The sequence below is a fragment of the Streptomyces sp. NPDC005706 genome, from assembly GCF_040631045.1.
GTDB lineage: Bacteria > Actinomycetota > Actinomycetes > Streptomycetales > Streptomycetaceae > Streptomyces.
On record NZ_JBEXYS010000015.1, the window covers coordinates 1 to 55,006 of the forward strand.

General features: G+C 67.1%; 60 protein-coding genes, 1 tRNA gene and 4 pseudogenes (1 of these 65 cut by a window edge). 7 read left to right on the forward strand and 58 right to left on the reverse strand.

Translation table 11 applies throughout. The features are described from left to right. From ABZ478_RS23090 to ABZ478_RS23255, 34 genes and pseudogenes are all read right to left on the reverse strand, one after another. Positions 1-104: pseudogene (locus tag ABZ478_RS23090) on the reverse strand (DNA-directed RNA polymerase subunit alpha); the annotation flags it as partial. A gap of 145 nt (positions 105-249) precedes the next feature. Continuing rightward, the gene (gene rpsK, locus ABZ478_RS23095; RefSeq protein ID WP_003956432.1) at positions 250-654 is read right to left on the reverse strand and encodes a 30S ribosomal protein S11; all 405 of its coding nucleotides are present in this window, start codon (positions 652-654) and stop codon (positions 250-252) included. Between the two features lie 70 nt (positions 655-724). Next, positions 725-1,105, reverse strand: a complete 381-nt coding sequence (gene rpsM, locus ABZ478_RS23100; protein WP_031167100.1) for a 30S ribosomal protein S13 — start codon at positions 1,103-1,105, stop codon at positions 725-727. Between the two features lie 192 nt (positions 1,106-1,297). After that, positions 1,298-1,411, reverse strand: coding sequence for a 50S ribosomal protein L36 (rpmJ, locus tag ABZ478_RS23105; RefSeq protein WP_003998809.1), 114 nt, complete (start codon positions 1,409-1,411; stop codon positions 1,298-1,300). A gap of 58 nt (positions 1,412-1,469) precedes the next feature. After that, the gene (gene infA / locus ABZ478_RS23110) at positions 1,470-1,691 is read right to left on the reverse strand and encodes a translation initiation factor IF-1 (RefSeq protein ID WP_003948620.1); all 222 of its coding nucleotides are present in this window, start codon (positions 1,689-1,691) and stop codon (positions 1,470-1,472) included. Positions 1,692-1,935: 244 nt separating this feature from the next. Continuing rightward, positions 1,936-2,772 (reverse strand): type I methionyl aminopeptidase, encoded by an 837-nt coding sequence (gene map / locus ABZ478_RS23115; RefSeq protein ID WP_359552363.1) that lies wholly within the window; start codon positions 2,770-2,772, stop codon positions 1,936-1,938. Between the two features lie 98 nt (positions 2,773-2,870). After that, positions 2,871-3,536, reverse strand: a complete 666-nt coding sequence (locus ABZ478_RS23120) for an adenylate kinase (RefSeq protein ID WP_359552365.1) — start codon at positions 3,534-3,536, stop codon at positions 2,871-2,873. Continuing rightward, on the reverse strand, positions 3,536-4,849 hold the full coding sequence (gene secY / locus ABZ478_RS23125; protein ID WP_359552366.1) for a preprotein translocase subunit SecY: 1,314 nt from the start codon (positions 4,847-4,849) through the stop codon (positions 3,536-3,538). The genes ABZ478_RS23120 and secY overlap by 1 nt, the downstream gene beginning before the upstream one ends. A gap of 233 nt (positions 4,850-5,082) precedes the next feature. Further along, positions 5,083-5,538 carry a 50S ribosomal protein L15 gene (gene rplO / locus ABZ478_RS23130; RefSeq protein ID WP_030745257.1) on the reverse strand — a complete coding sequence of 152 codons (456 nt, stop codon included), beginning with the start codon at positions 5,536-5,538 and terminating at the stop codon, positions 5,083-5,085. 2 nt (positions 5,539-5,540) lie between these two features. After that, on the reverse strand, positions 5,541-5,723 hold the full coding sequence (rpmD, locus tag ABZ478_RS23135; protein ID WP_003974250.1) for a 50S ribosomal protein L30: 183 nt from the start codon (positions 5,721-5,723) through the stop codon (positions 5,541-5,543). Next, the gene (rpsE, locus tag ABZ478_RS23140) at positions 5,723-6,328 is read right to left on the reverse strand and encodes a 30S ribosomal protein S5 (protein ID WP_007494753.1); all 606 of its coding nucleotides are present in this window, start codon (positions 6,326-6,328) and stop codon (positions 5,723-5,725) included. Before rpsE ends, rpmD begins: the two co-directional genes overlap by 1 nt. A gap of 39 nt (positions 6,329-6,367) precedes the next feature. Then, the gene (gene rplR / locus ABZ478_RS23145) at positions 6,368-6,751 is read right to left on the reverse strand and encodes a 50S ribosomal protein L18 (RefSeq protein ID WP_073901437.1); all 384 of its coding nucleotides are present in this window, start codon (positions 6,749-6,751) and stop codon (positions 6,368-6,370) included. Between the two features lie 3 nt (positions 6,752-6,754). Continuing rightward, positions 6,755-7,294: a 50S ribosomal protein L6 gene (rplF, locus tag ABZ478_RS23150; RefSeq protein WP_359552367.1), complete on the reverse strand. Its 540-nt coding sequence runs from the start codon at positions 7,292-7,294 to the stop codon at positions 6,755-6,757. A gap of 24 nt (positions 7,295-7,318) precedes the next feature. Continuing rightward, a complete protein-coding gene (rpsH, locus tag ABZ478_RS23155; RefSeq protein ID WP_007384075.1) occupies positions 7,319-7,717 on the reverse strand; it encodes a 30S ribosomal protein S8 in 399 nt (132 codons plus the stop codon). A 212-nt stretch (positions 7,718-7,929) separates the two neighbouring features. Beyond that, a complete protein-coding gene (locus ABZ478_RS23160) occupies positions 7,930-8,115 on the reverse strand; it encodes a type Z 30S ribosomal protein S14 (protein WP_003948630.1) in 186 nt (61 codons plus the stop codon). 5 nt (positions 8,116-8,120) lie between these two features. After that, positions 8,121-8,678: a 50S ribosomal protein L5 gene (rplE, locus tag ABZ478_RS23165; RefSeq protein WP_067119440.1), complete on the reverse strand. Its 558-nt coding sequence runs from the start codon at positions 8,676-8,678 to the stop codon at positions 8,121-8,123. Then, on the reverse strand, positions 8,678-9,001 hold the full coding sequence (rplX, locus tag ABZ478_RS23170; RefSeq protein ID WP_351672679.1) for a 50S ribosomal protein L24: 324 nt from the start codon (positions 8,999-9,001) through the stop codon (positions 8,678-8,680). The genes rplE and rplX overlap by 1 nt, the downstream gene beginning before the upstream one ends. A gap of 2 nt (positions 9,002-9,003) precedes the next feature. Then, on the reverse strand, positions 9,004-9,372 hold the full coding sequence (gene rplN, locus ABZ478_RS23175) for a 50S ribosomal protein L14 (protein WP_003998823.1): 369 nt from the start codon (positions 9,370-9,372) through the stop codon (positions 9,004-9,006). A gap of 129 nt (positions 9,373-9,501) precedes the next feature. Beyond that, positions 9,502-9,789, reverse strand: a complete 288-nt coding sequence (rpsQ, locus tag ABZ478_RS23180; RefSeq protein WP_003992363.1) for a 30S ribosomal protein S17 — start codon at positions 9,787-9,789, stop codon at positions 9,502-9,504. Then, complete coding sequence (rpmC, locus tag ABZ478_RS23185) at positions 9,789-10,013, reverse strand: 50S ribosomal protein L29 (RefSeq protein ID WP_030174543.1); 225 nt, start codon at positions 10,011-10,013, stop codon at positions 9,789-9,791. The genes rpsQ and rpmC overlap by 1 nt, the downstream gene beginning before the upstream one ends. Continuing rightward, positions 10,013-10,432, reverse strand: coding sequence for a 50S ribosomal protein L16 (gene rplP / locus ABZ478_RS23190; RefSeq protein ID WP_143627890.1), 420 nt, complete (start codon positions 10,430-10,432; stop codon positions 10,013-10,015). Before rplP ends, rpmC begins: the two co-directional genes overlap by 1 nt. Positions 10,433-10,437: 5 nt before the next feature. Continuing rightward, a complete protein-coding gene (rpsC, locus tag ABZ478_RS23195) occupies positions 10,438-11,259 on the reverse strand; it encodes a 30S ribosomal protein S3 (protein ID WP_014674374.1) in 822 nt (273 codons plus the stop codon). Continuing rightward, a complete protein-coding gene (gene rplV / locus ABZ478_RS23200; RefSeq protein ID WP_003974262.1) occupies positions 11,259-11,606 on the reverse strand; it encodes a 50S ribosomal protein L22 in 348 nt (115 codons plus the stop codon). The genes rpsC and rplV overlap by 1 nt, the downstream gene beginning before the upstream one ends. Before the next feature lie 44 nt (positions 11,607-11,650). Beyond that, entirely contained in the window at positions 11,651-11,932 is a 282-nt protein-coding gene (rpsS, locus tag ABZ478_RS23205; protein ID WP_003992359.1) for a 30S ribosomal protein S19, read from the reverse strand. Between the two features lie 12 nt (positions 11,933-11,944). Then, entirely contained in the window at positions 11,945-12,781 is an 837-nt protein-coding gene (rplB, locus tag ABZ478_RS23210) for a 50S ribosomal protein L2 (protein ID WP_031167077.1), read from the reverse strand. Positions 12,782-12,819: 38 nt separating this feature from the next. Continuing rightward, complete coding sequence (rplW, locus tag ABZ478_RS23215) at positions 12,820-13,239, reverse strand: 50S ribosomal protein L23 (protein WP_351672676.1); 420 nt, start codon at positions 13,237-13,239, stop codon at positions 12,820-12,822. After that, positions 13,239-13,895, reverse strand: a complete 657-nt coding sequence (rplD, locus tag ABZ478_RS23220) for a 50S ribosomal protein L4 (RefSeq protein WP_199211604.1) — start codon at positions 13,893-13,895, stop codon at positions 13,239-13,241. Before rplD ends, rplW begins: the two co-directional genes overlap by 1 nt. 8 nt (positions 13,896-13,903) lie before the next feature. Beyond that, on the reverse strand, positions 13,904-14,548 hold the full coding sequence (rplC, locus tag ABZ478_RS23225; RefSeq protein WP_005481233.1) for a 50S ribosomal protein L3: 645 nt from the start codon (positions 14,546-14,548) through the stop codon (positions 13,904-13,906). 17 nt (positions 14,549-14,565) lie between these two features. Beyond that, positions 14,566-14,874: a 30S ribosomal protein S10 gene (rpsJ, locus tag ABZ478_RS23230; RefSeq protein WP_003948644.1), complete on the reverse strand. Its 309-nt coding sequence runs from the start codon at positions 14,872-14,874 to the stop codon at positions 14,566-14,568. A gap of 464 nt (positions 14,875-15,338) precedes the next feature. After that, on the reverse strand, positions 15,339-16,019 hold the full coding sequence (locus ABZ478_RS23235; protein ID WP_359552370.1) for a hypothetical protein: 681 nt from the start codon (positions 16,017-16,019) through the stop codon (positions 15,339-15,341). Between the two features lie 13 nt (positions 16,020-16,032). Further along, positions 16,033-16,689 (reverse strand): hypothetical protein, encoded by a 657-nt coding sequence (locus ABZ478_RS23240; protein ID WP_359552372.1) that lies wholly within the window; start codon positions 16,687-16,689, stop codon positions 16,033-16,035. Next, complete coding sequence (locus tag ABZ478_RS23245) at positions 16,689-18,956, reverse strand: hypothetical protein (protein ID WP_359552374.1); 2,268 nt, start codon at positions 18,954-18,956, stop codon at positions 16,689-16,691. Before ABZ478_RS23245 ends, ABZ478_RS23240 begins: the two co-directional genes overlap by 1 nt. Before the next feature lie 58 nt (positions 18,957-19,014). Next, entirely contained in the window at positions 19,015-19,467 is a 453-nt protein-coding gene (locus ABZ478_RS23250) for a hypothetical protein (RefSeq protein WP_359552376.1), read from the reverse strand. A gap of 407 nt (positions 19,468-19,874) precedes the next feature. Next, positions 19,875-20,901 (reverse strand): annotated as a pseudogene (locus tag ABZ478_RS23255) (IS701 family transposase); the annotation flags it as partial. On the opposite strand from ABZ478_RS23255, the gene ABZ478_RS23260 reads away from it, so the two are divergent. After that, positions 20,900-21,328, forward strand: a complete 429-nt coding sequence (locus ABZ478_RS23260; protein WP_359552596.1) for a type II toxin-antitoxin system PemK/MazF family toxin — start codon at positions 20,900-20,902, stop codon at positions 21,326-21,328. The pseudogene ABZ478_RS23255 and the gene ABZ478_RS23260 sit on opposite strands and share 2 nt — an antisense overlap. 98 nt (positions 21,329-21,426) lie before the next feature. Here the strand turns inward: ABZ478_RS23260 and ABZ478_RS23265 are convergent, their stop codons facing one another. The 12 genes and pseudogenes from ABZ478_RS23265 to ABZ478_RS23320 all read right to left on the reverse strand — a co-directional run bounded on the left by ABZ478_RS23265 (position 21,427) and on the right by ABZ478_RS23320 (position 33,270). Continuing rightward, a complete protein-coding gene (locus tag ABZ478_RS23265; RefSeq protein WP_359552378.1) occupies positions 21,427-21,726 on the reverse strand; it encodes a hypothetical protein in 300 nt (99 codons plus the stop codon). 239 nt (positions 21,727-21,965) lie between these two features. Then, positions 21,966-23,999 carry a hypothetical protein gene (locus ABZ478_RS23270; protein WP_359552380.1) on the reverse strand — a complete coding sequence of 678 codons (2,034 nt, stop codon included), beginning with the start codon at positions 23,997-23,999 and terminating at the stop codon, positions 21,966-21,968. Between the two features lie 17 nt (positions 24,000-24,016). Further along, positions 24,017-24,397, reverse strand: a complete 381-nt coding sequence (locus ABZ478_RS23275; protein WP_359552382.1) for a hypothetical protein — start codon at positions 24,395-24,397, stop codon at positions 24,017-24,019. A gap of 63 nt (positions 24,398-24,460) precedes the next feature. Beyond that, positions 24,461-25,354 carry a carbohydrate-binding protein gene (locus tag ABZ478_RS23280; RefSeq protein ID WP_359552597.1) on the reverse strand — a complete coding sequence of 298 codons (894 nt, stop codon included), beginning with the start codon at positions 25,352-25,354 and terminating at the stop codon, positions 24,461-24,463. Positions 25,355-25,392: 38 nt separating this feature from the next. Then, positions 25,393-25,638, reverse strand: a pseudogene (locus tag ABZ478_RS23285) (helix-turn-helix domain-containing protein); the annotation flags it as partial. A 1-nt stretch (position 25,639) separates the two neighbouring features. After that, positions 25,640-26,648: pseudogene (locus tag ABZ478_RS23290) on the reverse strand (glycosyl hydrolase 115 family protein); the annotation flags it as partial. Positions 26,649-26,777: 129 nt separating this feature from the next. After that, positions 26,778-27,527: a hypothetical protein gene (locus ABZ478_RS23295; RefSeq protein ID WP_359552384.1), complete on the reverse strand. Its 750-nt coding sequence runs from the start codon at positions 27,525-27,527 to the stop codon at positions 26,778-26,780. A gap of 146 nt (positions 27,528-27,673) precedes the next feature. Next, entirely contained in the window at positions 27,674-28,867 is a 1,194-nt protein-coding gene (tuf, locus tag ABZ478_RS23300) for an elongation factor Tu (RefSeq protein ID WP_359552386.1), read from the reverse strand. A 155-nt stretch (positions 28,868-29,022) separates the two neighbouring features. Next, a complete protein-coding gene (gene fusA / locus ABZ478_RS23305; protein WP_359552388.1) occupies positions 29,023-31,149 on the reverse strand; it encodes an elongation factor G in 2,127 nt (708 codons plus the stop codon). Positions 31,150-31,188: 39 nt separating this feature from the next. After that, positions 31,189-31,659 (reverse strand): 30S ribosomal protein S7, encoded by a 471-nt coding sequence (gene rpsG, locus ABZ478_RS23310; RefSeq protein WP_005481264.1) that lies wholly within the window; start codon positions 31,657-31,659, stop codon positions 31,189-31,191. 2 nt (positions 31,660-31,661) lie between these two features. Then, positions 31,662-32,033 carry a 30S ribosomal protein S12 gene (gene rpsL, locus ABZ478_RS23315; protein WP_003948652.1) on the reverse strand — a complete coding sequence of 124 codons (372 nt, stop codon included), beginning with the start codon at positions 32,031-32,033 and terminating at the stop codon, positions 31,662-31,664. A 262-nt stretch (positions 32,034-32,295) separates the two neighbouring features. Beyond that, positions 32,296-33,270, reverse strand: a complete 975-nt coding sequence (locus tag ABZ478_RS23320) for a glycosyltransferase family 2 protein (RefSeq protein ID WP_359552390.1) — start codon at positions 33,268-33,270, stop codon at positions 32,296-32,298. Positions 33,271-33,417: 147 nt separating this feature from the next. Here ABZ478_RS23320 and ABZ478_RS23325 point away from each other — a divergent pair, with 147 nt between their 5' ends. Further along, positions 33,418-34,695: a hypothetical protein gene (locus ABZ478_RS23325; RefSeq protein WP_359552392.1), complete on the forward strand. Its 1,278-nt coding sequence runs from the start codon at positions 33,418-33,420 to the stop codon at positions 34,693-34,695. 77 nt (positions 34,696-34,772) lie between these two features. On the opposite strand, the gene ABZ478_RS23330 is transcribed toward ABZ478_RS23325, so the two are convergent. The 9 genes from ABZ478_RS23330 to ABZ478_RS23370 all read right to left on the reverse strand — a co-directional run bounded on the left by ABZ478_RS23330 (position 34,773) and on the right by ABZ478_RS23370 (position 48,993). Beyond that, the gene (locus tag ABZ478_RS23330) at positions 34,773-38,672 is read right to left on the reverse strand and encodes a DNA-directed RNA polymerase subunit beta' (RefSeq protein ID WP_359552394.1); all 3,900 of its coding nucleotides are present in this window, start codon (positions 38,670-38,672) and stop codon (positions 34,773-34,775) included. A 102-nt stretch (positions 38,673-38,774) separates the two neighbouring features. Continuing rightward, positions 38,775-42,260 carry a DNA-directed RNA polymerase subunit beta gene (gene rpoB, locus ABZ478_RS23335; protein WP_359552396.1) on the reverse strand — a complete coding sequence of 1,162 codons (3,486 nt, stop codon included), beginning with the start codon at positions 42,258-42,260 and terminating at the stop codon, positions 38,775-38,777. Positions 42,261-42,848: 588 nt separating this feature from the next. Beyond that, complete coding sequence (rplL, locus tag ABZ478_RS23340) at positions 42,849-43,232, reverse strand: 50S ribosomal protein L7/L12 (protein WP_004927351.1); 384 nt, start codon at positions 43,230-43,232, stop codon at positions 42,849-42,851. Positions 43,233-43,348: 116 nt separating this feature from the next. After that, positions 43,349-43,879, reverse strand: coding sequence for a 50S ribosomal protein L10 (gene rplJ / locus ABZ478_RS23345; protein ID WP_030823469.1), 531 nt, complete (start codon positions 43,877-43,879; stop codon positions 43,349-43,351). A 314-nt stretch (positions 43,880-44,193) separates the two neighbouring features. Then, complete coding sequence (locus ABZ478_RS23350; RefSeq protein WP_359552399.1) at positions 44,194-45,105, reverse strand: hypothetical protein; 912 nt, start codon at positions 45,103-45,105, stop codon at positions 44,194-44,196. A 162-nt stretch (positions 45,106-45,267) separates the two neighbouring features. Then, positions 45,268-45,993 (reverse strand): 50S ribosomal protein L1, encoded by a 726-nt coding sequence (gene rplA / locus ABZ478_RS23355; protein ID WP_358928171.1) that lies wholly within the window; start codon positions 45,991-45,993, stop codon positions 45,268-45,270. Positions 45,994-46,089: 96 nt separating this feature from the next. Continuing rightward, positions 46,090-46,524: a 50S ribosomal protein L11 gene (gene rplK, locus ABZ478_RS23360; protein ID WP_018543896.1), complete on the reverse strand. Its 435-nt coding sequence runs from the start codon at positions 46,522-46,524 to the stop codon at positions 46,090-46,092. A 1,156-nt stretch (positions 46,525-47,680) separates the two neighbouring features. Continuing rightward, a complete protein-coding gene (locus ABZ478_RS23365; RefSeq protein WP_359552401.1) occupies positions 47,681-48,238 on the reverse strand; it encodes an ATP-binding protein in 558 nt (185 codons plus the stop codon). Then, complete coding sequence (locus ABZ478_RS23370) at positions 48,235-48,993, reverse strand: GntR family transcriptional regulator (RefSeq protein ID WP_359552402.1); 759 nt, start codon at positions 48,991-48,993, stop codon at positions 48,235-48,237. The genes ABZ478_RS23365 and ABZ478_RS23370 overlap by 4 nt, the downstream gene beginning before the upstream one ends. A gap of 193 nt (positions 48,994-49,186) precedes the next feature. On the opposite strand from ABZ478_RS23370, the gene ABZ478_RS23375 reads away from it, so the two are divergent. The 4 genes from ABZ478_RS23375 to ABZ478_RS23390 are packed head-to-tail and all read left to right on the forward strand — an operon-like array spanning position 49,187 to position 52,567. Continuing rightward, entirely contained in the window at positions 49,187-49,714 is a 528-nt protein-coding gene (locus ABZ478_RS23375; protein ID WP_359552404.1) for a hypothetical protein, read from the forward strand. Positions 49,715-49,761: 47 nt separating this feature from the next. Then, positions 49,762-51,129 (forward strand): replication initiator protein RepSA, encoded by a 1,368-nt coding sequence (gene repSA / locus ABZ478_RS23380; RefSeq protein WP_359552599.1) that lies wholly within the window; start codon positions 49,762-49,764, stop codon positions 51,127-51,129. Next, positions 51,126-51,320, forward strand: a complete 195-nt coding sequence (locus ABZ478_RS23385) for a helix-turn-helix domain-containing protein (RefSeq protein WP_359552406.1) — start codon at positions 51,126-51,128, stop codon at positions 51,318-51,320. The genes repSA and ABZ478_RS23385 overlap by 4 nt, the downstream gene beginning before the upstream one ends. Beyond that, on the forward strand, positions 51,320-52,567 hold the full coding sequence (locus ABZ478_RS23390; protein ID WP_359552408.1) for a site-specific integrase: 1,248 nt from the start codon (positions 51,320-51,322) through the stop codon (positions 52,565-52,567). Before ABZ478_RS23385 ends, ABZ478_RS23390 begins: the two co-directional genes overlap by 1 nt. 75 nt (positions 52,568-52,642) lie before the next feature. Here the strand turns inward: ABZ478_RS23390 and nusG are convergent, their stop codons facing one another. The 3 genes from nusG to ABZ478_RS23405 form a co-directional block, all read right to left on the reverse strand. Beyond that, the gene (nusG, locus tag ABZ478_RS23395) at positions 52,643-53,491 is read right to left on the reverse strand and encodes a transcription termination/antitermination protein NusG (RefSeq protein WP_358928174.1); all 849 of its coding nucleotides are present in this window, start codon (positions 53,489-53,491) and stop codon (positions 52,643-52,645) included. 80 nt (positions 53,492-53,571) lie between these two features. Beyond that, on the reverse strand, positions 53,572-53,859 hold the full coding sequence (gene secE, locus ABZ478_RS23400; protein WP_359552410.1) for a preprotein translocase subunit SecE: 288 nt from the start codon (positions 53,857-53,859) through the stop codon (positions 53,572-53,574). Positions 53,860-53,966: 107 nt separating this feature from the next. Beyond that, positions 53,967-54,039, reverse strand: a tRNA-Trp gene (locus ABZ478_RS23405). 260 nt (positions 54,040-54,299) lie between these two features. On the opposite strand from ABZ478_RS23405, the gene ABZ478_RS23410 reads away from it, so the two are divergent. Continuing rightward, a protein-coding gene (locus ABZ478_RS23410) for a pyridoxal phosphate-dependent aminotransferase (protein WP_359552412.1) crosses the window boundary here: on the forward strand, positions 54,300-55,006 show its 5' portion. The gene runs 520 nt beyond the window's last position; 707 of the gene's 1,227 nt are visible here — the first part of the coding sequence; the start codon lies at positions 54,300-54,302; its stop codon lies off the right edge, out of view.

Consider the following 55,006-nt stretch of genomic DNA (forward strand, 5'->3'; position numbering starts at 1 on the left):
CCGAGGGTGTAGCCGAAGCCCGGCTCCAGCGGCTCGATCACGAACCGGGAGCGGAACTCGTCGACGACCTCTTCGGTCAACGAGGGACGCTGAGCGATCAGCATGTGTGATTCAGATCCTTCATTCGTGGACGCCCGCTATTTGACGCCCGACGGAAACCGCGCCCATGAGAAGCGCGGGTACTGCAAGGGTACGGGCGGTACGCCCCTTACGGAGCAGTACCGCCCGGACCCTGAAAGCAGCCTGGCCTCAGACGCGGCGGCGCTTCGGCGGGCGGCAGCCGTTGTGCGGGGTCGGGGTGACGTCCTGGATGGAGCCGACCTCGAGGCCCGTGGCCTGCAGGGAGCGGATCGCGGTCTCACGACCGGAGCCCGGGCCCTTGACGAACACGTCGACCTTGCGCATGCCGTGCTCCTGGGCGCGGCGGGCAGCCGACTCGGCGGCCATCTGCGCGGCGAACGGCGTGGACTTCCGGGAGCCCTTGAAGCCGACGTGGCCGGCGGAGGCCCAGGAGATCACGTTGCCCGACGGGTCCGTGATGGAGACGATCGTGTTGTTGAACGTGCTCTTGATGTGCGCGTGGCCGTGAGCGACGTTCTTCTTTTCCTTGCGGCGCACCTTCTTGGCAGCGCCCTGACGTCCCTTGGGGGGCATCTACAAACTCCTACGGGGAGGTGGTCGGTCCTACAGCGAAGACCGCTGATGAAGCGTTGTCCGCTGAGGACTACTTCTTGCCCGGCTTCTTCTTGCCGGCGATGGCGCGACGCGGGCCCTTGCGGGTACGAGCGTTCGTGCTGGTGCGCTGACCGCGGACGGGCAGACCACGACGGTGACGGAGACCCTGGTAGCAACCGATCTCGACCTTGCGGCGGATGTCGGCCTGGATCTCGCGACGGAGGTCACCCTCGGTCTTGATGTTGTTGTCGACGTACTCGCGGATCGCGACCAGCTGCTCTTCGGTCAGGTCACGGACGCGAGTGTTCGGGTCGATACCGGTCTCGGCCAGCGTCTGCTGGGAGAGGGTCCGGCCGATGCCGAACACGTAGGTGAGGGCGACCTCCACGCGCTTTTCGCGCGGGATGTCAACACCGGAAACGCGTGCCATTCAATGGCTCCTGGTGAATCTTCGGAGGTCTTCCGCAGAACCGGCTCCCAGCCCGCCGTACCAGGTACGGACCGGGTCCCCGGCCTCCGAACCGGGGGTGTCGAGTCTCAAGAGACTCGGGTTCTGCGTATGAACAAATTCAGCTTGCGTCGCGCGAATCTCTGCGATGGATGCAGAGGGATCGGTCCTGCGTCAGCCCTGGCGCTGCTTGTGGCGCGGGTTCTCGCAGATGACCATGACCCGACCGTGACGGCGGATCACCCTGCACTTGTCGCAGATCTTCTTGACGCTCGGCTTGACCTTCATTGGTGAGGTTCTCCGGGTCAGTGCCATCGCTCCGGGAGGCCCGAAGCGCGGGCAAGATCTACTTGTACCGGTAGACGATCCGGCCACGCGTCAGGTCGTACGGAGACAGCTCCACCACGACCCGGTCGTCAGGGAGGATGCGGATGTAGTGCATACGCATCTTGCCGCTGATGTGTGCCAGGACCTGGTGGCCGTTCTGGAGCTCGACCTTGAACATGGCGTTCGGCAGAGACTCGACGACAGTGCCCTCGATCTCGATGGCACCTTGCTTCTTGGCCACGCTTCGCCCTTCGAATCGACTACCTTGATCGACTCTCTTTTCGCCCCGGGGGGGCGACTGGCGAGCGCATGCGGACATGCGGGTGCACGAGAGCCGACGAGTCAGTCTACGTCAGCGCACCCGGAAACACGAATCGAGGAAGTCTGCCCCATGCCGGTGATCCCTACTCCAGGGGATCGCGGAGGCGGCGGCCGCGGCCCGGGGGCGGCGACCCGTCGGCCGGCGTCGCGGCCCGGCCGCGCCGTCAGGCGAGCGGGTCGGGCGCGGTGGTGATGCCGAACTCGGCCAGCTTGGCCTTGCCGCCGTCGGGGGCCGTCAGGACCAGCGGGCCCTGCTCGGTCAGGGCGACCGAGTGCTCCCAGTGGGAGGACCAGGTGCCGTCCGTGGTGATCACGGTCCAGTCGTCGGACAGGACCTCCGTGCGGGGGGTGCCGAGGGAGACCATGGGCTCGATCGCGAGGCAGAAGCCGGGGACCAGCTTGGGGCCCTTGCCGCGACGGCGGTCGACGTAGTTCAGCAGATGCGGGTCCATGTGCATCTCGGTGCCGATGCCGTGACCGCCGTAGTCCTCGATGATCCCGTACTTGCCGCCGCCCGGCTTCGGCTGGCGGCGGATGTACGTCTCGATGGCACGGGAGACGTCGACCAGCCGGTTGCCCTGCTTCATGGCCGCGATGCCGGCCCACATCGACTCCTCCGTCACCCGGGAGAGCTCGATCAGCTCCGGGGCGTGACCGGAGCCCACGAAGGCCGTGTAGGCGGCGTCACCGTGCCAGCCGTCGACGATCGCGCCGCAGTCGATGGAGATGATGTCGCCGTCCTTGAGGACGACGTCCTCGGACGGGATGCCGTGGACGACCACGTCGTTCACCGAGGTGCAGATGGTCGCGGGGAAACCGCCGTAGCCGAGGAAGTTCGACTTCGCGCCGTGCTCGGCGAGCACCTTGCGGGCCACCTCGTCCAGATCCCTGGTGCTGGCACCGGGCACCGCGGCCTCCCGGGTGGCCGCGTGGATGGCGGCGACGACCAGCCCCGCCGCACGCATCTTGGCGATCTGCTCGGGGCTCTTGATCTGCACCATGGGGGCCTGCGCTCTCCATCACTCACGTCGGCTGGGTTACGTACACAACACTACGGCCGCGACGCCCGTGAGGGCGCCGCGGCCGGAAGGACCGCGATCTACTTGTTCTCGGCCTTCTCGCGCTTCAGCGCCTCCAGCGCCCGCTCGGTGATCTCGTCCACCGGACCCAGCGAGGAGATCGTGCGGACCAGGCCCTGCGACTTGTAGTAGTCGATGATCGGCTCGGTCTGCGTGTGGTAGACCTCCAGCCGCGTGCGGACGGTCTCCTCGGAGTCGTCGTCGCGCTGGTACAGCTCACCGCCGCAGACGTCGCAGACGCCTTCCTGCTTGGCCGGGCTGTACGTCACGTGGAAGACGTGGGACGAGTCGTTGCGGCAGATGCGCCGGCCGGCGATCCGCTTGACGACCTCCTCCTCCGGGACCTCGAGGTCCAGGACGGCGTCCAGCTTGATGCCCTCGGACTCCAGCAGCGCGTCGAGCGCCTCGGCCTGCGAGACGTTCCGCGGGAAGCCGTCCAGCAGGAAGCCGTTCTCCGCGTCGGGCTGCTCCATGCGGTCCTTGGCCATCGCGATGGTGACCTCGTCGGGTACGAGGTTCCCCGCGTCCATGTAGGACTTCGCGAGCTTGCCCAGCTCGGTCTGCTGGCTGATGTTTGCGCGGAACAGGTCGCCCGTCGAGATGTGCGGGATGCCCAGCTTCTCGGCGAGTCGGACGGCTTGCGTTCCCTTACCGGCACCCGGCGGCCCGACGAGGACGATACGCATCAGCGGAGGAACCCTTCGTAATTGCGCTGCTGAAGCTGGCTCTCGATCTGCTTCACCGTCTCGAGACCGACACCCACGATGATGAGGATGCTGGTCCCGCCGAACGGGAAGTTCTGGCTTGCCCCGAAGCCCACCAACGCCATTGTCGGTACGAGAGCGATCAGACCCAGATACAGCGAACCCGGCCAGGTGATCCGGTTGAGCACGTAGCTGAGGTACTCAGCGGTCGGTCGGCCAGCCCGGATGCCCGGGATGAAGCCACCATACTTCTTCATGTTGTCGGCGACTTCCTCGGGGTTGAAGGAGATCGCCACGTAGAAGAACGCGAAGAATACGATGAGCAAGAAGTACGAAGCGATGTAAATCGGGTGGTCGCCCTTGGTCAGGTTCTGCTCGACCCAGGTCTTCCAGCCCGACTTGCCCCCCGCGAACTGGGCGAGCAGCGCCGGAATGTACAGCAGCGACGAGGCGAAGATGACGGGAATCACACCCGCCTGGTTCACCTTGAGCGGGATGTACGTGGACGTACCGCCGTAGGAACGGCGCCCGATCATGCGCTTCGCGTACTGCACCGGGATGCGGCGCTGGGCCTGCTCGACGAAGACCACCAGCGCGACCATGACCAGGCCGACCAGGATGACGGTGCTGAACTCGATCCAGCCGCCGGCCAGGGTGCCCTGCTTCTTGATGGCCCACAGCGCGGACGGGAAGGTCGCGGCGATCGAGATGAACATCAGGATCGACATGCCGTTGCCGATGCCGCGGTCGGTGATCAGCTCACCGAGCCACATGACGACGGCCGTGCCGGCCGTCATGCAGATGACCATCGTGATGGTGGTGAAGATCGACTGGTTGGGGACGATCTGGCCGCCCACCGAGCACCGGCCGAACAGGGCGCCGCTGCGCGCGGTGGCGACGAGACCCGTGCCCTGAAGGATGGCGAGCGCCACGGTCAGGTAACGGGTGTACTGCGTGATCTTCGCGGTACCCGCCTGGCCTTCCTTCTTCAGGGCCTCCAGCCGCGGGATGACCACGGTCAGCAGCTGCAGAATGATGCTCGCCGTGATGTACGGCATGATGCCGAGCGCGAAGATCGTGATCTGGAGCAGCGCGCCACCGCTGAACATGTTGACGAGACCGAAGAGGCCCTGATTGCCGGACGCCTCTTTCACGCACGTCTGGACGGCCTTGTAGTTGACGCCGGGGATCGGGATGTGGGTACCGACCCGGTAGACCACGATGATTGCCAGCGTGAAGAGCAGCTTCTTGCGCAGGTCGGGCGTCCTGAACGCCCGGGCGAACGCGGTGAGCACGGTGCCTCCTGCGACCCCCGCGCAACTGCGTCAAGGGTGACGGTCTTGAGGTTCGACGAATGAATAACGGCCAACTGCCGCTCAGAGTGCCCCATGGGAGGCACCCAGTGAAAGTGGACAGTGCAGGCCACCTTACCGGCGAGACCACTGCCCTTGGAACGACCGACCGGGGATACCCCTTTTGTGGAGTATCCCCGGTCGGGTCGTTCACGTCATCGAGGAGCCTGAGGGACTCAGACCAGCTCGGTGACCGTACCGCCGGCGGCGGTGATCTTCTCCTTGGCGGAGCCGGAGACGGCGTCGACCGTCACCTGCAGCGCCACGGAGACCTCGCCCTGGCCCAGGACCTTGACAAGGCTGTTCTTGCGAACGGCACCCTTGGCCACCAGACCCTCGACGGTGACCTCGCCACCCTCGGGGTAGAGCGCGGCCAGCTTGTCGAGGTTCACGACCTGGTACTCGGTCTTGAACGGGTTCTTGAAGCCCTTCAGCTTCGGGAGGCGCATGTGGAGGGGCATCTGGCCACCCTCGAAGCGCTCCGGAACCTGGTAACGGGCCTTGGTGCCCTTGGTACCACGACCGGCCGTCTTACCCTTCGACGCCTCACCACGACCCACACGGGTCTTGGCGGTCTTGGCGCCCGGGGCGGGACGGAGGTTGTGGATCTTGAGCGGGTTCTGCTCCGCCATGATCAGTCGACCTCCTCGACCGTCACGAGGTGGCGGACGGTGTGCACCATGCCGCGGAACTCGGGGCGGTCCTCCTTGACGACCTGCGTGTTGATTCCCTTGAGACCAAGGGAGCGCAGGGTGTCACGGTGGTTCTGCTTGCTGCCGATGTAGGACTTGACCTGCGTGATCTTGAGCTGAGCCATCACGCACCCGCCCCGGCACGCGCACGCAGCAGGGCCGCGGGAGCGACGTCCTCGAGCGGCAGACCGCGGCGGGCCGCGACCTCCTCGGGACGCTGCAGGCCCTTGAGGGCCGCCACGGTGGCGTGCACGATGTTGATCGCGTTGTCGGAGCCGAGCGACTTCGACAGGATGTCGTGGATACCGGCGCACTCGAGCACGGCACGCACCGGACCACCGGCGATAACGCCGGTACCGGGGGACGCGGGCTTGAGCAGCACGACGCCGGCAGCCTTCTCACCCTGGATCGGGTGCGGGATGGTGCCCTGGATGCGGGGGACCTTGAAGAAGTGCTTCTTGGCCTCCTCAACACCCTTGGCGATGGCGGCCGGCACCTCCTTGGCCTTGCCGTATCCGACACCCACGGTGCCGTCACCATCGCCCACCACGACCAGCGCGGTGAAGCTGAAGCGACGACCACCCTTCACAACCTTGGCGACGCGGTTGATCGCGACGACGCGCTCAACGTACGCGGTCTTCTCGGCGGCAGCAGCGCCGCCGTCACGGCCCTTCCGGTCCCGCCGCTCGCCGCCACCGGCACCGCCACCGCGGCGCTGGGGTCCAGCCATTGGAATTACCTCTCTTCGTTTCCGCTAGCTACGGCAGGCTCAGAACTTGAGCCCGGCTTCGCGGGCGGCGTCCGCCAGGGCGGCGATGCGCCCGGCGTACTGGTTGCCACCACGGTCGAACACGACAGCCTCGACACCGGCGGCCTTGGCACGCTCGGCGACCAGGGCGCCGACCTGCTTGGCCTGCGAGGACTTGTCGCCCTCGCCGCCGCGGACGGACGCGTCCAGGGTGGACGCGGACGCCAGGGTGTGGCCCTTGAGGTCGTCGATCACCTGCGCCACGATGTGGCGGTTGGAGCGGGTCACGACCAGACGCGGACGCTCCGCCGTACCGGAGAGGTTCTTGCGAATCCGGATGTGGCGGCGCTTGATCGCGGCGCGCTTGTAGGCGTCGCCCTTGAGGATCTTCTGTCCGTATGCCATGGCTTACTTACCCGCCTTTCCGACCTTGCGGCGGATGACTTCGCCCTCGTACTTGACGCCCTTGGCCTTGTACGGGTCGGGCTTGCGCAGCTTGCGGATGTTGGCCGCAACCTCGCCGACCTTCTGCTTGTCGATGCCCTCGACCTGGAAGCGGGTCGGGGAGTCCACCTTGAAGGTGATTCCCTCGGGCGCCTCGACGACGATCGGGTGGCTGTAGCCGAGCGCGAACTCGAGGTTCGAGCCCTTGGCCGTCACGCGGTAACCGACACCGCTGATTTCGAGCTTCTTCACGTAACCCTGGGTCACGCCGGTGATCATGTTCGCCACCAGCGTGCGGGACAGGCCGTGCAGGGCCTTGTTCTGACGCTCGTCGTTCGGACGGCTGACGTTCAGCACGCCGTCCTCACCCTTGACGATGTCGATCGGCGCGACAACGGTGTGGGTCAGCGTGCCCTTGGGGCCCTTGACCGAGACCGTACGGCCGTCGATGGTGACGTCCACGCCGGCGGGAACCGTGATGGGGAGCTTGCCAATACGCGACATAGCTGTTTCCTCCGTTCCCTTCCGCTACCAGACGTAGGCGAGGACTTCCCCACCCACGCCCTTCTTGCCGGCCTGCTTGTCGGTGAGGAGCCCGTGCGACGTGGAGATGATCGCCACGCCCAGGCCGCCGAGCACCTTCGGCAGGTTGGTGGACTTCGCGTAAACCCGGAGACCGGGCTTGGAGATCCGCTTGATGCCCGCGATGGAGCGCTCACGGTTCGGGCCGAACTTCAGCTCGAGAACGAGGTTCTTGCCGACCTCGGCGTCCTCGACCTTCCAGCCCGTGATGAAGCCCTCCTGCTGGAGGATCTCCGCGATGTGAGACTTGATCTTCGATGCCGGCATCGTCACGGAGTCGTGGTATGCCGAGTTCGCGTTCCGCAGACGCGTAAGCATGTCTGCGATCGGATCAGTCATGGTCATGAATTGGCCTTCGGCCTCTCTCGCCGGGGTTTCCTGGTGCGCCATCCCTCTCCCCGATCCGAGACGGGACGGGTGCGGCGCGGTGGACCTACGGCGTAGTAAGTCGTAAGGGCGCGGCAGACGCCCAACTCCACAAGCCTACGGCACGTGGAGAAGGGCTTCTGCCGACCCAGATGCTTACCGAGAGCTTCAGGAATCCCCTATTACAGGGATTACCAGGAGCTCTTGGTCACGCCCGGCAGCTCGCCACGGTGAGCCATCTCACGAAGGCACACGCGGCACAGGCCGAACTTGCGGTACACGGAGTGCGGGCGGCCGCAGCGCTGGCAGCGGGTGTAGCCACGCACACCGAACTTGGGCTTGCGAGCAGCCTTAGCGATCAGAGCCTTCTTCGCCATCTCGCTCACGCCTCCTTGAACGGGAAGCCGAGGTGACGAAGGAGCGCACGGCCCTCAGCGTCGTTGGTCGCCGTGGTCACCACGGTGATGTCCATACCCCGGGTGCGGTCGATCTTGTCCTGGTCGATCTCGTGGAACATGACCTGCTCCGTGAGACCGAAGGTGTAGTTGCCACGGCCGTCGAACTGCTTGGGGGACAGGCCGCGGAAGTCGCGGATGCGCGGCAGCGCGAGCGACAGGGTGCGGTCCAGGAACTCCCACATGCGGTCGCCACGAAGCGTGACGTGGGCACCGATCGGCTGGCCCTCACGCAGCTTGAACTGCGCGATGGACTTGCGAGCCTTGGTGACCTGCGGCTTCTGGCCGGTGATCGTGGTGAGGTCGCGGATGGCGCCCTCGATCAGCTTGGAGTCGCGGGCGGCGTCGCCCACACCCATGTTGACCACGATCTTGACGAGACCGGGGATCTGCATGACGTTCTCGTACTTGAACTCGTCACGCAGCTTGCCCGCGATCTCCTCGCGGTACTTCTGCTTCAGGCGCGGAGTGGTGGTGGTAGCCATCAGATGTCCTCACCCGTCCGCTTGGCAACGCGGATCTTGTTGCCCTCATCGTCGAAGCGGTAACCGACACGCGTGACGACCTTCTGGCCGTCCTTCTCAACGACCAGCTGGACGTTGGAGACGTGGATCGGCGCCTCGGTGGTGACGATGCCGCCGGCCTGCGAACCGCCAGCGGTCGGACCGGCCTTGGTGTGCTTCTTGACCCGGTTGACACCCTCGACCAGGACACGCTCGTCGCGCGGGTAAGCGGCAATGACCTTGCCCTGCTTGCCCTTGTCCTTGCCGGTGATGACCTGGACCAGGTCGCCCTTCTTGATCTTCATGCTTACAGCACCTCCGGCGCGAGCGAGATGATCTTCATGAACTTCTTCTCGCGCAGCTCACGGCCGACCGGGCCGAAGATACGGGTGCCGCGAGGGTCGCCGTCGTTCTTCAGAATGACGGCGGCGTTCTCGTCGAAGCGGATGTACGAGCCGTCCGGACGGCGGCGCTCCTTGACGGTGCGAACGATGACGGCCTTGACGACGTCACCCTTCTTCACGTTGCCACCGGGGATCGCGTCCTTGACGGTGGCGACGATGACGTCACCGATGCCCGCGTAGCGGCGACCGGAGCCACCGAGCACACGGATGCAAAGGATTTCCTTCGCACCAGTGTTGTCGGCGACGCGCAGTCGCGACTCCTGCTGGATCACGTCTATCTCCTGTTTGTCTGCCGGTTCCCCGGGAGCCGCTCAGCGGAGCGGCTCCCGGAGCCTGGCGGAACTGTCCTGCGAGGGATGCCCCGCAGGAACGTACTTTTGCAACTCCCTTGCGGGAATTACCTACTTGGCCTTCTCGAGGATCTCGACGACGCGCCAGCGCTTCGTCGCGGACAGCGGCCGGGTCTCCATGAGGAGGACGCGGTCGCCGACGCCCGCGGCGTTCTGCTCGTCGTGAGCCTTGAGCTTGTTGGTACGGCGGATGACCTTGCCGTACAGCGCGTGCTTGACGCGGTCCTCGACAGCGACGACGACGGTCTTGTCCATCTTGTCGCTGACGACGAGACCCTCACGGGTCTTGCGGAAGCCGCGGGCCTCTGCAGTCTGCTCAGTCACGTTGCTCTCACTCATCAGGCGCTCTCCACCGTCTCGATGCCCAGCTCGCGCTCACGCATCAGGGTGTAGATCCGCGCGATGTCCTTACGGACGGCCTTCAGCCGGCCGTGGTTCTCGAGCTGACCGGTCGCCGCCTGGAAGCGGAGATTGAACAGCTCTTCCTTGGCCTCGCGGAGCTTACCCAGAAGCTCCTCGTTGCCCAGCTCGCGCAGCTCGGACGCCTTGGTACCGGCCGACATCACGCTTCACCTGCCTCGCGCTTGACGATCCGGCACTTCATCGGCAGCTTGTGGGCCGCACGAAGCAGCGCCTCACGGGCGATCTTCTCGTTGGGGTACGACAGCTCGAACATCACGCGTCCGGGCTTGACGTTGGCGATCCACCACTCCGGAGAACCCTTACCGGAACCCATGCGGGTCTCGGCAGGCTTCTTGGTGAGGGGACGGTCCGGGTAGATGTTGATCCAGACCTTGCCACCACGCTTGATGTGACGCGTCATGGCGATACGAGCGGCCTCGATCTGGCGGTTCGTCACATACGCCGGGGTGAGCGCCTGGATGCCGTACTCGCCGAACGCAACCTGCGTGCCGCCCTTGGCAGCGCCGCTGCGCTTCGGGTGGTGCTGCTTGCGGTGCTTGACCCTACGGGGGATCAGCATTTCGGTCAGGCCTCCGTTCCGGTGCTCTCAGCCGGAGCGGCGGCGGGAGCCTCGGCCTTGGGGGCCTCGGCGCCGGCAGCCTGCTGCGGCTTACGACCGCGCCGCTCGCCACCACGGCCACCACGGGCCGGGCGGTCGGCACCGCCACGGGCCGGGCGGTTACCCGCACGGGCCGCAGCGTTCTCGGCGCGGACCTCGGCGATGTTCTTGACGTCGCCCTTGTAGATCCAGACCTTCACGCCGATGCGGCCGAAGGTCGTCTTGGCCTCGAAGAAGCCGTAGTCCACGTTCGCACGGAGCGTGTGCAGGGGCACGCGGCCCTCGCGGTAGAACTCCGAGCGGGACATCTCGGCGCCGCCGAGGCGGCCGCCGCACTGGATCTTGATGCCCTTGGCGCCGGCCTTCATCGCCGACTGCATGCTCTTACGCATGGCGCGGCGGAAGGAGACGCGGGAGGAAAGCTGCTCGGCAACGGCCTGGGCAACCAGCTGAGCGTCGGTCTCGGGGTTCTTGACCTCGAGGATGTTCAGCTGGACCTGCTTGCCCGTGAGCTTCTCGAGGTCACCGCGGATGCGGTCGGCCTCGGCGCCACGGCGGCCGATGACGATGCCCGGACGAGCGGTGTGGATGTCCACCCGCACGCGGTCACGGGTGCGCTCGATCTCAACCTTCGAGATGCCGGCGCGCTCCATGCCGGACGTCATCATCCGACGGATGGCGACGTCTTCCTTGACGTAGTCCTTGTACAGCTTGTCGGCGTACCAACGCGACTTGAAGTCGGTCGTGACACCGAGCCGGAACCCATGCGGGTTAACCTTCTGGCCCATTACCGGGTTCCTTCCTTGCTGCTGACGACCACGGTGATGTGGCTGGTCCGCTTGCGGATCCGGTAGGCACGGCCCTGGGCACGCGGCCGGAACCGCTTCAGGGTCGGGCCCTCGTCGACGTACGCCTCAGAGATGAAGAGGCTGTCGGCGTCGGTGTGGTCGTAGTTGTGCGCGGCGTTGGCGATGGCGCTGTCGAGCACCTTGCCGACGGGCACTGAGGCGGCCTGCGGAGCGAATCGCAGGACCGCCTGAGCCTCCGTGGCGTCCATGCCACGGATAAGGTCCACCACGCGGCGGGCCTTCATGGGCGTAACGCGGATGTACCGCGCCTGGGCCCTGGCTTCCATGGTTGTCCCTCTCAGTTACTTACGTGTCTGAATGCGATCCGCGTTTAGCGGCGCTTCGACTTCCGGTCGTCCTTGACGTGACCCCGGAAGGTGCGCGTCGGCGAGAACTCGCCGAGCTTGTGGCCGACCATCGACTCGGTGACGAACACCGGGATGTGGGTCTTGCCGTTGTGCACCGCGAGCGTGTGGCCCAGCATGGCCGGGACGATCATGGAGCGACGGGACCAGGTCTTGATGACGTTCTTGGTGCCGGCTTCGTTCTGGGCGTCCACCTTCTTGATCAGGTGGTCGTCGACGAAGGGCCCCTTCTTCAGGCTACGAGGCATCTCAACCCGTCCTTAGCGCTTCTTGTTCGTCTTGCGGCGGCGGACGATGTACTTGTTCGACGCCTTCTTGGGCGAACGAGTACGGCCTTCCTTCTTGCCCCACGGGGACACAGGGTGGCGGCCACCGGAGGTCCGGCCCTCACCACCACCGTGCGGGTGGTCGACCGGGTTCATGACGACACCACGGACGGTCGGGCGAACGCCCAGCCACCGCTTACGGCCGGCCTTGCCCCAGTTGATGTTGCTCTGCTCGGCGTTGCCGACCTCACCGATGGTGGCGCGGCAGCGGACGTCGACCAGGCGGATCTCACCGGACGGCATGCGGAGGTGGGCCATCGAGCCCTCCTTCGCGAGCAGCTGCACGGAGGCACCGGCGGAGCGGGCGAACTTGGCACCGCCACCGGGACGGAGCTCGATCGCGTGGATCGTGGTACCGACCGGGATGTTGCGGAGGGCCAGGTTGTTGCCCGGCTTGATGTCGGCCCCGGGACCGTTCTCGACACGGTCACCCTGCTGCAGGTTGCGCGGGGCGAGGATGTAGCGCTTCTCGCCGTCGGCGTAGTGCAGCAGCGCGATGCGCGCGGTGCGGTTGGGGTCGTACTCGATGTGCGCGACCTTCGCCGGCACGCCGTCCTTGTCGTGACGACGGAAGTCGATCACTCGGTAGGCGCGCTTGTGTCCGCCACCCTGGTGGCGAACGGTCACACGACCGGCGTTGTTACGGCCGCCCTTGCTGTGCAGGGGGCGGACCAGCGACTTCTCCGGCGTGGACCGCGTGACCTCGACGAAGTCGGCGACGCTGGCGCCACGACGGCCCGGCGTAGTCGGCTTGTACTTGCGGATTCCCATTTCTCAGTCCTCGTCCGATATCGGACGATCCGACCCGCTTACGCGGTCGGACCGCCGAAGATGTCGATACGGTCGCCCTCGGCGAGGGTCACGATCGCGCGCTTGGTCGCCGCGCGCTGGCCGAAGCCGGTGCGGGTCCGCTTGCGCTTGCCCTGGCGGTTGATCGTGTTGACCCCGGTGACCTTGACGTCGAAGACCGCCTGGACGGCCTGCTTGATCTGGGTCTTGTTGGCGTTCGGGTCGACGATGAACGTGTACTTGTTGTCGTCGATGAGCGCGTAGCTCTTCTCCGAGACGACCGGCTTCAGCAGGACGTCACGGGGGTCCGTGTACGACTTGCTCAGCGGGGTCTCGACAGTGTTCTTGCCCTCGGTGGCGTGGCGCTTCGCCTTGGCGACGCGCGCGGCCTTGGCGGCCTTGGCGGCCTTCGAGGCGATGCTCGGGTGACGCGTAGCCATCAGGCTTCGCTCCCTTCGGTGTCAGCGGCCTTGGGGCCAGACACGAAGGACTCGAACGCGGCCTGGGTGAAGACCACGTCGTCCGAGACGAGAACGTCGTACGTGTTCAGCTGGCCCGGCTCCAGGATGTGGACCTGGGGCAGGTTGCGGGCGGACAGCCACGCGGCCTCGTCGGCGCGGTCGACGACCAGGAGCAGGTTCTTGCGCTCCGAGATCTTGCCGAACAGCGTCTTGGCGGCCTTGGTGGAGGGGGTCTCGCCCGCGATCACGCCGGAGACGACGTGGATGCGGTTGTGGCGGGCCCGGTCGGTGAGGGCGTGGCGCAGGGCCGCGGCCTTCATCTTCTTCGGGGTCCGCTGCGAGTAGTCACGCGGCTGCGGGCCGTGGACGACGCCACCGCCGGCGAACTGCGGGGCGCGGGTCGAACCCTGACGGGCGCGGCCGGTGCCCTTCTGGCGGTACGGCTTCTTGCCGCCACCACGGACTTCACCGCGACGCTTGGTCTTGTGCGTGCCCTGGCGGGCAGCGGCGTTCTGCGCGACGACGACCTGGTGGATCAGCGGGATGCTGATCTTCTCCACGCCGAAGATCTCCGCGGGGAGCTCGACGCTACCGGTCTTCTCGCCCGCAGGCGAAAGGATGTCAACAGTGCTCATCGGTTACCTCAGGCCCCCTTGGCCGCGGTGCGGACCAGGACGAGGCCGCCGTTCGGACCGGGAACCGCGCCCTTGATGAGCAGCAGACCCTTCTCCGCGTCAACGGCGTGGACGGTCAGGTTCTGGGTGGTGACCCGCTCGTTGCCCATGCGACCCGCCATGCGGAGGCCCTTGAACACGCGGCCCGGGGTGGCGCAGCCACCGATGGAACCGGGCGAGCGGTGCTTGCGCTGGGTGCCGTGTCCGGCGCCGAGGCCCTTGAAGTTGTGACGCTTCATGACACCGGCGAAGCCCTTGCCCTTGCTCTTGCCGGTCACGTCCACCTTGACGCCGGCCTCGAAGACCTCCGCGGAGATCTCCTGGCCCAGCGTGTACTCGGAGGCGTCCGCGGTGCGGATCTCGACGAGGTGGCGGCGGGGGGTGACGTCGGCCTTGGCGAAGTGACCCTTGAGGGGCTTGTTCACCTTGCGCGGGTCGATCTCGCCGAAAGCGATCTGGACGGACTCGTAGCCGTCGACATCGTTCGTACGGACCTGGGTGACGACATTGGGGCCGGCCTTGACGACGGTGACCGGAACAACACGGTTGTTCTCGTCCCACACCTGCGTCATGCCGAGCTTCTCGCCCAGGATGCCCTTGATCTGCTTAGCCATTCTCAGCTCACCGACCCTCAGAGCTTGATCTCGATGTCGACACCGGCCGGGAGGTCGAGTCGCATCAGAGAGTCAACGGTCTTGGGGGTGGGGTCGAGGATGTCGATCAGGCGCTTGTGCGTGCGCATCTCGAAGTGCTCGCGCGAGTCCTTGTACTTGTGCGGCGACTTGATGACGCAGTACACGTTCTTCTCAGTGGGCAGCGGCACCGGGCCCGCGACCGACGCACCAGTGCGGGTCACCGTCTCGACGATCTTCTTCGCCGAGGAGTCGATGACCTCGTGGTCGTAGGCCTTGAGCCGGATGCGGATCTTCTGTCCCGCCATGGCTACTCAGTAGTCCTGTCTCTTCAACGCTCTGGAACCCGGCGGATTCCTTCTGCTGCCTTGCCTCCTCCGACCCACGCGGTCGGGTGTGTCGCTCTTCCGCTGACACAGATGTCCCTTGTTCGAACATCCCTGCGGGGAATGCGACGGCCCTTCCGGAACCGCGGACCGGGGACCCAAGGCCCACCGGGTGCCTGGCCGGTGCCGCGCCCACACTTCCCGGAAGATTCCCGTACGTCCGCCCCAGTGCTGCCCGTGGGCAGTTAGGGCGACGAGTACTGTGGGACTCGCTTCCAGTCCTCCCGGCGGGAGGCGCGCAGCATCAACACTCGACCGAGCAACTCGGACAGTCTGCCATATGGGGCGGTGGGCTGGCCAATCGGGCGGAAGAGATTACCCGTGGAGTGACGCAGGTCAAACCCTGACGGGATCCGGGCCCTGGACGGCGCGTCCGGGAGCCGTCCTCAGCCGGCCGCGGGAGGGCTTGCCGGGACCACCGGGTGGTTGCGGCACCCGAACTCCCCGGCCGCCACGCGGGCCGAGTGCAGGAGGTACCGCAGGTGCGGGTCGGGCCCGGTGGCCCGGGTGAGCGTGTCGGTCATGGAGCCGGCGAGCGGCACCCCCGCCTCCTGGCCGGCGGGGGCACCGGGTACCCGGCACTTGACGTAGACGGAGTAGTCGTAGGTGCCGTCGTCCTTCCGCACCACCAGCTTGACGTCGGCGTTGACGTGGATCGGCTTCTCCTCGTCGTACACGTCCGACTTCTCGCCGAACGGTGAGTCGAAAGGGAAGGTGGACGCGCCGAAGCTGATCGACAGACGGCTCGTGTGCCGCTCCTGACCACGGACCACGACCCGGCACAGCTCGGACTCCGCGAAGGACGGGAGCGCCTTGCTACCGGGTTTCCACGACCTGGCGTCGTCGTAGAAATCAGTCTTGGCGCTCTCGATGTCCTGCACATCGACCAGCCCGGTGTCACGCGGGCTGTTCTCCTTGACCCACTTCTCACCGGCCGAGCCGAGCAGGTCTTCGCAGGCCTTCCGAGTCCTGTCGCCGGTTCCGGCGCCCTCGGTGTCGCCGGAGCTGCACGCCGTCGACCCGAGCAGGAGGGTCACGAGCAGGGGTATGGCAGGAGAGAGCCGCATGTCGCCGGCCGCCTCAGTCTCTGGTGGCCGGGGCCGTGGTGGGCACCGACGGCTTGTTCTGGCAGTCGAGGGTGCGCACCATCACCCGTGTCGCGTGCAGCAGGTACGACATGTGCTCACGGTCCGACGTCCCCCTGGTCAGCGTGTCGGTCAGTACGCCCGCCAGCGGAGTCCGGGTCCCCTGCCGTTCAGGGGTGCCTTTGATCTTGCACTTCACGTACACCCCGTAGTGAGTGTCTCCGCGGTAGTCACTCACCTGGTGCAAGAACACGTCGGAATTCACCGGAGTGACCTTTCCATTACCGGCTCCCATCGGCGCATCGAAAGCCAGGGACGACGGACCGAACTCGAGCATCAGTCGCTTACTCACCGGGTATCGGGACCTCGACACCGTGCAGACTTCCGATTCCCAGTGCTGACCATCCGGGTCCCACGACTCCATCTGACGGCGGTACTGATCCCGGGCGCGCCCCAGTTTGTCGCCCTCCCAGTCGAGATCCCGCACCTGGTTCTTGGCCACATTCCCCTTGATCCACTTGACCCCGGATTCACCGAGGACGGCCGCGCAGCTATCAGCCGCCCGGTCCGGATTGTCTGTCTCCGCACTGCACGATGTGGCGGCCATGACCAGGGCAGCCAAAAGCAAAGAAGCGGGAATCGGTCTGATCATCAGTATCCTCGAACGTCCTTGGTGTCAGTGCGCGCACGACCCCGGTTATAGGCGTCCTCCGCCTCAGTCGACAGATCCCAGATCTCGTCGTCGGACTTGCCGTTCGACTGGGCGTAGTTCAGAAGCGGCGCCATAGCATTCTGCTGGCCGACCGATCTGGCCTTGTCAATGCCCTCGAGCGCCTTGTCGGTGTTGTCGTACTCGTTTTCCTTGAGCCAGTCGAGAGTCTGGTTCGCCATGTGCGTCTCCGCCGCTCCTCCTCCCGCCTCGAAGGCAAGAGGAACGGCGATCGCCGCCGCCGCACCGACGGGAACGACAACCTCCGAAGCAACCCCCACCGCAGTACCGATCACCGCGCCGGCGGCAAAGTCCCGCCACGCCCCCTGTTTCTCCAGCTCCCTGTTGGCGGCTTCCTTCTGATCGGCGAACTCATGACCGATACTCTCGAAGCGTGCCTGGTCGAGCATTCCGTGCATCATGATGCTGTGCATGGCAACACGCTTCACATCACCGTCGTCACCCTGGGCGGCCATGAGACTGGTTCCATACGTCTGCTGTGCCGCAGAGAGAGTGTTGTAGGCGTCCTCGTCGCCGGCGACAGCCCGAAGGAAGTTCGCAGTGGTCGATGCTTGGAAGTCGGCGAGATGAGCCCTCTCCATGCCGAAGCGCTCGTCGCGGCCATTTCCCATCTCGTTGCCGCCAAACGTAGCGACGGAATAATTGAGGCTGTCGATGTGACCTGCCGCCATCTTCGCCAGACTGCCACTTATACCCGGCTGCTTCTCAATGACGTCCGATGAGCTGTAGTTCTTCATGACCGTTCGCATCAGATCGGCCCGTTCCTCTTGGACGTGGATCTGCGCCTCGGTCTTCAGCGGGGGAATGTGGGGATCCTTCTCGTCATACGGATATCCCAGCGTGGCGGACTCCAGGGCGTGGCCCAGTTTGGCGTAACCGAGCGGTTTACCGTCGTCACTCACCGGCCACTGGCGGGCACCCTTCTCGTGGCCCGCCAAGTAGTCGAAGTTCGTCATCTTGCCGTCGCCCTGACCGGTGGATTCGCCGAAGAACTCAAGGGAGGCTTCCGGGTTGTGGCCGAGCGCGTCCATGAAGCCGGTGACGGGATCGTTGGGATGATCGGTGGGCGGGTAGTCGAGGCTGGTGGTGTCACGCCACGCGACCTTGGGATCCCCCGGGTAGTCGCGCTCGTACTTCACCATCGCCCGGCCGTAGTCGTCCAGGAAGCCCGAGTCGAATTTCCCCTTGTGCATGAGGCTGCTCATGACCTGGAAACCGTTCGGGCCCATGGGCATGGAAGGGTCGACCGGGAACGGCTTCGTGCCGGCCGCGATCATGTCCTTCTTCCATGCCTCCATGGCAGGGCCGTCGCCGTGGGTGGCGTTGGCCAGGGTCATGCTGAGGTTGTCCTGGACGTGCGCCAGCATCTTTGCCCTGTCGCCCTCGACAGCCCCGCCCGGCGGAGCCGCGAGGTCCCGCCAGAACTGGAGAGTGCCGTCCGCGCCCAAGCCGGTGGCGAAGGCTTCGCTGAAGCCGGGGTTGTCCCGCTGGTCCTCCAGTGTCCGGTTGAAGCGGGCGAGTTCGTCCTCGCTCCAATCGTCGACGTTCCCCTTGGCGATCTGCTTCTTCCAGTACTCGGCGTCCGCCCGGCCCTGCTCACGGTCCGCCTGCTTGACCGACCCTGGCCCCGTCTCGGTGAAGTCGTATTTGTTCTTCGCCAGGCCGCGCAGGGCCCGGGCCACGATCCGGTCGGTCTCGGTCGCTTCCCGCAGGATCCGGGTGATCCGCTGCCGAGCCGCGTCCAGTTCCTCGTCGCCCGGCTGGTGGATGCCCTTGCCGTCACCGGCCGCCGCACCGGAAGGGACCGAGGAGCTGACCTTGCCGTTGCCGCCGACATAGATGTTCTTCTTCGCGAGCTCGTCGATGGCCGCGCTCAGGTCCTTCTTGTGCCCGGTGAGGTCGGCGTGCGCGTCGCGCAGCAGCCCCAGGACGCTCTTCGCCTCGGCCGCCGCGTCGGCGAACTGCTTCGCCGTTTTGGCCACGAACTCACGGGAGACCGTCGCGTTGACGCCCTTCCAGTCCGCGGTGTTGGCCTTCTTCTCCAGATCTGACGCGCTGACGTCGCCGGCGCCTCCGGTTGTCAGCTTCTCCAGCCGGCCGGTCATGGTCTTCCAGTCGTCCACCGCGGTCTTCAGGGTGCCGAGACGCAGGTCGGTGAGCTCCTGGACGGTCAGGGTGTCCGCCGCCATGTGAATCAGTCCCCCGTTGTCGCTGTCGCTTCCGGTCGGCAACCTCGCGCGGCACTCGTCAGCGGAAGTAGTCGTTGATACGTGAGACCGTCATGAGCTGACCGTCCAGGTTCCGCATGCCGGTCCCGACGTGAGCTTCGTCCTTGGCGTGCTGCGCACGGCTGTAATCGAGGTGGTTGGAGATGTGGGCGCAGGCTTCGTTCAGGGTCTGCAGCTGCGTGTTCCACGCGTCGTGCACTTCGAGGAGTGCGGAGCCCATGTCCAGGCCGTCGTTGAAGAGGTCGTTGGACGCCGTGAACGTACTCGGCCGCGCGAAGTCGCCGTCCACGTGCAGTCGCTCGCGCAGGTCGTACGCCATGTTGCCGAGCCTGCCCAGCTCATCGTCATGCACGACGAGGTCGGGCTGTCCGCCGCCACCGCTCGCGTCGGCCGACAGTTGGTTGAGTTGCATCTGCGCAGGCCGCCTCTGAGATGCCTCGGTCTTGAGCTGCTCCCACTCGTCCCATGTCATCTGGCCCGCTACTCCCCCGTATCACGACAACTCGCACCATATGTAGCCCAGTTGGCCTCGATCATTCCTACCATCCCCTTACCGTGCACCCCTGCGACCGGCGTCACACGGACGGCATGTGCACGACTCCTTCACAGTTGCGGGAGTGCGCCCGCAAACCAGAGGGGCCCCTTACGGGGTACTGGCACCTAGTACTCCAGCCGTAGATCGTGATCTTCATGCCTGGTTCGCGGCTTGTCGGCGGTAGTGGCTGGCTTGGGCTCGAGCCTGATGGCGGCGTCGCCAGGCGGACCATCGTGCACGGGCCGGACGGCGAGCGTGGTGAACAGTCGCTGGATCTCGTTGCGAGTGAGCGGGATCAGCCCGTCCGGGGCGGGATGGCGGGCGCGTTCGTCGGCGCGGATGACGGCGAGGAAGGCGTGGGCGAGCATTGCGAGGGTGACCCAGCGAGACCACGAGGTGAAGCGGCGGACCTGGTGCTCGTCCAGTCCGGCCAGGCCCTTTCCAGACTGGAAGATCTCCTCCACCCGCCATCTGGACCCGGCGACCCGCACGAGCGTGGCCAAAGGCACCGGAGCTGGCGACCAGCAGCGGTAGTAGGCCCTTTCACCGGTGGTGCGGTTGCGGCGGATCAGCAGTTGGTGGCTGCCGGAGCGGGTTCGGCCAGGTCGATGACGGCCCAGTCGTAGAAGCGGTGCCCCTTGGCGCCGGGCCCCTGCCGACAGCTTCTGCCAGGCCCGCTTCGGCACCTTCACGGCCAGGGCATCTGCGCGGAACTTCCCCGCGCCGGTGGTGACTTCGTCCGAGCAGGCAACGGCGAGCACGTAGCCGACCTGGCGCTCTTCCAGCGCGGATCGCAGCTTGGGGTTGCCGCCGTAGACCTCGTCCCCCGCGACCCAGCCCACGCGGTGCCCGGCGTCAAGGAACCGGCCGATCATGCGGGCGGCCAGCTCCGGCTTGGTCGCGAAGACGGTGTCCTCGCCGAGTCCCGCCGCTCGGCAGCGGTCCGGGTCGCACGTCTACGAGCACGGGACGTACAGCTCGCGGTCGATCGCCGCATGTCCGCGGCGGCCTGCGTAGACGAGGTAGACAGCGACTTGCGCGTTTTCGATCCTCCCGGCCGTGCCGGTGTACTGGCGCTGGACACCGACGGTGTGCGTACCTTTCTTCACGTCCCCGGTCTCGTCGACGACCAGCACGGCATCGTCGTCGTGCATGTTCCAGCACGTACTCGCGCACGTCATCGCGTACCCGGTCGGCATCCCACTTGGCCCGGCCGAGCAGGTGCTGCATGCCGTCCGGGCCGGCCTGCCCGGCCCACTCGGCGATGCTCCAGCAGTTCTTGCGCGGCAGGTCCGACAGCAGCCCCATTACCAAGTCCCGCACCCAAAGCCGGGGTTCAACCCGCACGAACCGGCTCGCTATCCGGGACATCAGGACCTCGAACGCCTCTTGCCAGCGGGCAAGGGTCTACGCTGTGACCGACTTCGACGAGCGACGCCCGGTCGTGCCGCTGTCGGACGAGGAGTCATCCGGGTTTCAGGCGATGCAGGTCGTTGCGCCAGCGGGTGTCGACATCAGCGGCCTGGGCGTTGAAGTGGCAGTAGGCGCCCTGGAGGGATTGCCCTTCGAAGGAGTGCTGCGGTTCGCGTTCCCGCGTCCTGGCTTTACTCCGTGCACATGGCTGACCACCATGGCCCGGGACGACCTGATCGAGCTGGCGGGTGTGTTGTCTTCCGTGAAGCTCAGCGAGGTTGGAGAAGCCCTCCATGCCACTGGACAGAGGAGGGAGTGGACCCCGATGACGGCTGCCAGGTTCCACGAGATCAAAGATGCCCGCCGTCTCGAAGGACTCGAGTAGCGGACGCCTCTGCTACCCAGCTCGATCTCATCGACGACCGACGCCGGCCCCCTCTCCACCGCACTCCAGCAACAAGATCACGATCTACGGCTGGAGTACTAGGCGCAACCGAGCGCTTTTACTGTGGCCGGGAAGTAGGCGCGCATGAACTTCTCGATGTCGTTGCGGTGGGATTGGTCTGTCAGTTTCACCTGGGGGAGCTGGAAGGTAAGAGTAAAGTACCCACCAGCTTTGGTTTTGCAGACAGCTTGCGAAATCGCACCGTCAGTCCCGACAAGCGTTTTATAGGGGGCGCCATTCAAATAACGTGGCGCATTAACGCCGGAAACTTTTCCGGTATCTTTCGCCAGATACATGAGATCCGCTTCATCAGCGTCCCATGAGAATCGGAAGCGCATAGCCACGACATCCTGTACTAGGACGAGGCACGGAGCGGTAACCGCTTCAGAACGATCCACTCTGTCGTACTGACTCAACTTGCCAGTGGACGTCACGAGCGGGCGCGTGAGGTCGGGATCGACACGCGTTCCGCAGATTACTTCCGGAATTACCCGATCGGAGGATTCACCGCAGGAGACACTTACGGCCAGGAGTGGCAACACGACCAAGCCCACTGAGCGCCTGCACAGATGTGAGATCACTGTGGCTGCACTCCAGATACGCCCGTTGCGTGAGCCATACCGTCCTCGGCCGCCCCGCCGATCTCACTTTTAGCAGCATAGTCGAGAGTGCCGTCCCGTCTGTGCATCTTGGTCCATTCTCGGGCAAGCCCCATCAGTTGGCCGTTACGCGCATCAAAGGCGTCGATGTTTTTCTGAGATTGCTCCTCGTCCAACCGCTTCTGCTCGTCCGCCATCCACTTCCCCGTGACGTAATCGAACCCCTGCTGCACGTCATTGCTGACGACCGGGATGTAGCTGATCGCCTTGTCGAAGACCGGCTTCGCTTCGAAGGTGGCTGTTTTGGGGTCGCCCTGGGCCTGGATGCGGGCCTCTTCGAGGAAGCCGACGGTGCGGCCTGCGCGGAGCAGGGGTTCGGTGGACTTGGAGTGATCGTCGTGGATGCCCGAGACCATCGCCTGGTTCAAGCCGCCGTTGAGCGTGCCGTAGGCGTCCTTGTCCTTCGATACCTGCTTGGTCACCTCGAAGAGCTGGTCCTGGGGCAAAGGGGACTTGGCGATGTCGATTTCGCTCATCGAGGCGTGCACGGTCTCGCCGTGGTTGACCAGGATCGATGCCATGGGCTGCCGCAGGGACGGCGGGAATTTGTCGCCGCTGTCTGACAGGTGGCTGATCGCCGACCGGAGGATCGCGTCGTTCTGCTTGGTGTGGGGCACGTAGTGGGCGTGTCTGTCGGACGGGTCGATTCCCGTGGTCGCCGCCTGGAGCGCCCTGCCGAAGCCCGCTCGGTCGTCCGCGTCGAGGCCGGCCGCGTAGGTGCCGTTCTTGTCTCCCCCGTGCTCGTGCAGGACGACGTTCCAGTCCCGGTCCTTGACCAGGTACTTCATGCGGGCGTCCGAGCCGAGGTAGTCCGCGGCCGTGTGGGGGTCGTGGCTCATGATGTCCAGCGCGCCGTCCACCGGGTCGTTGGCGAACCAGCCGCCGTGCTTGCCGCTGTACTCGTGCTTCAGCTGCCAGATGCCCGGGTCCCGGCGCTCCGCCGCGATCATGTCGTCGGTCAGGTTCTCGAGCATCTTCGGCGCGTAGCCGTGGCCCTTGTGCATCAGGGTGACGAGGGACTGGTATCCCACCGCCTTGTCCATCCGTTCGCCCTGCGCGTCCGTGGCGTAGTGCTCGATGCCGGCGTGCCGCATGGAGGATCGCCAGTGCTTGTACCAGGGCGACTCCGTGTCCCTCGTCGCCGTCGCCACTGTGTCCGCGAGCCCCGACTCGATCGTCGAGTACGTGCCCGACCCCGGTCCGCCGCGCACGTGGATCAGGTCGTTGAGCTCGTTCGTCAGGGTGATCGTGCCCCCCGCGCCCAGGTCGTCCAGCAGGGTCCGGGAGAACGCCTCGTCGTCGGAGTTGTCGCGGAACGTCCGCTGCAGTTCGGTCAGTTCGCGTTGCGACAGGTGCTCTCCCCGGCTGAGCCTGCTGAGTGTCTCCTCCGCGGCCAGTGCCTCGTACTTCTCGATGTCCCCCAGCGCCCGGCCGTTGAATCCCCGGCCGCCGGCCAACGGGTCCGAGTCGACGACCACTGCCGCCAGAGCGGTCTCCACACCCGTGTCCGCGTCCGTCACGGCTCGTACCGCCGCGTCGACACGGTCCTGCCAGGACCGCACGGACGACTCGTCCGGTTCCTTCGCGTGCGCGGGGTCGGCGCTGACCCGGCCCCGGTCCGAGATCCGCATCCCGGCCGCCCGGGCCTCCTCGCGCGCCGCCGTGAGCCGGCCCTTCAGCTCCGTGAACTGGGCGTGGGCGTCGCGCAGCAGTGAGGCGATGGCCTTTGCCTCCGTCTGGGCGTACTGCAGTTCCTTGAGCGTGACGCCGAAGCGGCCGTGGGCCGCCTCCGCGCTCATCCCGCTCCAGGCGGGGCCCGTCGTGATGCGGTGGACGTCCCGGTGGTACGCCCGTTCCTGCTTCGCGAACTCCGTCGCCATGCCCTCCCAGCGCTCGGCTGCGCCGGTGAGCGTGGCGAGGTCGGTGCTCATGATCTCGTGGTAGGTCGGCATGCCCGGCCGTTCCCCCGTCAGTACAGGTCGAGCGCGGACGTGCGACGGAGTGCGGAGCCGGCTGCCACGTCCGAGCTGGTGAGGACCACGTTCGTACTGCACAGCGCGTCCTTCTCGGCACCCAGCCGGTCCATCAGGTTCCGCACCTGGTCGCCCCAGGTCGCGTGGGCCTTGCGCAGCGCCGCCGAGGTGAGCCAGCCGTGTCCGTCGCGCGCGCCGAAGGCCTTCACCGCCGCGCCGGTCTCTTCGTCCGCCCACTCGCCGGCCCGGCGGGTGTCCGGCTCGATGTGGTCGTTCAGCGCCTTGGCCGCCGCCCGTTTCTCGGCGGGGGTGGACGCCAGTCTCCCCGCGCCAGGGCCGTGGCCGTACCCGCCGTACCCTCCTGCCGGACCGTCCACCGCTCGCCCCTCGCCGTATCGACGTCCACCGCCGTTCCTTCAACCGGTGGACGCCGATCTTCGTCACGGGGGGTTTCGCACGCGCCGCGTTGACGTCGTCCGAGGTGGCACCGCCTCCCATCCGGCCCGCCACAGCGCCGGGACCGCCGGGGGCTCCCAGCCGGGCTGGGCCGTGTGGGTCTGCAGACAGACGTAGCCGCGGCCCGCGTAGGTGACCCGGTCGCCGGCCCGGTAGGCGGCGCCCGCGGCCCAGGTGCCGTCGGACGGCGGAGTCCCGGTCGGCGTGGGGCTCAGGCCGGGCGCCTGGGCGACGTCCAGCACGAAGTCGAAGGCCGCCTCGCGGCCGCCGTTGCCGTCGCGCACGGTCATCAGCAGCCGCGGATCGAAGATCGTGTCGGTGTTGTTGCGGGGTTCGTTCGGGAAGTACAGCTGTGTCGTCAGGACCGGGCGGCCCGGGGCCTGCACCTTGACGTGGATGTGCCGGGTGCGGCCGGGGTAGAGGCCGGGGACGGTCGTCGTCAGCGCGAAGGAGCCGCGCGAGTCGGTGTACTGGTGGCCGCGCAGCCGGAATCCGGTGTTGTCGTAGGCGCCGTCGTTGTCGGCCTGCCAGAAGTCCAGCAGGGCGCCGGCGACCGGGAGGCAGGCCCTGCCGAAGACGTATCCGGTCACGGTCAGCCGGGTGCCGGGCATCCCCGGCTCCAGCAGGCTGGTGCGCTGGGGCGAGTTCGGCTTGAAGTACGGGCCCTCGGTCTGCTCGGGCGTGGGGTCGTCGCCGTCGTCACAGGGCGGGGTGAGCGGCACCGCCGTGCCGGTGGCGGCGAAGGTGCGGGCCAGGGCCGGGCCGCCCGCGAACGCGACGGGGATCGCGGCGGTGGCCGCGAGCGCGGCGCGTAAAACGGTCTTGCGGGCGATGTGGCCGGGGCGCTCGGGGTGCGGGGAGTGCGTCTCGCTGTCCATGCCTGCTCCTTGTGGGGGGCGTCGGATCGGCAACGAACCTAGGCGCGCGTGCCCGGGGCTTCGATGGACTGGTGATGGGGACTGTGGTGCTTTCGCCAGTCTTCGAGGCTGCTGCCGGTCTCCCGCCGGAAGAAGCGGCAGAAGTAGGCGGGGTCGGTGATGCCGACGCGGACGGCGACCTGTCGTATCGGCAGGTCGGTGTGGGCCAGGAGGCGCTGGGCCTGGTAGACACGGGCCTCGATCAGCAGCCGGCCGGGGCTGCGGCCGGTGGCCGCGCGCACGGCAGACGCCCTCGAAGCCCTCGTCGACCATGCGCCGGATACCGGCCCGCCAGTACCGCCGGATCGCATCCGCGTTGCGGCGGTACGACCACTCGCCGGTGCCGCCGTAGAGGTCGTGGCCCGGCGTCGCGTGGCGGTTCCACTCCTCGATGCCGCGCATCATCGGGGCTTCGTGCGATGTGCCCATGACGACGCCGTAGTCGGCGGCCCGGCGGTGGTTCTCCGGGTCGTCCTCGGCGAAGGCCCGGCCCCACACCGCCGGCCAGAGGTGGTTGCCCTTCAGGCGCAGCAGCACCTCGAAGACCTTCGCGTAGAAGTCCGCGATGAAACCGCCGGGCTGCCCGGGCGCCTTGCCCGGGCCGAAGTACTCCGGGGCCCAGGTGCCGAGGGCCGGGTTCTCGTCGTTGATGAAAGTGCCCCGGTACCTCACCGCCGGGGTGCCCTGCGTGAACCGGCCCGGCCGCACCCACACCTGGTCGCGGCGCACCGGCAGCACGTCGTCCCACCAGTACCAGGGGCGAGACGCCGATGCCGTAGGAGACGTCGTACGCGCCGAAGATCGTGCCCCGCGGGTCGCTGCCCGCGATGACGAACGCCCGCTCCACCCCCGGCATCGGGTGGTCCACCACCGTCTGCAGCGAGGTCTCCCACCTGCCCCGCACCCCGGACACGTCGAGGCGGCCGCTCGCGATCAGGCCGTCGACGAGCGGGCTGCGGCCGATGGTGCCCACCAGGACCGGAGAGCGGGCGATCGTCGAACCGGGGCGCACGCCCGTGACCCGCTCGACGTCGTCGCGGAGGTCGCCCGCCACCCGGACGACTGAGGCGTGGTCCTCGGCGCTGACCACCACCGGGGCACCCACCAGCGAGAACGCCCCACCGGAGAAGGAGATGTACGACCCCGGGTCCGTGACCCGCGGTGCGGTGCCCTCCCCGGCCCGGGCCACCCCGGACGCCAGCACCGGCACGGCGGTGAGACCCGCCCCCAGCACAGTCCTGCGACGGACAGACATGCCTCACCCCTCCGACATCATTTGCCAAGCGGTATGACAAATGCTGGGGGCAGTGTCCCGAAGGGACAACGGGCCGGACGCGCCGAATACTTTCGTTACGGCACCGGCCGGGCGTGCCGTGGCCGTGACTCAGGGGCGGCCGGTCTCCGGGTCCGGGGGGATGAGGTTGCCGGCGGCGAGCACGTCACCACGGTCCGGTGAGCCCAGCGAGGCGCGCAGCTGCCCGACGCCGGGGTCGGAGAAGGAGACCGTCAGCGTGTAGGGCGGCTGCCCGGTGATGGTGTTGTGCGAGTCGATCGGCGCCTGCAGCTTCTTCATGACCTCGGCCCCGTCCTGTCCGGGGCACAGGGCGCGTACGGGAAGCACGACCTCGGCGCTTCCGCCGCTGCGGGCGCTGACGCGCATCTTGTGTCCGGGGCCCGTCGAGGCGGGCTCGCGCCAGGTGACCGGCAGGCCGTGCGCGCCGCCGACCAGTCCGTCCGGGCCCTCGATCTCCACCGCCACGCCATCCGCGCCGAGGGTCCGGGACAGCTCGAGGGGCTGCTTCCCGCCGGGGGTGAGGAGGAGGCCGATGGTGAAGCGGGCGGGGGTGCGGGGCCCCTGTTCGAACCCGTAGGCGCCGAGGACGAGCCGGGGGCCGGCCGGCGGCTCGTCCCGGGGCAGCGGGGCGACCGCGTCCGCGGGCAGCCGGAAGCGGTGGTAGCCCTCGGTCCCGCACCGGTCGCCGTCGGAGACACCGCCCCCGGGCAGGGCCACGGCCTTCGCCGGACCCGGGGCGAGCCGCCCCACCAGCGTGAACAGTCCCTGCTGGTAGCCCATGGCGATCACTACGGCGGCCACGGCCAGCCATGGGACCACCGCCCGCACCTTGTCGAGCACGGCAACCACCTCTGCGACAGCCGGCCCCCGGGCGGTCCGGTCGCATGATCATACGGCGGGAGACAGCGAAGAGGCCCGTACGACCGAAGTCGTACGGGCCTCTCCGACAGCTACCAGGTCAGAGACCGGGCCGGGTCAGTTCAAGATCACTTGTTGATCTTGGTGACCTGGCCGGCGCCCACGGTCCGGCCACCCTCACGGATGGCGAACTTCAGGCCCTCTTCCATGGCGACGGGCTGGATGAGCTCCACCTTCATCTCGGTGTTGTCACCCGGCATGACCATCTCGGTGCCCTCGGGGAGGGTCACGACGCCGGTCACGTCCGTCGTACGGAAGTAGAACTGCGGACGGTAGTTGTTGAAGAACGGCGTGTGGCGGCCACCCTCGTCCTTGGACAGGATGTAGGCCTGCGCCTCGAACTCGGTGTGCGGGGTGACCGAGCCCGGCTTGATGATGACCTGGCCGCGCTCGACGTCCTCGCGCTTGATGCCGCGGAGCAGCAGACCGACGTTCTCACCGGCCTGGCCCTCGTCGAGCAGCTTGCGGAACATCTCGATGCCGGTGACCGTGGTGGTGGTCTTCTCCTGCTTGATGCCCACGATGTCGACGGTCTCGTTGACCTTGAGGACACCACGCTCGATACGGCCGGTGACGACCGTACCGCGACCGGTGATCGTGAAGACGTCCTCGATCGGCATCAGGAACGGCTTGTCGACGTCACGCTCGGGCTGCGGGATGTTCTCGTCGACGGCCGTCATCAGGTCGAGGACGCTCTGGGTCCACGCGGGGTCGCCCTCCAGCGCCTTCAGCGCGGAGACCTTGACGACCGGCAGGTCGTCGCCCGGGAACTCGTACTCGGAGAGGAGCTCACGGACCTCGAGCTCGACGAGCTCCAGGATCTCCTCGTCGTCCACCATGTCGGCCTTGTTCAGGGCGACGACGATGTACGGAACGCCGACCTGGCGGGCCAGGAGCACGTGCTCCTTGGTCTGCGGCATCGGGCCGTCGGTGGCGGCGACCACCAGGATCGCGCCGTCCATCTGCGCGGCACCGGTGATCATGTTCTTGATGTAGTCCGCGTGACCCGGGCAGTCGACGTGGGCGTAGTGACGCGCCTCGGTCTGGTACTCGACGTGCGCGATGGAGATGGTGATACCGCGCTGACGCTCCTCGGGCGCCTTGTCGATGTTGTCGAACGCGGTGGCCTCGTTCAGGTCCGGGTACGCGTCGTGCAGCACCTTGGTAATGGCGGCCGTGAGGGTCGTCTTACCGTGGTCGATGTGACCGATGGTGCCGATGTTGACGTGCGGCTTAGTCCGCTCGAACTTCGCCTTCGCCACTGGGGTCCTCCTGGGAGTGGTTCTGGTACGCCTTACTTCATCGGCGCCAGGTGATCTTTGCTGTTAAGTCCCGGAACCCGGGGCATTCATCCTGGAATGAGGTGAATGCCCCTTGAGGCTCCGGAGTCAAGCCTAAGGCGTGAGAACGCGGAGCGTTACTCGCCCTTGGCCTTCGCGATGATCTCCTCGGCGACGTTCCGCGGAACCTCGGCGTAGGAGTCGAACTGCATCGAGTAGCTCGCGCGACCCGACGTCTTGCTGCGGAGGTCGCCGACGTAGCCGAACATCTCCGAAAGGGGCACGAGGCCCTTCACGACGCGGGCACCGGCCCGCTCCTCCATGGCCTGGATCTGGCCACGGCGGGAGTTGATGTCGCCGATGACCTCACCCATGTAGTCCTCGGGCGTGGTGACCTCGACGGCCATCATCGGCTCGAGCAGCACGGGGCTGGCCTTGCGCGCGGCCTCCTTGAAGGCCTGCGAACCGGCGATCTTGAAGGCGAGCTCGGAGGAGTCGACCTCGTGGTAGCCACCGTCGATGAGCGTGACGCGGACGCCCGTCATCTCGTAGCCGGCCAGGATGCCGAACTGCATGGCCTCCTGCGCACCGGCGTCGACCGAAGGGATGTACTCCTTCGGGATGCGGCCACCGGTCACCTTGTTCACGAACTCGTACGAGGCGTCGCCGCCCTCGATCGGCTCGATCGCGATCTGCACCTTGGCGAACTGACCGGTACCACCGGTCTGCTTCTTGTGGGTGTAGTCGACGCGCTCGACGGCCTTGCGGATCGTCTCGCGGTAGGCCACCTGCGGCTTGCCGACGTTGGCCTCGACCTTGAACTCACGGCGCATACGGTCGACCAGCACCTCGAGGTGCAGCTCGCCCATACCACCGATGATGGTCTGGCCGGTCTCCTCGTCCGAGTGGACCTGGAAGGACGGGTCCTCCTCGGCCAGGCGCTGGATCGCGACGCCCAGCTTCTCCTGGTCACCCTTCGACTTGGGCTCGATGGCGACCTGGATGACCGGCGCCGGGAAGTCCATGGACTCCAGGATGACCGGGTTCTTGTCGTCGGACAGCGTCTCACCGGTGGTGGTCTGCTTCAGGCCCATGACGGCGACGATGTCGCCGGCGCCCACCGACTCGATCTCCTCACGCTTGTTGGCGTGCATGCGGTAGATCTTGCCGATGCGCTCCTTCTTGCCCTTGACGGAGTTCAGCACCGAGGTGCCGGACTCCAGGCGGCCCGAGTAGACCCGGACGAAGGTGAGCTTGCCGAGGTGCGGGTCGCTCATGATCTTGAACGCCAGCGCGGACAGCGGCTCGTCGTCGGACGGCCGGCGCTTGACGACGACCTCGGGGTCCTTGACGTCGTGGCCCTCGATGGCCTCGATGTCGACCGGCGACGGCAGGTAGCGCACGACCGCGTCGAGCAGGGGCTGAACGCCCTTGTTCTTGAACGCGGTGCCACAGAACACCGGGGTCACGGTGGTGCCGGTGCCCTTGCCGGAGGCGATGGTGATACGACGGATCGCGGCGTACAGCTGCTCCACGGTGGGCTCCTGGCCCTCCAGGTACAGCTCCATGATCTCTTCGTCGTTCTCGGCCACGGCCTCGAGCAGCTTGCCGCGGTACTCCTCGGCAGCCTCGGCGTGCGTGTCCGGGATGTCGACGGTGTCGTACATCTCGCCCTTGGTGGCCTCGGCGGACCAGACCAGGGCCTTCATCGTCACGAGGTCGATGACGCCCTTGAAGTCGGCCTCGGCACCGATCGGCAGCTGCATCACGATCGGCTGAGCGCCCAGGCGGTCACTGATCATGTCGACGCAGCGGTGGAACTCGGCACCGGTCCGGTCGAGCTTGTTGACGAAGCAGATACGCGGGACGCCGTAGCGGTCCGCCTGACGCCACACCGTCTCGGACTGGGGCTCGACACCGGCGACGCCGTCGAACACCGTCACGGCACCGTCGAGCACGCGCAGGGAGCGCTCCACCTCGACGGTGAAGTCGACGTGACCCGGGGTGTCGATGATGTTGATGGTGTGATCGACGTCTTCGAGCGGCCAGTGACAGGTGGTGGCAGCAGAGGTGATCGTGATGCCACGCTCCTGCTCCTGCTCCATCCAGTCCATGGTGGCAGCGCCGTCGTGGACCTCACCGATCTTGTAAGACACACCGGTGTAGAACAGGATCCGCTCGGTGGTGGTCGTCTTGCCCGCGTCGATGTGGGCCATGATCCCGATGTTGCGGACCTTGGCCAGGTCAAGTGAAGTGGTAGCCATAAGGCTTCAGTCTTCTCTCGGTCTCGATGTGGGTAGCGACTACCAGCGGTAGTGCGCGAAGGCCTTGTTGGACTCGGCCATCTTGTGCGTGTCCTCGCGCTTCTTCACAGCGGCACCCAGGCCGTTGGAGGCGTCGAGAAGCTCGTTGAGCAGGCGCTCGGTCATGGTCTTCTCGCGACGGGCGCGGGAGTAGCCGACCAGCCAGCGGAGCGCCAGCGTGTTGGCGCGACCGGGCTTGACCTCGATCGGCACCTGGTAGGTGGCGCCACCGACACGGCGGGACTTGACCTCGAGGGTCGGCTTGATGTTCTCCAGCGCGCGCTTCAGCGTGATGACCGGGTCGTTGCTGGTCTTCTCGCGCAGGCCCTCCATGGCGCCGTACACGATGCGCTCGGCAGTGGAGCGCTTGCCGTTCAGCAGCACCTTGTTGATGAGGGAGGTCACCAGAGGAGAACCGTAGACCGGGTCGATGATGACCGGGCGCTTCGGGGCGGGGCCCTTACGAGGCATTCTTACTTCTCCTTCTTGGCGCCGTAGCGGCTGCGGGCCTGCTTGCGGTTCTTGACACCCTGGGTGTCGAGCGAGCCGCGGATGATCTTGTAGCGAACACCGGGCAGGTCCTTCACACGGCCGCCGCGCACGAGCACGATGGAGTGCTCCTGCAGGTTGTGTCCCTCACCCGGAATGTAAGCGGTGACCTCGATCCCGCTGGTCAGACGCACACGCGCGACCTTACGCAGGGCCGAGTTCGGCTTCTTCGGGGTGGTCGTGAACACACGCGTGCAGACGCCACGACGCTGAGGGGAACCCTCGAGTGCGGGCGTCTTGTTCTTCTCGACCTTGTCCTGCCGGCCCTTGCGGACCAGCTGCTGGATCGTAGGCACTACTTCTCCGGTTTCTGTGTGCCGATAGGTACAGCTAACCTGGAACGTCGCCGACCCACGCGGTCGGGTGTGTCGAATCCGCCGCGCTTCCGCCGCGAGGCGAGAAAGGCACGGATTACGGTGGCCGGTGTCGGCTCCGCGTGCGGTTGAAGGCACGCACGAAAGCCAGGGCACACCCCAGGCACAAGGTCTGAGCGTACCTACCGCACCCACTCCGGTCAAAACAAAGGCAACGGGACCGGGGCTCGGAGGGCTCCGGGGATCAGCGGCGCGACGTCGTCTCCCCCGCCGGCTCCGCCGTGTCGTGGCCCACGAAGTACGTCGGCCGGTTCTGTATGGCCGTGTATATGCGGGCCACGTACTCCCCCAGCAGCCCCACGCAGATCAGCTGCACCGCGCCGATGAACAGCACCCCGGTGAACAGCGAGGTCCAGCCCGGCACGGTGTGATCCAGGACGTGGGCGGAGAGCGTGTACACCATCAGCCCGAGGCAGACCAGGAAGGCGAAGCCGCCGAGCCAGGTGGCCAGCCGCAGCGGGGCCGCCGAGAAACCCGTGACGCTGTCGACGGCGAGCCGGATCATCCGGCCCAGCGGGTACTTGCTGCGGCCGGCCGTGCGCGGAGCGCGCTCGTAGGTCACCCGGCCGCTGGGGAAGCCCAGCCAGGGCACCAGCAGCCGGTAGACCCGCTGCTGGTCGGGCAGCGCCTTCAGCGCCTCCACGGCGGCCCGGCTGAGCAGCCGGAAGTCGCCCGCCTGCGCGGGCACGGAGGGGCCCGCGAGGCGGCGCACCAGCCGGTAGTAGAGCCCCGCTGTCCACCGCTTGAAGCCGGTGTCGCTGGCCCGGTCGGCGCGGATGCCGTACACGATGTCCAGCCCCTCGGCGCGGGCCAGTGCCAGCATCTCGGGGATCTTCTCGGGCGGGTCCTGCAGATCCGCGTCGAGGCTGGCCACGTAGGCGCCGACGGCCCGGTCGAGGCCGGCGGTCAGGGCGGCCTGATGGCCCGAGTTGCGGCGCAGGCCGATCACCCGCAGTTCCGGCCAGCCGAGCCGGAAGGCCGCGAGCAGCTCGCCGGTGCCGTCGGTGCTGCCGTCGTCGACGGCGACCAGCTCGTACGGCACGCCGAGGCCCCCCAGGACCGGGCGCAGCCGGCTGACGAGGGCGGGCAGCGCCTCGGCCTCGTTGAACATGGGTACGACGACGGACAGCTCGATCGCCGGGTCCGCTCCACCGGTCACCCGCTTCTCCCCCCTTCGCCCCGCACATGCGACGCTTTGGCCACACACAAGTGATCCTTGTGTGCTGTTGTGACTGACACTTCACGACCCCCCGGGCAGCGGAACCCCTCCGGCCCCGGCGGTCGGCCGAGGGGGGAGACCGCAGGGATGAGCACGGCTTCCGGCGACATCGAGGCGGACACCGTCCTGCCCAGGGAACAGTCCGGCACTCCGCGCCCGAGCCGCCGGCTCACGCTGCCGCCGGGTGCGCGGCCGTACGTGGCTCCACTCGTCCTGTACTGCGTCACGAAGCTCGTGGGCCTCACCATATTCGCCTGGCTGCTGGAGCATGCGGGCGACTACCGCAGGAAGGACCCGCGGTTCGGCGGCGGCGCCCACTGGTGGGACGTGCTGTCCACCTGGGACGGCTGGTGGTATCTGCAGGTCGCCGGGCACGGGTACGACCCGAGACCGCTGGAACCGCTGCCCGGGGGCGGGCTCTTCACCGTCAAGCAGAACTCGGTCGCGTTCTTCCCGCTCTACCCCGGGCTGATCCGCACCGTCTCCGAGACGACCGGGCTCGGCCTGTACGGCTCCGCGATCCTCGTGTCGGTCCTGGCCTCCCTGGTGGCGGCGGCCGGCATCTACGCGGTCGTCTCGGCGCTCGCCGGGGTGCGGGCGGGCACCATCGCCGCCGGGCTGTGGGCCGTCGTGCCCGGGGCCGGCGTCGAGTGGGCCGTGTACTCGGAGTCCCTGTTCGTCGCCATCGCGGCCTGGACCTGCTACAGCGTCATGCGGGGCCGCTGGGTCGCCGCGGGCCTGCTGGCCTTCCTGGCGGGCCTGAACCGGCCCACCTCGGCGGCCCTCATCGGCGCGGTGGGGCTGGCCGCCCTGGTCACCGTCCTGCGGCGGGACGGCCGACGGGAGCACGGGGTCGCCCAGCCGGTCTTCGCCATGGTCGCGGCGCCGCTCGGCCTGCTCACCTACGTCGCGTGGGTCGGGTGGAGCATGGGCGACCTCACCGCCTACTTCACGCTCCAGCGCGAGGGCTGGGCGCACTACTTCGACTGGGGTTCGTACACGGCGGACGTCCTCGGCAACGTCGCCGTCGGGCACAACGACTACCTCTTCGCCTTCTCCACGCCCGATCTCCTCGGCGTCCAGCTCGTCATCGCGCTGCCCTTCCTGATCGCGCTGATGCTGCGCCGGAAGCCGCCTCTGGTGCTGGTCGCCTACACCCTGGCCGGCATCGTCACCGTCCTGGGCACCCAGCAGATGTTCGGCAACACCTCCCGCTATCTGCTGCCCTCCTTTCCGCTGCTCCTGGCGCCGGCGGCCGCCCTGAGCCGCCTGAAGTGGCCCGGCCTCACCGTCTTCTTCACGACGACGGCGGTGGCGTCGGGCTGGTACGCGCACTACGTGATCTTCGAGCTGGGCATCCCCTAGACGGCAGGCGTCCGCGCAAACGCCGAAGGGCGGTCACCCCGAGTCGGGGTGACCGCCCTTCAGTTCATGTCAACCACTCACTGGTTGTACGGACCGTAGTCGTAGTCCTCCAGCGGAACGGCCTGGCCGGAGCCGGTACCGAACGGCGAGTAGTCGATGTCGTCGTAGCCGACGGCCGAGTACATCGCGGCCTTGGCCTCCTCGGTGGGCTCCACCCGGATGTTGCGGTAGCGGGACAGACCCGTACCGGCCGGGATGAGCTTACCGATGATGACGTTCTCCTTGAGGCCGATGAGGCTGTCGGACTTGGCGTTGATCGCCGCGTCCGTCAGGACTCGGGTCGTCTCCTGGAAGGAGGCGGCCGACAGCCAGGATTCCGTCGCCAGCGAGGCCTTGGTGATACCCATCAGCTGCGGACGACCGGAGGCCGGGTGACCGCCCTCCTGGACCACACGACGGTTCTCGGTCTCGAACTTCGAGCGCTCGACCAGCTCGCCGGGCAGCAGCTCGGCGTCGCCCGACTCGATGATCGTCACACGGCGCAGCATCTGCCGGATGATGATCTCGATGTGCTTGTCGTGGATCGACACACCCTGCGAGTTGTAGACCTTCTGGACCTCGCCGACCAGGTGGACCTGGACGGCACGCTGACCCAGGATGCGCAGCACGTCGTGCGGGTTGGTGGCACCCACGGTGAGCTGCTGGCCCACCTCGACGTGGTCGCCCTCCTTGACCAGGACCTTGGCACGCTTCGAGATCGGGAACGCCGTCTCGTCGCTGCCGTCGTCCGGGGTGACGACGATCTTCTTGGTCTTCTCGGTCTCCTCGATCCGCACGCGGCCGTTGGCCTCGGAGATCGGGGCGACACCCTTCGGGGTACGGGCCTCGAAGAGCTCGACGACACGGGGCAGACCCTGGGTGATGTCGTCACCGGCCACACCACCGGTGTGGAAGGTACGCATCGTCAGCTGGGTACCGGGCTCACCGATGGACTGGGCGGCGATGATGCCGACCGCCTCACCGATGTCGACCAGCTTGCCGGTGGCCAGCGAACGGCCGTAGCACATGGCGCAGGTGCCGACGTGCGACTCGCAGGTCAGGATCGAGCGGGTCTTGACCTCCTCGATGCCGTGGTGCACGAGCTGGTCGATGAGCACGTCGCCCAGGTCCACGTTGGCCGGCGCGATCACCTTGCCGTCGATGACGACGTCCTCGGCGAGCATGCGGGCGTAGACGCTGGTCTCGACGTCGTCCGCCTTGCGCAGCACACCGTCGGCACCGCGGTTGGCGATCCGCAGCTTCAGACCGCGCTCGGTGCCGCAGTCCTCCTCGCGGATGATGACGTCCTGGGAGACGTCCACCAGACGACGGGTCAGGTAACCCGAGTCGGCGGTACGCAGGGCGGTGTCCGCCAGACCCTTACGGGCACCGTGCGTGGAGATGAAGTACTCCAGCACGGACAGGCCCTCACGGAAGGACGCCTTGATCGGACGCGGGATGGTCTCGTTCTTCGCGTTCGACACCAGACCACGCATACCGGCGATCTGCCGCATCTGCATCATGTTTCCTCGGGCACCCGAGTCAACCATCATGAAGATGGGGTTCGTCTTGGGGAAGTTCTCGTTCATCGCCTCGGCGACCTCATTGGTCGCCTTGGTCCAGATCGCGATGAGCTCCTGAGTGCGCTCTTCCTTGGTGATCAGACCGCGCTCGTACTGCTTCTGGACCTTCTCGTCCTGCGCCTCGTAGCCGCGGACGATCTCCTTCTTCGCCTCGGGAACGACGACGTCGGAGATGGCCACGGTGACACCGGAACGGGTCGCCCAGAAGAAGCCGGCCGCCTTCAGGTTGTCGAGCGTCGCCGCCACGATGACCTTGGGGTAGCGCTCGGCCAGGTCGTTGACGATCTCGGAGAGCTGCTTCTTGCCCACCGAGTAGTCGACGAACGGGTAGTCCTCGGGCAGCAGCTCGTTGAAGAGCGCGCGGCCCAGGGTGGTGCGCAGGCGGAACGAGTCACCCTGCTGCCACTCGGGCTCGCCCTCCTCGCGCGCCGGCGGGGTCCAGCCACGCGGCGGGATGGTGCCCACCGGGAAGCGGATGTCGATCGGCGACTGCAGCGCGAGCTCACCGGCGTCGAAGGCCATGATCGCCTCGGCCGTGGAGCCGAACGCGCGGCCCTCGCCCTTGGTGTCACGCAGCTCGCCGTCGGTGGTGAGGAAGAACAGACCGAGGACCATGTCCTGGGTCGGCATCGTCACCGGACGGCCGTCGGCCGGCTTGAGGATGTTGTTCGAGGACAGCATCAGGATGCGGGCCTCGGCCTGCGCCTCCGCGGACAGCGGCAGGTGCACGGCCATCTGGTCACCGTCGAAGTCCGCGTTGAACGCGGTGCAGACGAGCGGGTGGATCTGGATGGCCTTGCCCTCGACCAGCTGCGGCTCGAAGGCCTGGATGCCGAGGCGGTGCAGGGTGGGAGCACGGTTCAGCAGAACCGGGTGCTCGGCGATGACCTCTTCGAGGACGTCGTACACGACCGTGCGGCCGCGCTCCACCATGCGCTTGGCGCTCTTGATGTTCTGCGCGTGGTTCAGGTCGACCAGGCGCTTCATCACGAACGGCTTGAAGAGCTCCAGCGCCATGGCCTTGGGCAGACCGCACTGGTGCAGCTTGAGCTGCGGGCCGACGACGATGACGGAACGCGCCGAGTAGTCGACTCGCTTGCCGAGCAGGTTCTGACGGAAACGACCCTGCTTGCCCTTCAGCATGTCGCTGAGGGACTTCAGCGGGCGGTTGCCGGGACCGGTGACCGGACGGCCACGACGGCCGTTGTCGAAGAGGGCGTCAACAGCCTCCTGAAGCATGCGCTTCTCGTTGTTGACGATGATCTCCGGGGCACCGAGGTCCAGGAGCCTCTTCAGACGGTTGTTCCGGTTGATCACACGGCGGTACAGGTCGTTCAGGTCGGAGGTCGCGAAGCGGCCACCGTCCAGCTGCACCATCGGACGCAGGTCCGGCGGGATGACCGGGACGCAGTCCAGGACCATGCCCTTGGGGCTGTTCGAGGTCTGCAGGAACGCGGAGACGACCTTCAGGCGCTTGAGCGCACGGGTCTTCTTCTGGCCCTTGCCGGTGCGGATGATCTCGCGGAGGCGCTCGGCCTCCTCGTCGAGGTCGAAGGACTCCAGGCGCTTCTGCAGCGCCGCGGCACCCATCGAACCGTCGAAGTACGTGCCGAAGCGGTCACGCAGCTCGCGGTAGAGCAGCTCGTCGCCCTCGAGGTCCTGGACCTTGAGGTTCTTGAACCGGGTCCACACCTCGTCCAGGCGGTCGATCTCGCGCTGCGCGCGGTCGCGCAGCTGCTTCATCTCGCGCTCGGCACCCTCGCGCACCTTGCGGCGCACGTCGGCCTTGGCACCCTCGGCCTCGAGCTCGGCCAGGTCGGTCTCGAGCTTCTTGGCGCGGGCCTCGAGGTCGGCGTCGCGGCGGTTCTCGATCTGCTGGCGCTCGACCGAGACGTGCGCCTCCAGGGAGGGCAGGTCGCGGGTACGGCGCTCCTCGTCGACGTACGTGATCATGTACGCCGCGAAGTAGATGACCTTCTCGAGGTCCTTCGGCGCCAGGTCCAGCAGGTAGCCGAGGCGCGAGGGGACACCCTTGAAGTACCAGATGTGGGTGACGGGCGCGGCCAGCTCGATGTGGCCCATCCGCTCACGGCGCACCTTGGCGCGCGTGACCTCGACGCCACAGCGCTCGCAGATGATGCCCTTGAAGCGGACGCGCTTGTACTTGCCGCAGTAGCACTCCCAGTCCCGGGTCGGACCGAAGATCTTCTCGCAGAAGAGTCCGTCCTTCTCGGGCTTGAGGGTGCGGTAGTTGATGGTCTCGGGCTTCTTGACCTCGCCGTGGCTCCACTGACGGATGTCGTCAGCGGTGGCCAGGCCGATCCGGAGCTCGTCGAAGAAGTTGACGTCGAGCACTATGCGTCAATCCCTCTCAGGGTCGTAAGTCTGTGGTCTGAAACGGGGGCCTGGGGGTCGGCGGGGGCCTCACACGGTGGCGAGGCCCCTACCGGACTCCCGTCAGACCTCTTCGACGCTGCTCGGCTCGCGCCGGGACAGGTCGATGCCGAGCTCCTCCGCAGCGCGGAAGACATCCTCGTCGGTGTCGCGCATCTCGATGGACATACCGTCGCTGGACAGCACCTCCACGTTCAGGCAGAGCGACTGCATCTCCTTGATGAGCACCTTGAAGGACTCGGGGATGCCGGGCTCGGGAATGTTCTCGCCCTTGACGATGGCCTCGTAGACCTTCACGCGGCCGGTGACGTCGTCGGACTTGATGGTCAGCAGCTCCTGGAGGGCGTACGCGGCGCCGTAGGCCTCAAGGGCCCACACCTCCATCTCACCGAACCGCTGGCCACCGAACTGGGCCTTACCGCCCAGCGGCTGCTGGGTGATCATCGAGTACGGGCCGGTCGAACGGGCGTGCAGCTTGTCGTCGACCAGGTGGTGCAGCTTCAGGATGTACATGTAGCCGACCGAGATCGGGTCCGGGAACGGCTCACCGCTGCGGCCGTCGAACAGCCGCGCCTTGCCGGTCGGGAGCACCATGCGCTCGCCGTCCCGGTTCGGGATGGTGTGCTGCAGCAGACCCGCCAGCTCGTCCTCGCGCGCACCGTCGAACACCGGGGTGGCGACGTTGGTGCCCGGAGCGACCGAGTCGGCGCCGATCGCCTGGAGGCGCTGGGCCCACTCGTCCGCGAGGCCGGAGACGTCCCAGCCGCGGCTGGCGAGCCAGCCGAGGTGGATCTCCAGAACCTGTCCCGGGTTCATTCGGGACGGCACACCCAGCGGGTTGAGGATGATGTCGACCGGGGTGCCGTCCTCCAGGAACGGCATGTCCTCGATCGGGTTGATCTTGGAGATGACACCCTTGTTGCCGTGGCGGCCGGCGAGCTTGTCACCGTCGGTGATCTTGCGCTTCTGCGCGACGTAGACGCGCACCAGCTGGTTCACACCGGGGGGAAGCTCGTCGCCCTCCTCGCGGTCGAAGACGCGGACGCCGATGACCTTGCCGATCTCGCCGTGCGGGACCTTCAGCGAGGTGTCACGGACCTCACGGGCCTTCTCACCGAAGATCGCGCGCAGCAGACGCTCCTCCGGCGTCAGCTCGGTCTCGCCCTTGGGCGTGACCTTGCCGACGAGGATGTCGCCGGCGACGACCTCGGCACCGATACGGATGATGCCGCGCTCGTCGAGGTCGGCGAGGACCTCCTCGGAGACGTTCGGGATGTCCCGGGTGATCTCCTCCGGGCCGAGCTTGGTGTCACGGGCGTCGACCTCGTGCTCCTCGATGTGGATCGAGGAGAGGACGTCGTCCTGCACGAGGCGCTGCGACAGGATGATCGCGTCCTCGTAGTTGTGACCCTCCCACGGCATGAACGCCACGAGCAGGTTCTTGCCGAGGGCCATCTCGCCGTTCTCGGTGGCCGGACCGTCGGCGAGCACCTGGCCCGTGATGATCCGGTCGCCCTCGTCGACGACCACCTTCTGGTTGACCGAGGTGCCCTGGTTGGACCGGGAGAACTTGTGCAGGCGGTACGTGATGTACGTGCCGTCGTCGTTCGCGGTGGTGATGTAGTCCGCGGAGACCTCCTGGACCACACCGTCCTTCTCGGCCTTGACCACGTCGCCGGCGTCGACGGCGGAGCGGTACTCCATGCCGGTGCCGACGAGCGGGGACTCGGACTTGATCAGCGGCACGGCCTGACGCATCATGTTCGCGCCCATGAGGGCACGGTTGGCGTCGTCGTGCTCGAGGAACGGGATCATGGCGGTCGCGACCGACACCATCTGGCGCGGCGAGACGTCCATGTAGTCCACGTCGTCACCGGCGACGTAGTCGACCTCGCCGCCACGGCGGCGGACCAGGACGCGGTTCTCGGCGAAGCGCATGTCGTCCGAGAGCGTGGCGTTGGCCTGCGCGATGACGAAGCGGTCCTCCTCGTCGGCGGTCAGGTAGTCGACCTCGTCGGTGACCTGGCCCTCGACGACCTTGCGGTACGGCGTCTCGACGAAACCGAACGCGTTGACCCGGCCGTAGGAGGCGAGCGAGCCGATCAGACCGATGTTCGGGCCTTCGGGCGTCTCGATCGGGCACATGCGGCCGTAGTGCGACGGGTGCACGTCACGGACCTCGAAGCCGGCCCGCTCACGGGAGAGACCACCCGGGCCAAGAGCCGACAGACGGCGCTTGTGGGTGAGACCCGACAGCGGGTTGTTCTGGTCCATGAACTGCGACAGCTGGCTGGTGCCGAAGAACTCCTTGATGGAGGCGACGACCGGCCGGATGTTGATCAGGGTCTGCGGCGTGATCGCCTCGACGTCCTGGGTCGTCATGCGCTCGCGCACGACGCGCTCCATACGGGCGAGACCCGTACGGACCTGGTTCTGGATCAGCTCGCCGACGCTGCGCAGACGACGGTTGCCGAAGTGGTCGATGTCGTCCGTCTCGACGACGATCGTGCCACCGTTGTCACCGGAGGTCTCGGTCTCGCCGGCGTGCAGCTTCACCAGGTACTTGATCGTCGAGATGACGTCCTCGACGGTCAGGACACCCGCGTCCAGCGGAGCGTCCGCACCCAGCTTCTTGTTGACCTTGTAGCGGCCGACCTTGGCGAGGTCGTAGCGCTTGGGGTTGAAGTAGAGGTTCTCGAGCAGCGTCTGCGCGGCCTCACGCGTGGGGGGCTCGCCCGGACGCAGCTTGCGGTAGATGTCCAGCAGCGCGTCGTCCTGGCCCTGGGTGTGGTCCTTCTCCAGGGTGGCGCGCATCGACTCGTACTCGCCGAACTCCTCGAGGATCTGCTCGGTCGTCCAGCCGAGCGCCTTCAGCAGTACGGTGACCGACTGCTTGCGCTTGCGGTCGATGCGGACACCGACCATGTCACGCTTGTCGATCTCCATCTCCAGCCAGGCACCCCGGGACGGGATGATCTTGGCGGAGAAGATGTCCTTGTCGGACGTCTTGTCGATGGAGGAGTCGAAGTAGACACCGGGGGAACGGACCAGCTGCGACACCACGACACGCTCGGTGCCGTTGATGACGAAAGTGCCCTTGTTCGTCATGAGCGGGAAGTCGCCCATGAAGACCGTCTGGGACTTGATCTCACCGGTCTCGTTGTTGGTGAACTCGGCGGTGACGAAGAGGGGGGCCGCGTACGTGAAGTCGCGGTCCTTGCACTCGTCGATGGAGTTCTTCGGCGGCTCGAAGCGGTGGTCCCGGAACGTCAGGGACATCGACCCGGAGAAGTCCTCGATCGGGGAGATCTCCTCGAAGATCTCCTCCAGACCGGACTTGGTGGGGACGTCCTGACCGTTCTCAAGAGCCTCCTCGACCCGACTCTGCCAAGCGGTGTTGCCGAGCAGCCAGTCAAAGCTCTCGGTCTGCAGCGCGAGCAGGTTCGGAACCTCGAGAGGCTCCTTGATCTTTGCAAAGGAGATGCGCAGCGGGGCGGTGCTGGCGCCGTTGTTCGTATTCGCGGTCGAGGCGTTGCGCGAGGCGGCCAAGAGGGGGTCCTTCCGAGGGCTCGGACTCACTACGCGCGTACCGGCCCCTCTCCCAGACACAGAGACGGAAACCCCAGGTCAGGGGAGCTTCGGTCATCGGTGCTCGAGTGAGGGCAGACCCCTGGTGACGGGCAGGGGAAGCTAACAGGCAGCGCAAAGGGTCAGTGTAGCCACTTGGCACACTGATGTCCAGCTCGGGTTTTTCGAGACCCTCGTCGTGCTCAACGCCTTCGTCAACAACGCCCTCGGCTTGTCCGCCCTCAACGCACGTTGATCCCTCAACGCACGTTGATACTGCCCTCTTCGCCGTCGATCCATGCCTCGGATTCGGATCCTTGTGACGACGCGTCCTGAGAATTGCGCGCTGCGTGCGGTTCGTCAAGGCCCCCCAGCCCAAACGAGGCCGTCCGGAGACAGAACGAAGATCACCATACCCCTCGCCGGGGCGAGTTCAAGGCGACCCGGGCCACCCTCCGCATACGCCGAAGAGCGACCACCCGGATGGATGATCGCTCTTCGGTGCGTTCGCGTTACAGCCCCTTGAGACCGCAGTCCGCGCGCAGTCGGGTTACGGGAACCCGGGAGGTGTTACTTGACCTCGACGGAGGCGCCGGCGCCCTTGAGGGACTCGGCGGCCTTCTCGGCGGCGTCCTTGGCGACCTTCTCGAGAACGGGCTTCGGGGCGCCGTCCACGAGGTCCTTGGCCTCCTTCAGGCCCAGGGAGGTCAGCTCACGCACGACCTTGATGACCTGGATCTTCTTGTCGCCGGCACCGGTGAGGATGACGTCGAACTCGTCCTTCTCCTCCTCGGCCGGGGCAGCCGGGCCACCCTGGGCCGGGCCCGCGACGGCGACGGCCGCGGCGGCGGTGACGTCGAACTTCTCCTCGAACGCCTTCACGAACTCGGAGAGCTCGATGAGGGTCATCTCCTCGAACTGCGCGAGCAGGTCTTCCTGAGACAGCTTCGCCATGATGGGCGATCCTTCCACTAATTCGGCAGGTGCCGGATGTACATGAGTGGCGGGCGTACGTTGGCCCGCTGTGACCCTGGCCGCGTCAGGCGGCCCGGATCAGAAAGCGAGCCGAATTACTCGGCACCGCCCTGCTCGTCCTGCTTGGCACGAAGCGCGTCCACGGTGCGGACGAGCTTCGAGGGAAGCGCCTGGAAGAGCTGCGCAGTCTGCGTCTGCTTGCCCTTGAAGGCGCCCGCCAGCTTGGCGAGCAGAACCTCGCGGGACTCGAGGTCCGCAAGCTTCTTGATCTCGTCGGCGGACATCGCCTTGCCATCAAGGACACCGCCCTTGATGACGAGATTCGGGTTGTCCTTGGCGAAGTCACGGAGACCCTTCGCCGACTCCACCGGGTCACCGGTGACGAAGGCGACGGCCGTCGGACCAGCGAAGAGCTGGTCGTCCAGCGTGATCCCGGCCTCGTTGGCCGCAATCTTGGTCAGCGTGTTCTTCACCACGGCGTACTGGGCGTTCTCACCGAGCGACCGGCGCAGCGTCTTGAGCTGCGCCACGGTGAGACCGCGGTACTCGGTCAGCACGGCGGCGTTGGAGCTGCGGAACTTGTCCGTCAGCTCGGCAACCGCGGCAGCCTTGTCGGGCCTCGCCATAGAGCCTCGGCCTCCTTCCGGGTGATTCTGACCGCGCGGACCCGAAGGAGGACTGGAGAAAACGAAACGCCCCGGCGCAGGCGCTCGGGGCGGACTCGACCGTCGGCACACGCTTGGCGCGTGCCATCCGGGAGTGCTTCCACTTACACCTGCGCGGGTCGTCCACTTTGCAGCGGATCCTTCGGCCACCGCACCCTCATTCGAACGTGCGGCAACGACCAGCGGTCTTTGGCTTCGGTAGGAGAGTACGGGACCGGGGCACCGTCGAGCAAATCGGGCTCCACGGCCCGCCCCGGTCCTGGTGCGGCGGCCGGTCAGGAGGCGCTGACGCCGCTGCCCGTCGCGGTGCCGCCGGCCTTCATCAGGTCCTTGAAGTCCTTGGTGTCGGCGGCCGGGGGCGCCTCGGCGGTGACCCGCACGCCGTAGTCGCTGAAGTAGGCCGTGCTGGTCATCGTGCCGGCGGTCATCTGCGCCTTCTCGACCTTCTTGACCAGCAGGTCCTGTCCGTTGACCCAGATGTCGACGGTTTCCGTGCTGACGCCCGCCTGGCTGAGCTGCTTCTTCAGGCCGGCGAGCTGGCCGGCGTCGAGGTCGCTGTTCTTGCCGGCGAGGTCGGCGACGTCGACCGTGCCGGAGTAGTGCGTGGCGCTGACGCCGGAGACCTGCTCCTCACCGACCTTCTTCACGTCACCGGAGGCCAGCAGCAGCTTCACCGACTGGTTCGGCGTGGTGTTCTGCATCTGGTCCTTCATGTACGCCCCGGAGCCGCCGCCGAGCTTGGCGAGGTCGTCGTAGGCGTACCTGATCCAGTGCTTGCCGCCGGACTGCTGGGCGAACCGCTCGCTCATCCTGGCGTAGTAGGCGTCCGACAGGTAGCGCGCCTCCATCGAGGACGTGCCGGCCTTGCGCATCGCCTCCGCCAGCTTGCCGCCGGTGTAGGTGATGGTGAGGTTGCCCTTCATGCCGTCGCCCCACGTCAGGGCGCCGTTCGCGGTCATCGACATGGTGTCGCCGATGCTGGTGGTGGAACGGACCCTGGCCGACTCCGCCTTGTCGGTGGACTTCTCGGCGGACCGCAGGGCGGCGAGGGGGTTGGCGTGGGTGAGGCTTCTGCCGACCGCCTTGTCGCCCTCCCCGGAGCCCTCCGTGCCGCAGGCGGCCACCCCGGTCAGCGCGGTGACCACCGCGACGGCAAGGGTCACCCGGCGTGCGGTCGTGCTCTTCATTCGTCCTACCCCCATGCGAGTCCGGTGCCTGCACCGTAGCCCAGGCCACTGACAGTCGTACGACAGTCCGCACAAAGAAAGGACGGGCCCCGCACCTCGGAGGTTGCGGGGTCCGCCCTTTGCTTACGCGTCCGTGACGCGGCTGCCGGGTGAGCGCTGGGCTCAGACGGCGGCCGGGTCCTCCTCGACGAGGAGGTTGCGGGTGCGGTTCGAGTCGACCGGAATGCCGGGGCCCATCGTGGTGCTGATGGCGGCCTTCTTGATGTAGCGACCCTTGGCGGCGGACGGCTTCAGACGGAGGATCTCCTCCAGGGCCGCGCCGTAGTTCTCCACCAGCTGGGCGTCCTCGAAGGACGTCTTGCCGATGATGAAGTGCAGGTTCGAGTGCTTGTCGACGCGGAACTCGATCTTGCCGCCCTTGATCTCCGTCACGGCCTTGGCCGTGTCGGGGGTGACGGTGCCGGTCTTCGGGTTCGGCATCAGACCACGCGGGCCGAGGACGCGGCCGAGGCGGCCGACCTTGCCCATGAGGTCCGGGGTGGCGACGACGGCGTCGAAGTCCAGACGGCCCTTCGCCACCTCGTCGATCAGCTCGTCGGCGCCGACGATGTCGGCGCCCGCGGCACGCGCGGCCTCGGCACGGTCGCCGGTCGCGAAGACCAGGACCCGGGCGGTCTTACCGGTGCCGTGCGGGAGGTTCACGGTGCCACGGACCATCTGGTCGGCCTTGCGCGGGTCGACACCCAGACGGAAGGCGACCTCGACGGTGCCGTCGAACTTGGTCGTGGAGGTCTCCTTGGCGAGACGGACGGCCTCGAGCGGGGCGTACTGCTTCTCCCGGTCGATCTTGGCGTCCGCAGCGCGGAGAGCCTTGCTGCGCTTGCTCACAACTGCTCCTGGGGGTTCTGTGAGGAGTCGTGGTACGGGCCGAGCAGGCCCTGCCACGTGCGGCTTTTCACGGCCGCATGACTACGGGGTGGGGAATCAGCCCTCGACCGTGATGCCCATGGAGCGGGCGGTGCCGGCGATGATCTTGGACGCGGCGTCCAGGTCGTTGGCGTTGAGGTCGGGCATCTTGGTCGTGGCGATCTCGCGGACCTGCGCCTCGGTGATCTTGGCGACCTTGGTCTTGTGCGGCTCGCCGGAGCCCTTCTCCACGCCCGCGGCCTTGAGGATCATCTTCGCGGCCGGCGGCGTCTTGGTGACGAAGGTGAAGGAGCGGTCCTCGTAGACCGTGATCTCCACCGGGATCACCCAGCCACGCTGCGACTCGGTCGCGGCGTTGTAGGCCTTGCAGAACTCCATGATGTTGACGCCGTGCTGACCCAGCGCCGGACCGACCGGCGGGGCCGGGTTCGCCGCACCGGCGTTGATCTGGAGCTTGATGAGCCCCGTGACCTTCTTCTTCTTGGGAGGCATAGCTCTCCGGGTCCTTTCAATTCGGGTCCCTGCCCGCATCCGGGGACCACCCGGACGCAGGCATACCGCACAACGATAACGGGTATGGATGCGCGGCCAAAAACCGTGCAGGTCAGGCGGACGCCGAGCGCCTGCCTGACCTGCACGGAAGCGGTTCGTCCAGAAGGAACTAGTTCTTCTGGAAGTGGTGACCCAAGTCTGCCACGTGGGGCGGTCTACTGTAGTGCCCTTTGTGACCTGCGCGGATGCCGGGACTAGTTGTCATCATCTGTCAACGTCGGTTCGCCTCGCACGGCCCCCAGACGGCCCGGGCGTGGGGGACGCGCCGTTGCGGCTCTCATCATGACCAAGCGGGCGGCCCCGGCTCACCGCGTTCGTCGGCTTCCCCGGCCAGGGCCGCCAGGCAGAGGCGGGGGGAGGCTGGTGACGCCACTGAGCACGCAGGCGATGGACCAGAGTGACGACCCCGAAGATAACGGCGATCACCAGAGCACAAAACAAGATCACAAACAGCACGATGATCGCGATGGTGAGGATCCAGGCTTCCCAGCCGCTGGACCGCATAGCCCATTCACCACCCTCGGCTGTCGTCGCTTCAGCCCCCTGTTCAGAGTAGTGCCGATGACTTCTCGCAGGTCAAGAACGCGGGGTGATGACTGATGACTGCTTGTAAGGGGATCGCTACCCAGACCCCTCAGCACCTTCCCAGCTCCCGTCCCGTACGCCGTCGACCCACACACCGTGGAGCGGACGTGGTTCAGGGCGTCAAGGTGGAGCGCGCCACTGTACGAACGACCTTGACGCCCTGGGCCGCGTCTGCTCGGCTCTGCCTGGGTCGATGGTGTGCGGGACGGGAGCCCCCAGCATCCGCCACGATGGACCCGCGGGCGGCGACGGCGCCCCCTCCATCCCGGTGCCGGCCGGTCCCCCGCCGGAGGCACTGTTCTGACCGTGGCCGTGCTCGCGGTGATCGACTCATGGCCATCGGCCCTATCCACACGTGGGCGCGCGGAGGCGCAGCCGGGGCGGAGCGGGCCGGAGGCAGGAGCGGCGCCCCGAGCGGAGCCGTGAGCGCGCCCGGCGGAGCGGAGCGCAGCCGGGGCTTGATGAGGTAGAGAAACCTGTAACTCGTGCCCTGGCGGCCTCGTGGTCCCGGCTATGAGCGGTCTGGCTCCGATTGCAGCGTCTTAAGGACAGACTCAGGGTCCCCGTCGTAGACAAGGTGCGGCTCGTCGGGCTGCGGGGCCACGAATCGCTTGCGATAGCGGATCAGGTCGCTCTCGGCGAAGTAGATCGAGTTCGGATCGTCCTCGTGCCGAGCGTTGCGCTTGCTCACGCGGGCCCACAGCTCCTCGTGGCTTGCCTCGAGGTAGACCACGACCGAGACCGCACCTCCTTCGGTCGCAACCGATCGCCAGTGAGCACGGTCTTCCGGCGTCCAGAAGCCATGGTCCACCACCACATCGTGCCCGGCCTGGAGCTGCTCACGGAGCTCCACCGATGTCTCTTCGAGGATCGGCTGCTCAAGGGTCGGGAACGTTCCTCGGGGGAAGTCGACCCCATACACACCATGTCGGCGGAACATCTCTTCGTCTGGGCAGAGCCTGACGAACCCTCGTGCTGTCAGCGCACGGGCCAGAGTGGTCTTCCCTGAGCCGGGAAGCCCGACCATGAGGACGCAGAACGGTTGACGAGCACTGTTTGCGGCGGTCACTGGGTGACTTCCGATTCCGTCTGCCACGTACGACCGGGGCCGCCGAGGTCGACGCCGTACTCAACGACAGTGCCTTCACTGTCGACGAACTTCGCAGTCATGACGACCACCGGGTCCCGCAGTGCCTTCTCGGGGTCCAGCTCCAGTAGCTCCGCATCTTCCGGGGTGAGCAGTCGGGCCGACGCGGTGTCGAACCGGTGCGTGATGGGGCGGCCGGTTGCTTGCGCGATGAGTTGCAGCGACGTTCCCCCGGTCAGTCGCTCACTGCTGGTGAGCTGTGGGATCAGCTCTCCGTACCTGACGGGAATCCATGACGTCGAGTGCGCGACGATGCCGTGTCGGTCGCGGTAGACCCTGCTGCGCCGGATCACATTCGAGCCGGGCTTGAGATCCAGCGCTTGCGCCACGTCTGCGGGCGCCGGCACCACCGAAGCCTGATGCGAGTCGGACCGTTCGCCGGTTCCCCAACTAGACCCGGTACGGCGGCCTCGGTCCTGGCGCTGAGACCCGGAGGACATAGGGGCAGGACGGTCCAGGACCTCGGTCCCAATGCCGTGGATGCCCCTGACAAGGCCCTCGTTACGCAGCTTCCGCAACGCCTTCTCGGCAGTCGCGGAGCTGACGCTCCACTCCTGCGAGAGGTTCTTGATGCTCGGCAGAAGGGATCCCGGCTGGAGTTCGCCGGACGTGATCAGCTCCGCGTAATGGGCGGCAATCTGCGCATAGGGCGCTCGATTGTCGGCCTGGTCTGCCATCGGGTCAGCTCCCTTGTCTCAGTTGACTGCATCCCTAGCGTACCCCTTGACACCCTAAGGTTCCCTAGGGAACCTTAGGGATGTACCTGCTGCTGAGTTAGCGAGGTCCAGAACCAACTACGCCTGCCCAGGGGCGGCGCTCAACCGCCAAGAAGAACCGCCGCCCCTGGCTCCCTCGAAGGGAAGTCCCATCATGCCCGCGACTCTGGTTGCTGAACACGTCCCCTCGGTCGCTTTATCTGTGCCGTCCGTGTCGGTCGAAGAGCTGTCGAACGGTGAGCGGACTGTGGCGCTGTACGCCTCGGATCTGCCGGACGGCTATCGCTACAAGCGCGGGGACGAAGCGCAGCTTGTTGCCTGGATCATTCAGGGGGCCAACCGGGTGGGCCTGGACCGGCTCCGTCACGTCGCCGCGCTGGAGGCCGGATACCGGCGTCTTGAGGCGCGAAAGCGGGTCACGGCTGAGCAGAAGCGGACTCACGCCGAGCGCTTCCCGAACCGCAAGCGCGACCGGCGGGCCGGGGAACTGGCTGCGCTCGTTACGCACTTCTCCTCCATGAGTGATGAGGCTCGGGAGCGTGGCGGCCGGTTCCTGCTGGACGGGCCGTGCCCCGAGTGCGGCGACACCCGACAGGTGTGGGCGTGCTGGGCCGTCGACGTGGATGCGGACTGGTACGAGGAGGGCTACGGTCCGTGCTCGCTGTGCGGGGGTGCCGCGTGACGGTGTTCCCCGTCCCTCCGGAGGCCGTGGCCGGTGCTGCGGCCTCCATGGGCGTTGACCCTGTGACCCTGGCAGACCTGCTGCGGGTGGCGAACTCGCCCGGCTTCGATCGGTGGCAGGAACAGGTGCGCCGTACCGGCGGCTGCGCTCACCCGATCCGGCTCATGGGTCAGACCGTGACCCGCGATGCCAAGACTGGTGACGTGCTGTACTCCTACAGCACTGAGCAGGAGCCAGGCGGCATGCTGCGAGTCGCCTGCGGCAACCGGCGGGCCTCCCGCTGCCCGGCCTGCGCGTGGACCTACGCGGGCGACACCTATCACCTGATCCGGGCTGGGATCACGGGGGATGAGCGCAAGGACGTGCCTGCGACCGTGCGGGATCACCCTCGCGTCTTCGCCACCCTCACTGCCCCGTCGTTCGGCCCGGTTCACAACCGGCCCGACTCCGGCCGCTGCCGCTGCGGGAGCTCCCACGCCGAGGATGACCCGGCCCTCGGCACAGCCCTTGATCCGGAACGGTACGACTACGCGGGCGCGGTGCTGTTCAACAACTACGCCGGGGATCTGTGGCGGCGCTTCACCATCTACCTGCGCCGGGAAATCGCCGCGCGGGCGGGGCTGACACAGTCGGCGCTGCGGGAGGTGTGCCAGGTCTCCTTCGGCAAGGTCGCCGAGTTCCAAAAACGCGGGGCCGTGCACTTTCACGCCGTGGTGCGCCTAGACGGTCCGGCTGGTCCCGACACCGCTCCGCCGGCCTGGGCAACGGTGGCTCTGCTGGACGGGGCGATTCGGGCCGCCGCCGGGCGCGTCTCGGTGCCGGTGCCTGAGTCCGGCAACCATCCGGAGCGTGTCCTGCGCTGGGGCTCCCAGGTCGACGTGCAGGCCATCGGTGCGCTGGGCCGTGAGGAACTGACCGAACAGGCGGTCGCCTCGTACGTGGCGAAGTACGCCACGAAGGCGGCCGAGACCACGGGCACCGTCGACCGCCGCATCGGGGAGCTGGCGGAGCTGGACAAGCTGCCGCTGCCTGCACACACCCGGCGGCTCATCGAAGCCTGCTGGGCGCTGCATGACGCCTACCCGGAACGGCTGCTGGCCCGGTGGGCTCACATGCTCGGCTTCCGTGGCCACTTCTCCACCAAGTCCCGCAGCTACTCCACCACCCTCGGCGCGCTGCGCCAGGCGCGGGCCGACTTCCGGGCCCAGCAGGAACGCCGCGCACGCGGGCTCTCCGAAGACCTCGACGACTCGGAGGGCTCCACGCTCGTGCTCGCCCACTGGGCCTACGCCGGACAGGGCCACACCCCCGGTGAATCCTGGCTCGCCTCCTCAATCGCGCGGGATATCCGGCTGAACCGCGAGACAGCACGCGAAGCCTTGGCAGACCTGGACGACTGGGAGGTGTCCGCATGAGGCGCTCACTGCCGTCTCGCTACCTGACCCCGATCGACGTCGCTGACCTGCTCGGCGTGCCGGTCGAGACCGTCTACCAGTGGCGGCGCAAGGGCACCGGTCCCCGCGGCTTCCGCGTCGGCCGGCATCTCCGCTTCGACCCCGAAGACGTCCGCACCTGGGTCGAATCTCTGATGGAGGGGGCCGCCTGATGGCCGGACACATCCAAGACCGGTGGTACAAGACTGAGCCGGGACCGGACGGCAAGCCCGTGAGGGTCAAGACTGAACGCTTCGGCGTCGGCCTGCGCTACCGCGCCCGCTACATCGGGCCGGACGGCTCCGAGAAATCCAAGAGCTTCCCGGACAAGCAGAAACGCAAGGCCGAACAGTGGCTCGCCAACATCGAAGCGGATATGTCGCGGGGCCACTACATCGACCCGGCTGCCGGAAAGATCACGTTCAGGAAGTACGCCGAAGACTGGTTGGCCTCGCAGACGACTGACCCGGCTACCAGGGTCGCGGTCGAAAGTCGGTTACGGCTTCATGCCTTTCCGTACCTGGGCAGTCGGCCGCTGGCCTCGTTCCAGCCGTCGCACATCCGCTCTTGGGCTCGGCTCCTGGAGGACACGGGGGCGGCAAGCTCTTATCGGCGGGTGATCTTCGGGAACGTCTCGGCCGTGCTGTCGGCCGCCGTGGATGACGGCTACCTGGCGCGCAACCCGTGCCGGGCTGGTTCGGTCCGGCCGCCCAAGCCGTCCCCCGGACGAGTCACCCCCTGGTCGCCTGATCGCGTCTTCGCGGTCCGGGCCGGGATGCCTGATCGGCTCCGGGCCATGGTCGACGTGGGCGCGGGCTGCGGCCTCCGACAGGGCGAGATCTTCGGGCTAGCCGTGGACGACGTGGACCCGCTGTCCGGAGTGCTGCATGTCACACAACAGGTGAAGCTGGTGAACGGTCACCTGATCTACGCGCCGCCCAAGAACAACAAGCTGCGTGACGTACCTCTCCCCGACTCGGTGGCGTCCGTCCTCGCGAAGCACATGACGGCCTTCCCGCCGGTCGAGGTGACCTTGCCGTGGCTGCGCTCGGACGGACCGCCGGTGACCAAGCTCCTGTACTTCTCCACCCAAGAGGGTGGAGCGCTCCGCCGGAACGACTTCAACACCCACGCCTGGAAGCCTGCGCTGGCTTCCGCCGGCATCATCCCGGTGCCTGGCGTGGGCGAGAGGTACAAGGAATCCCGCGAAGACGGCATGCACGCCCTACGGCACTTCTACGCCTCGGTCCTCCTGGACTCGGGCGAGAGCGTCAAGGCCGTGAGCACCTACCTGGGACACAGCGATGCCGGGTTCACCCTGCGGACGTACACCCACCTGATGCCGACCAGTGAGACCCGGACCCGGAAAGCCGTGGATGCGGTCTATCGGAAGGCCCGGAGGCCACCCACGGCCCAGTGACGGCCCCCTGGACGCGAGAGAGCCCCTGCCCAACGGGAAACCGCTGGTCAGGGGCTCTCTCGGATGATCGCGAAGCTAGTTCTTCTGGATCTGGTCGAAGGAGAGCTCGACCGGCGTCTCGCGGCCGAAGATCTCCACCAGGCCCTTGACCTTCTTCGAGTCGGGGTTGATCTCGTTGATGGTCGCCTGGAGCGTGGCGAACGGGCCGTCGGTGACGGTGACCGAGTCGCCGACCTCGAAGTCCAGCACCTGGACCTCGACCTTGCGCTGCGGGGCGGGCTTGCCCTCGGCCTCGGCGGCCTCGCGGGCGGCCTTCTCCTCGGCCTCCGGGGCGAGCATCTTGACGATCTCGTCCAGGGTCAGCGGGTAGGGGTCGTAGGCGTTGCCCACGAAGCCGGTGACACCCGGGGTGTTGCGGACGACGCCCCAGGACTCGTTCGTCAGGTCCATGCGGACCAGGACGTAACCCGGCAGCTTGTTCTGCTTGATCGTCTTGCGGTCGCCGTTCTTGATCTGGACGACCTCTTCCTGCGGCACCTCGGCCTGGAAGATGTAGTCCTCGACGTTCAGCGAGACGGCGCGCTGCTCCAGGTTGGTCTTCACGCGGTTCTCGTAGCCGGCGTAGGTGTGGATGACGTACCACTCGCCGGGCAGGGTGCGAAGCTCCTCGCGCAGGGCCTGGACGGGGTCGACGGGCTCGGCCGGCTCCTCCTCGGCCTCCGCGACCGGGGCGGCGGGCTCGTCGTCCGTGACGTCCGCGCCCTCCTCGTCCTCGACGTGCAGGGCGGCCTCCTCGGCCGGCTCCCCCAGTTCGGCCTCGGCAGCCTCGAACTCGTCCCGCTCGTCCGCGCCCTCGACGATGTCGAGCTCGTCGTCCACCGTCTCGTCCGGCTCGATGGCGTCGTTCAGGTTCGGGTCAGACACGATGGCTGCTTCTTCCTGGATACATAGGGGTGGAACATGCGAAAACGGGCGCCGGTACCACGGCGCCCTTCGCTTTCGGCTCAGCCGAAGACGTACTTGGCCGCGTGGTTGAGCCCATAGTCAATCACGGTCACCAGGGCGATCATGATGGCGACGAAGAAGATCACCACGGTCGTGTACGACGTCAGCTGGTTGCGAGTCGGCCAGACGACCTTGCGGAGTTCCGCGACGATCTGGCGGTAGAAGATGGCGAGGCGCTTCAGCGGGCCCTTCTTGGCGCGCTTGCCGCCCTTGCGGTTCTTCTTCTTGGACTCGGGCACCTGGTCCTGAGCATCAGGCGTGTCGATGGAGCCCACGGCGTCCGTCATTCGTCCTCACCTGATCCCGGGTCGTGGCCGTGCCGCGCCCGGTTTCTGAGCCGCACGGCGGTGCATTGCTGTACGTACATGCGCACACATCCTGGCGGTGTGTGTAGCAGGGCCGGAGGGACTTGAACCCCCAACCGCTGGTTTTGGAGACCAGTGCTCTACCAATTGAGCTACGACCCTTTGTGTGTCCCCCAACGTACCGCATTCGGCCGGATGCTCGGTGTGCACCGGCTGTGCAGCGGCCGCTGAAGGCCAACGAGGGAAGAGTGTACGTGGTCCGGGGCCCGGCGTCGAACAGAAAGACCCGGTCCGGGGTCGTCGGAGTGAAGATCGTCCAGGCCGGAGGCGGGATTCGGACCCGTGTTCACGCCTCGACCCATTGCTGTTCAGTCTGTGAAACCCGCGTGCCGGGGCCATTTCCGGTCTGAAACGATGGGCGCATGAGCGCTGCAACCCCTCCCACCGAGCGCCGGGTCTCCGCCCGAGTCGGCGCGATCTCCGAGTCCGCCACCCTCGCCGTGGACGCCAAGGCCAAGGCCCTGAAGGCCGCCGGGCGTCCGGTGATCGGCTTCGGCGCCGGTGAGCCCGACTTCCCGACTCCGGACTACATCGTCGAGGCGGCCGTCGAGGCCTGCAAGAACCCGAAGTACCACCGGTACACGCCGGCCGGCGGCCTGCCGGAGCTGAAGGCCGCGATCGCCGCGAAGACGCTGCGTGACTCCGGCTGGGAGCCCGACGTCTCGCAGATCCTGGTCACCAACGGCGGCAAGCAGGCCATCTACGAGGCGTTCGCCGCGATCCTCGACCCGGGCGACGAGGTCATCGTCCCGGCGCCGTACTGGACGACCTACCCGGAGTCGATCCGCCTGGCCGGCGGTGTCCCGGTCGACGTCGTCGCCGACGAGACCACCGGCTACCGCGTCACCGTGGAGCAGCTGGAGGCGGCGCGCACGGAGAAGACCAAGGTCGTCCTCTTCGTCTCCCCCTCCAACCCGACCGGCGCGGTGTACTCCGAGGCCGAGACCGAGGCGATCGGCCGCTGGGCCGTCGAGCACGGTCTGTGGGTGCTGACCGACGAGATCTACGAGCACCTGGTCTACGGCGACGCGTCCGCCGTGTCCCTGCCGGCGCTGCTGCCCGAGCTGCG

Excerpts from the sequence above, each read along its gene's own strand:
- rpsK (WP_003956432.1), bottom strand. The coding sequence starts at position 654 with ATGCCCCCCAAGGGACGTCAGGGCGCTGCCAAGAAGGTGCGCCGCAAG.
- rpsM (WP_031167100.1), bottom strand. The coding sequence starts at position 1,105 with ATGGCACGCGTTTCCGGTGTTGACATCCCGCGCGAAAAGCGCGTGGAG.
- rpmJ (WP_003998809.1), bottom strand. The coding sequence starts at position 1,411 with ATGAAGGTCAAGCCGAGCGTCAAGAAGATCTGCGACAAGTGCAGGGTG.
- map (WP_359552363.1), bottom strand. The coding sequence starts at position 2,772 with ATGGTGCAGATCAAGAGCCCCGAGCAGATCGCCAAGATGCGTGCGGCG.
- ABZ478_RS23120 (WP_359552365.1), bottom strand. The coding sequence starts at position 3,536 with ATGCGTATCGTCCTCGTCGGGCCGCCGGGTGCCGGTAAGGGAACGCAA.
- rplO (WP_030745257.1), bottom strand. The coding sequence starts at position 5,538 with ATGGCGGAGCAGAACCCGCTCAAGATCCACAACCTCCGTCCCGCCCCG.
- rpmD (WP_003974250.1), bottom strand. The coding sequence starts at position 5,723 with ATGGCTCAGCTCAAGATCACGCAGGTCAAGTCCTACATCGGCAGCAAG.
- rpsE (WP_007494753.1), bottom strand. The coding sequence starts at position 6,328 with ATGGCTGGACCCCAGCGCCGCGGTGGCGGTGCCGGTGGCGGCGAGCGG.
- rplR (WP_073901437.1), bottom strand. The coding sequence starts at position 6,751 with ATGGCATACGGACAGAAGATCCTCAAGGGCGACGCCTACAAGCGCGCC.
- rplF (WP_359552367.1), bottom strand. The coding sequence starts at position 7,294 with ATGTCGCGTATTGGCAAGCTCCCCATCACGGTTCCCGCCGGCGTGGAC.
- rpsH (WP_007384075.1), bottom strand. The coding sequence starts at position 7,717 with ATGACCATGACTGATCCGATCGCAGACATGCTTACGCGTCTGCGGAAC.
- ABZ478_RS23160 (WP_003948630.1), bottom strand. The coding sequence starts at position 8,115 with ATGGCGAAGAAGGCTCTGATCGCTAAGGCTGCTCGCAAGCCCAAGTTC.
- rplE (WP_067119440.1), bottom strand. The coding sequence starts at position 8,678 with ATGGCTACCACCACCACTCCGCGCCTGAAGCAGAAGTACCGCGAGGAG.
- rplX (WP_351672679.1), bottom strand. The coding sequence starts at position 9,001 with ATGAAGATCAAGAAGGGCGACCTGGTCCAGGTCATCACCGGCAAGGAC.
- rpsQ (WP_003992363.1), bottom strand. The coding sequence starts at position 9,789 with ATGAGTGAGAGCAACGTGACTGAGCAGACTGCAGAGGCCCGCGGCTTC.
- rpmC (WP_030174543.1), bottom strand. The coding sequence starts at position 10,013 with ATGTCGGCCGGTACCAAGGCGTCCGAGCTGCGCGAGCTGGGCAACGAG.
- rplP (WP_143627890.1), bottom strand. The coding sequence starts at position 10,432 with ATGCTGATCCCCCGTAGGGTCAAGCACCGCAAGCAGCACCACCCGAAG.
- rpsC (WP_014674374.1), bottom strand. The coding sequence starts at position 11,259 with ATGGGCCAGAAGGTTAACCCGCATGGGTTCCGGCTCGGTGTCACGACC.
- rplV (WP_003974262.1), bottom strand. The coding sequence starts at position 11,606 with ATGGAAGCCAGGGCCCAGGCGCGGTACATCCGCGTTACGCCCATGAAG.
- rpsS (WP_003992359.1), bottom strand. The coding sequence starts at position 11,932 with ATGCCTCGTAGCCTGAAGAAGGGGCCCTTCGTCGACGACCACCTGATC.
- rplB (WP_031167077.1), bottom strand. The coding sequence starts at position 12,781 with ATGGGAATCCGCAAGTACAAGCCGACTACGCCGGGCCGTCGTGGCGCC.
- rplW (WP_351672676.1), bottom strand. The coding sequence starts at position 13,239 with ATGGCTACGCGTCACCCGAGCATCGCCTCGAAGGCCGCCAAGGCCGCC.
- rplD (WP_199211604.1), bottom strand. The coding sequence starts at position 13,895 with ATGAGCACTGTTGACATCCTTTCGCCTGCGGGCGAGAAGACCGGTAGC.
- rplC (WP_005481233.1), bottom strand. The coding sequence starts at position 14,548 with ATGGCTAAGCAGATCAAGGGCATCCTGGGCGAGAAGCTCGGCATGACG.
- rpsJ (WP_003948644.1), bottom strand. The coding sequence starts at position 14,874 with ATGGCGGGACAGAAGATCCGCATCCGGCTCAAGGCCTACGACCACGAG.
- ABZ478_RS23235 (WP_359552370.1), bottom strand. The coding sequence starts at position 16,019 with ATGCGGCTCTCTCCTGCCATACCCCTGCTCGTGACCCTCCTGCTCGGG.
- ABZ478_RS23240 (WP_359552372.1), bottom strand. The coding sequence starts at position 16,689 with ATGATCAGACCGATTCCCGCTTCTTTGCTTTTGGCTGCCCTGGTCATG.
- ABZ478_RS23245 (WP_359552374.1), bottom strand. The coding sequence starts at position 18,956 with ATGGCGGCGGACACCCTGACCGTCCAGGAGCTCACCGACCTGCGTCTC.
- ABZ478_RS23250 (WP_359552376.1), bottom strand. The coding sequence starts at position 19,467 with ATGACATGGGACGAGTGGGAGCAGCTCAAGACCGAGGCATCTCAGAGG.
- ABZ478_RS23265 (WP_359552378.1), bottom strand. The coding sequence starts at position 21,726 with ATGCGCTTCCGATTCTCATGGGACGCTGATGAAGCGGATCTCATGTAT.
- ABZ478_RS23270 (WP_359552380.1), bottom strand. The coding sequence starts at position 23,999 with ATGCCGACCTACCACGAGATCATGAGCACCGACCTCGCCACGCTCACC.
- ABZ478_RS23280 (WP_359552597.1), bottom strand. The coding sequence starts at position 25,354 with ATGGACAGCGAGACGCACTCCCCGCACCCCGAGCGCCCCGGCCACATC.
- fusA (WP_359552388.1), bottom strand. The coding sequence starts at position 31,149 with ATGGCTACCACTTCACTTGACCTGGCCAAGGTCCGCAACATCGGGATC.
- rpsG (WP_005481264.1), bottom strand. The coding sequence starts at position 31,659 with ATGCCTCGTAAGGGCCCCGCCCCGAAGCGCCCGGTCATCATCGACCCG.
- ABZ478_RS23325 (WP_359552392.1), top strand. The coding sequence starts at position 33,418 with ATGAGCACGGCTTCCGGCGACATCGAGGCGGACACCGTCCTGCCCAGG.
- rplL (WP_004927351.1), bottom strand. The coding sequence starts at position 43,232 with ATGGCGAAGCTGTCTCAGGAAGACCTGCTCGCGCAGTTCGAGGAGATG.
- rplJ (WP_030823469.1), bottom strand. The coding sequence starts at position 43,879 with ATGGCGAGGCCCGACAAGGCTGCCGCGGTTGCCGAGCTGACGGACAAG.
- ABZ478_RS23350 (WP_359552399.1), bottom strand. The coding sequence starts at position 45,105 with ATGAAGAGCACGACCGCACGCCGGGTGACCCTTGCCGTCGCGGTGGTC.
- rplK (WP_018543896.1), bottom strand. The coding sequence starts at position 46,524 with ATGCCTCCCAAGAAGAAGAAGGTCACGGGGCTCATCAAGCTCCAGATC.
- ABZ478_RS23370 (WP_359552402.1), bottom strand. The coding sequence starts at position 48,993 with ATGGCAGACCAGGCCGACAATCGAGCGCCCTATGCGCAGATTGCCGCC.
- ABZ478_RS23375 (WP_359552404.1), top strand. The coding sequence starts at position 49,187 with ATGCCCGCGACTCTGGTTGCTGAACACGTCCCCTCGGTCGCTTTATCT.
- repSA (WP_359552599.1), top strand. The coding sequence starts at position 49,762 with ATGGGCGTTGACCCTGTGACCCTGGCAGACCTGCTGCGGGTGGCGAAC.
- ABZ478_RS23385 (WP_359552406.1), top strand. The coding sequence starts at position 51,126 with ATGAGGCGCTCACTGCCGTCTCGCTACCTGACCCCGATCGACGTCGCT.
- ABZ478_RS23390 (WP_359552408.1), top strand. The coding sequence starts at position 51,320 with ATGGCCGGACACATCCAAGACCGGTGGTACAAGACTGAGCCGGGACCG.
- secE (WP_359552410.1), bottom strand. The coding sequence starts at position 53,859 with ATGACGGACGCCGTGGGCTCCATCGACACGCCTGATGCTCAGGACCAG.